At 71.6% G+C, this 54179-nt stretch carries 56 protein-coding genes (2 of these 56 cut by a window edge); 24 read left to right on the forward strand and 32 right to left on the reverse strand.

Going from position 1 to position 54179, the window contains the following annotated elements; genetic code table 11:
* Positions 1-450 carry the 3' end of a DUF5925 domain-containing protein gene (locus E0F75_RS14045; RefSeq protein WP_187622834.1) on the forward strand. 660 nt of this gene lie to the left of the window's left edge, so only the last 450 of its 1110 coding nucleotides appear in the window; its start codon lies off the left edge, out of view; its stop codon occupies positions 448-450.
* A gap of 16 nt (positions 451-466) precedes the next feature.
* Here E0F75_RS14045 and E0F75_RS14050 read toward each other — a convergent pair whose 3' ends face one another.
* Positions 467-841 carry a GntR family transcriptional regulator gene (locus E0F75_RS14050; RefSeq protein ID WP_187622835.1) on the reverse strand — a complete coding sequence of 125 codons (375 nt, stop codon included), beginning with the start codon at positions 839-841 and terminating at the stop codon, positions 467-469.
* Positions 842-915: 74 nt separating this feature from the next.
* On the opposite strand from E0F75_RS14050, the gene E0F75_RS14055 reads away from it, so the two are divergent.
* A complete protein-coding gene (locus E0F75_RS14055; protein ID WP_187622836.1) occupies positions 916-1839 on the forward strand; it encodes a GNAT family N-acetyltransferase in 924 nt (307 codons plus the stop codon).
* Complete coding sequence (locus E0F75_RS14060; protein ID WP_187622837.1) at positions 1820-2299, forward strand: DUF402 domain-containing protein; 480 nt, start codon at positions 1820-1822, stop codon at positions 2297-2299. The genes E0F75_RS14055 and E0F75_RS14060 overlap by 20 nt, the downstream gene beginning before the upstream one ends.
* A gap of 99 nt (positions 2300-2398) precedes the next feature.
* Here E0F75_RS14060 and E0F75_RS14065 read toward each other — a convergent pair whose 3' ends face one another.
* The 5 genes from E0F75_RS14065 to E0F75_RS14085 form a co-directional block, all read right to left on the reverse strand.
* On the reverse strand, positions 2399-2914 hold the full coding sequence (locus E0F75_RS14065) for a DUF6299 family protein (protein WP_187622838.1): 516 nt from the start codon (positions 2912-2914) through the stop codon (positions 2399-2401).
* A 76-nt stretch (positions 2915-2990) separates the two neighbouring features.
* A complete protein-coding gene (locus E0F75_RS14070) occupies positions 2991-3452 on the reverse strand; it encodes a GNAT family N-acetyltransferase (protein WP_187622839.1) in 462 nt (153 codons plus the stop codon).
* The gene (locus E0F75_RS14075) at positions 3449-4945 is read right to left on the reverse strand and encodes a tripartite tricarboxylate transporter permease (protein ID WP_187622840.1); all 1497 of its coding nucleotides are present in this window, start codon (positions 4943-4945) and stop codon (positions 3449-3451) included. Before E0F75_RS14075 ends, E0F75_RS14070 begins: the two co-directional genes overlap by 4 nt.
* 3 nt (positions 4946-4948) lie before the next feature.
* Positions 4949-5479 (reverse strand): tripartite tricarboxylate transporter TctB family protein, encoded by a 531-nt coding sequence (locus E0F75_RS14080; RefSeq protein ID WP_187622940.1) that lies wholly within the window; start codon positions 5477-5479, stop codon positions 4949-4951.
* Between the two features lie 71 nt (positions 5480-5550).
* Entirely contained in the window at positions 5551-6534 is a 984-nt protein-coding gene (locus tag E0F75_RS14085; protein WP_187622841.1) for a tripartite tricarboxylate transporter substrate binding protein, read from the reverse strand.
* Between the two features lie 135 nt (positions 6535-6669).
* On the opposite strand from E0F75_RS14085, the gene E0F75_RS14090 reads away from it, so the two are divergent.
* A complete protein-coding gene (locus E0F75_RS14090) occupies positions 6670-7338 on the forward strand; it encodes a response regulator (RefSeq protein WP_187622842.1) in 669 nt (222 codons plus the stop codon).
* Positions 7339-7483: 145 nt separating this feature from the next.
* On the opposite strand, the gene E0F75_RS14095 is transcribed toward E0F75_RS14090, so the two are convergent.
* Positions 7484-8077, reverse strand: coding sequence for a site-specific integrase (locus E0F75_RS14095; protein ID WP_187622843.1), 594 nt, complete (start codon positions 8075-8077; stop codon positions 7484-7486).
* On the opposite strand from E0F75_RS14095, the gene E0F75_RS14100 reads away from it, so the two are divergent.
* Positions 8057-8437, forward strand: coding sequence for a hypothetical protein (locus E0F75_RS14100; protein ID WP_187622844.1), 381 nt, complete (start codon positions 8057-8059; stop codon positions 8435-8437). The genes E0F75_RS14095 and E0F75_RS14100 overlap by 21 nt on opposite strands.
* Positions 8434-8904 carry an NUDIX domain-containing protein gene (locus E0F75_RS14105; RefSeq protein ID WP_187622845.1) on the forward strand — a complete coding sequence of 157 codons (471 nt, stop codon included), beginning with the start codon at positions 8434-8436 and terminating at the stop codon, positions 8902-8904. Before E0F75_RS14100 ends, E0F75_RS14105 begins: the two co-directional genes overlap by 4 nt.
* On the opposite strand, the gene E0F75_RS14110 is transcribed toward E0F75_RS14105, so the two are convergent.
* Genes E0F75_RS14110 through E0F75_RS14115 form a run of 4 tightly spaced genes read right to left on the reverse strand, consistent with a single transcriptional unit; the run spans position 8897 to position 11244 of the window.
* Positions 8897-9256, reverse strand: coding sequence for a metal-dependent phosphohydrolase (locus tag E0F75_RS14110; RefSeq protein WP_206706123.1), 360 nt, complete (start codon positions 9254-9256; stop codon positions 8897-8899). The two genes, E0F75_RS14105 and E0F75_RS14110, sit on opposite strands and share 8 nt — an antisense overlap.
* A gap of 3 nt (positions 9257-9259) precedes the next feature.
* Positions 9260-9460, reverse strand: a complete 201-nt coding sequence (locus E0F75_RS40715; RefSeq protein WP_206706124.1) for an HD domain-containing protein — start codon at positions 9458-9460, stop codon at positions 9260-9262.
* Positions 9461-9488: 28 nt separating this feature from the next.
* On the reverse strand, positions 9489-9926 hold the full coding sequence (locus tag E0F75_RS40720) for a GntR family transcriptional regulator (RefSeq protein ID WP_187622846.1): 438 nt from the start codon (positions 9924-9926) through the stop codon (positions 9489-9491).
* Between the two features lie 58 nt (positions 9927-9984).
* Positions 9985-11244 (reverse strand): hypothetical protein, encoded by a 1260-nt coding sequence (locus E0F75_RS14115; protein ID WP_187622847.1) that lies wholly within the window; start codon positions 11242-11244, stop codon positions 9985-9987.
* 182 nt (positions 11245-11426) lie between these two features.
* On the opposite strand from E0F75_RS14115, the gene E0F75_RS14120 reads away from it, so the two are divergent.
* The 4 genes from E0F75_RS14120 to E0F75_RS14135 all read left to right on the forward strand — a co-directional run bounded on the left by E0F75_RS14120 (position 11427) and on the right by E0F75_RS14135 (position 15187).
* Positions 11427-11642 (forward strand): hypothetical protein, encoded by a 216-nt coding sequence (locus tag E0F75_RS14120; protein WP_229312672.1) that lies wholly within the window; start codon positions 11427-11429, stop codon positions 11640-11642.
* A gap of 164 nt (positions 11643-11806) precedes the next feature.
* The gene (locus E0F75_RS14125; RefSeq protein ID WP_187622849.1) at positions 11807-12241 is read left to right on the forward strand and encodes a hypothetical protein; all 435 of its coding nucleotides are present in this window, start codon (positions 11807-11809) and stop codon (positions 12239-12241) included.
* Positions 12242-12664: 423 nt separating this feature from the next.
* Positions 12665-13576: a hypothetical protein gene (locus E0F75_RS14130; protein ID WP_187622850.1), complete on the forward strand. Its 912-nt coding sequence runs from the start codon at positions 12665-12667 to the stop codon at positions 13574-13576.
* Between the two features lie 588 nt (positions 13577-14164).
* Complete coding sequence (locus tag E0F75_RS14135) at positions 14165-15187, forward strand: lytic polysaccharide monooxygenase (protein WP_187622851.1); 1023 nt, start codon at positions 14165-14167, stop codon at positions 15185-15187.
* A 5-nt stretch (positions 15188-15192) separates the two neighbouring features.
* Here the strand turns inward: E0F75_RS14135 and E0F75_RS14140 are convergent, their stop codons facing one another.
* Together E0F75_RS14140 and E0F75_RS14145 are read right to left on the reverse strand one after the other, a co-directional pair.
* Positions 15193-16062, reverse strand: a complete 870-nt coding sequence (locus tag E0F75_RS14140) for a triacylglycerol lipase (protein ID WP_187622852.1) — start codon at positions 16060-16062, stop codon at positions 15193-15195.
* 180 nt (positions 16063-16242) lie between these two features.
* Positions 16243-17265, reverse strand: a complete 1023-nt coding sequence (locus tag E0F75_RS14145; protein ID WP_229312673.1) for a hypothetical protein — start codon at positions 17263-17265, stop codon at positions 16243-16245.
* Between the two features lie 137 nt (positions 17266-17402).
* Between E0F75_RS14145 and E0F75_RS14150 the strand changes: the two genes are divergently transcribed.
* Positions 17403-17612, forward strand: coding sequence for a helix-turn-helix domain-containing protein (locus tag E0F75_RS14150; protein WP_030315760.1), 210 nt, complete (start codon positions 17403-17405; stop codon positions 17610-17612).
* Positions 17612-18166: a Clp protease N-terminal domain-containing protein gene (locus E0F75_RS14155; RefSeq protein WP_187622854.1), complete on the forward strand. Its 555-nt coding sequence runs from the start codon at positions 17612-17614 to the stop codon at positions 18164-18166. The genes E0F75_RS14150 and E0F75_RS14155 overlap by 1 nt, the downstream gene beginning before the upstream one ends.
* A 28-nt stretch (positions 18167-18194) precedes the next feature.
* Here E0F75_RS14155 and E0F75_RS14160 read toward each other — a convergent pair whose 3' ends face one another.
* Positions 18195-21719 carry a DNA polymerase III subunit alpha gene (locus E0F75_RS14160; protein WP_187622855.1) on the reverse strand — a complete coding sequence of 1175 codons (3525 nt, stop codon included), beginning with the start codon at positions 21717-21719 and terminating at the stop codon, positions 18195-18197.
* 170 nt (positions 21720-21889) lie between these two features.
* Between E0F75_RS14160 and E0F75_RS14165 the strand changes: the two genes are divergently transcribed.
* Positions 21890-22939, forward strand: a complete 1050-nt coding sequence (locus tag E0F75_RS14165) for a DUF3533 domain-containing protein (protein ID WP_187622856.1) — start codon at positions 21890-21892, stop codon at positions 22937-22939.
* Between the two features lie 85 nt (positions 22940-23024).
* Positions 23025-24005, forward strand: a complete 981-nt coding sequence (locus E0F75_RS14170; protein ID WP_187622857.1) for a GNAT family N-acetyltransferase — start codon at positions 23025-23027, stop codon at positions 24003-24005.
* Between the two features lie 192 nt (positions 24006-24197).
* Here E0F75_RS14170 and E0F75_RS14175 read toward each other — a convergent pair whose 3' ends face one another.
* The 9 genes from E0F75_RS14175 to E0F75_RS14215 all read right to left on the reverse strand — a co-directional run bounded on the left by E0F75_RS14175 (position 24198) and on the right by E0F75_RS14215 (position 33939).
* Complete coding sequence (locus tag E0F75_RS14175) at positions 24198-25097, reverse strand: S1 family peptidase (protein ID WP_187622858.1); 900 nt, start codon at positions 25095-25097, stop codon at positions 24198-24200.
* 186 nt (positions 25098-25283) lie between these two features.
* Positions 25284-26108, reverse strand: coding sequence for a DUF1684 domain-containing protein (locus E0F75_RS14180; protein ID WP_187622859.1), 825 nt, complete (start codon positions 26106-26108; stop codon positions 25284-25286).
* Positions 26109-26113: 5 nt separating this feature from the next.
* Entirely contained in the window at positions 26114-27421 is a 1308-nt protein-coding gene (locus E0F75_RS14185; protein ID WP_187622860.1) for an NtaA/DmoA family FMN-dependent monooxygenase, read from the reverse strand.
* Entirely contained in the window at positions 27418-28494 is a 1077-nt protein-coding gene (locus tag E0F75_RS14190; RefSeq protein ID WP_187622861.1) for an LLM class flavin-dependent oxidoreductase, read from the reverse strand. The genes E0F75_RS14185 and E0F75_RS14190 overlap by 4 nt, the downstream gene beginning before the upstream one ends.
* A gap of 40 nt (positions 28495-28534) precedes the next feature.
* The gene (locus E0F75_RS14195; protein ID WP_187622862.1) at positions 28535-29512 is read right to left on the reverse strand and encodes an ABC transporter substrate-binding protein; all 978 of its coding nucleotides are present in this window, start codon (positions 29510-29512) and stop codon (positions 28535-28537) included.
* A 33-nt stretch (positions 29513-29545) separates the two neighbouring features.
* Entirely contained in the window at positions 29546-30352 is an 807-nt protein-coding gene (locus E0F75_RS14200) for an amino acid ABC transporter ATP-binding protein (RefSeq protein WP_187622863.1), read from the reverse strand.
* A complete protein-coding gene (locus tag E0F75_RS14205) occupies positions 30349-31233 on the reverse strand; it encodes an amino acid ABC transporter permease (protein ID WP_187622864.1) in 885 nt (294 codons plus the stop codon). The genes E0F75_RS14200 and E0F75_RS14205 overlap by 4 nt, the downstream gene beginning before the upstream one ends.
* Before the next feature lie 46 nt (positions 31234-31279).
* Positions 31280-33094 (reverse strand): FAD/NAD(P)-binding domain-containing protein, encoded by a 1815-nt coding sequence (locus E0F75_RS14210; protein ID WP_187622865.1) that lies wholly within the window; start codon positions 33092-33094, stop codon positions 31280-31282.
* On the reverse strand, positions 33091-33939 hold the full coding sequence (locus E0F75_RS14215) for an amino acid ABC transporter permease (protein WP_187622866.1): 849 nt from the start codon (positions 33937-33939) through the stop codon (positions 33091-33093). Before E0F75_RS14215 ends, E0F75_RS14210 begins: the two co-directional genes overlap by 4 nt.
* A gap of 442 nt (positions 33940-34381) precedes the next feature.
* Here E0F75_RS14215 and E0F75_RS14220 point away from each other — a divergent pair, with 442 nt between their 5' ends.
* Positions 34382-34861, forward strand: a complete 480-nt coding sequence (locus E0F75_RS14220) for a GNAT family N-acetyltransferase (RefSeq protein ID WP_187622867.1) — start codon at positions 34382-34384, stop codon at positions 34859-34861.
* Positions 34858-35835, forward strand: a complete 978-nt coding sequence (locus E0F75_RS14225; RefSeq protein WP_187622868.1) for an ABC transporter substrate-binding protein — start codon at positions 34858-34860, stop codon at positions 35833-35835. Before E0F75_RS14220 ends, E0F75_RS14225 begins: the two co-directional genes overlap by 4 nt.
* Positions 35836-35896: 61 nt before the next feature.
* Here E0F75_RS14225 and E0F75_RS14230 read toward each other — a convergent pair whose 3' ends face one another.
* Positions 35897-37165, reverse strand: coding sequence for a DUF5685 family protein (locus E0F75_RS14230; protein ID WP_187622869.1), 1269 nt, complete (start codon positions 37163-37165; stop codon positions 35897-35899).
* A 322-nt stretch (positions 37166-37487) separates the two neighbouring features.
* Here E0F75_RS14230 and E0F75_RS14235 point away from each other — a divergent pair, with 322 nt between their 5' ends.
* The gene (locus E0F75_RS14235; RefSeq protein WP_030315727.1) at positions 37488-37922 is read left to right on the forward strand and encodes a cell division protein SepF; all 435 of its coding nucleotides are present in this window, start codon (positions 37488-37490) and stop codon (positions 37920-37922) included.
* A gap of 41 nt (positions 37923-37963) precedes the next feature.
* On the opposite strand, the gene E0F75_RS14240 is transcribed toward E0F75_RS14235, so the two are convergent.
* The gene (locus E0F75_RS14240; RefSeq protein ID WP_187622870.1) at positions 37964-39751 is read right to left on the reverse strand and encodes an MFS transporter; all 1788 of its coding nucleotides are present in this window, start codon (positions 39749-39751) and stop codon (positions 37964-37966) included.
* Positions 39752-40222: 471 nt separating this feature from the next.
* Between E0F75_RS14240 and E0F75_RS14245 the strand changes: the two genes are divergently transcribed.
* Complete coding sequence (locus E0F75_RS14245) at positions 40223-41074, forward strand: phosphatase PAP2 family protein (RefSeq protein ID WP_374115402.1); 852 nt, start codon at positions 40223-40225, stop codon at positions 41072-41074.
* Positions 41075-41315: 241 nt separating this feature from the next.
* Here E0F75_RS14245 and E0F75_RS14250 read toward each other — a convergent pair whose 3' ends face one another.
* A complete protein-coding gene (locus E0F75_RS14250; protein ID WP_187622872.1) occupies positions 41316-41531 on the reverse strand; it encodes an I78 family peptidase inhibitor in 216 nt (71 codons plus the stop codon).
* 311 nt (positions 41532-41842) lie between these two features.
* On the opposite strand from E0F75_RS14250, the gene ctaD reads away from it, so the two are divergent.
* Entirely contained in the window at positions 41843-43555 is a 1713-nt protein-coding gene (gene ctaD / locus E0F75_RS14255; RefSeq protein WP_187622873.1) for a cytochrome c oxidase subunit I, read from the forward strand.
* Here ctaD and E0F75_RS14260 read toward each other — a convergent pair.
* From E0F75_RS14260 to E0F75_RS14275, 4 genes are all read right to left on the reverse strand, one after another.
* Entirely contained in the window at positions 43494-44480 is a 987-nt protein-coding gene (locus E0F75_RS14260) for a YafY family protein (RefSeq protein ID WP_187622874.1), read from the reverse strand. The genes ctaD and E0F75_RS14260 overlap by 62 nt on opposite strands.
* A gap of 72 nt (positions 44481-44552) precedes the next feature.
* Positions 44553-45827 (reverse strand): glycosyltransferase family 4 protein, encoded by a 1275-nt coding sequence (locus E0F75_RS14265; RefSeq protein WP_187622875.1) that lies wholly within the window; start codon positions 45825-45827, stop codon positions 44553-44555.
* Between the two features lie 90 nt (positions 45828-45917).
* Positions 45918-47288: an ABC transporter substrate-binding protein gene (locus E0F75_RS14270; RefSeq protein ID WP_187622876.1), complete on the reverse strand. Its 1371-nt coding sequence runs from the start codon at positions 47286-47288 to the stop codon at positions 45918-45920.
* On the reverse strand, positions 47266-47799 hold the full coding sequence (locus E0F75_RS14275; protein ID WP_194480746.1) for a hypothetical protein: 534 nt from the start codon (positions 47797-47799) through the stop codon (positions 47266-47268). The genes E0F75_RS14270 and E0F75_RS14275 overlap by 23 nt, the downstream gene beginning before the upstream one ends.
* Before the next feature lie 117 nt (positions 47800-47916).
* On the opposite strand from E0F75_RS14275, the gene E0F75_RS14280 reads away from it, so the two are divergent.
* From E0F75_RS14280 to E0F75_RS14290, 3 genes are read left to right on the forward strand one after another with little or no spacing between them, the layout of a single operon-like run.
* On the forward strand, positions 47917-48372 hold the full coding sequence (locus E0F75_RS14280) for a hypothetical protein (RefSeq protein ID WP_187622878.1): 456 nt from the start codon (positions 47917-47919) through the stop codon (positions 48370-48372).
* A complete protein-coding gene (locus tag E0F75_RS14285; RefSeq protein ID WP_187622941.1) occupies positions 48372-50951 on the forward strand; it encodes an ATP-binding cassette domain-containing protein in 2580 nt (859 codons plus the stop codon). Before E0F75_RS14280 ends, E0F75_RS14285 begins: the two co-directional genes overlap by 1 nt.
* Before the next feature lie 24 nt (positions 50952-50975).
* On the forward strand, positions 50976-51620 hold the full coding sequence (locus E0F75_RS14290; RefSeq protein ID WP_187622879.1) for an ATP-binding cassette domain-containing protein: 645 nt from the start codon (positions 50976-50978) through the stop codon (positions 51618-51620).
* A gap of 15 nt (positions 51621-51635) precedes the next feature.
* Here E0F75_RS14290 and E0F75_RS14295 read toward each other — a convergent pair whose 3' ends face one another.
* Entirely contained in the window at positions 51636-52238 is a 603-nt protein-coding gene (locus tag E0F75_RS14295) for a transglycosylase family protein (RefSeq protein WP_229312674.1), read from the reverse strand.
* A gap of 248 nt (positions 52239-52486) precedes the next feature.
* Here E0F75_RS14295 and E0F75_RS14300 point away from each other — a divergent pair, with 248 nt between their 5' ends.
* Together E0F75_RS14300 and E0F75_RS14305 are read left to right on the forward strand one after the other, a co-directional pair.
* Entirely contained in the window at positions 52487-53269 is a 783-nt protein-coding gene (locus tag E0F75_RS14300) for a hypothetical protein (protein ID WP_187622880.1), read from the forward strand.
* Between the two features lie 215 nt (positions 53270-53484).
* The gene (locus tag E0F75_RS14305) at positions 53485-53769 is read left to right on the forward strand and encodes a hypothetical protein (protein WP_194480747.1); all 285 of its coding nucleotides are present in this window, start codon (positions 53485-53487) and stop codon (positions 53767-53769) included.
* Between the two features lie 92 nt (positions 53770-53861).
* On the opposite strand, the gene der is transcribed toward E0F75_RS14305, so the two are convergent.
* Positions 53862-54179 carry the 3' portion of a ribosome biogenesis GTPase Der gene (gene der / locus E0F75_RS14310; RefSeq protein ID WP_187622882.1) on the reverse strand. 1131 nt of this gene lie beyond the right edge of the window, so the window shows 318 of its 1449 coding nt (coding positions 1132-1449); its start codon lies off the right edge, out of view; its stop codon occupies positions 53862-53864.

Here is a 54179-nt window from a genome sequence, read left to right on the forward strand (position 1 = left end):
CCGGAGCGGCTCTTCAACGACGTCGGCTATCTGATGGACATCGCCATCGGGGAGGACGAGGGCACGGCGAAGGGACGCTGGCGGCTGCTGCTCCTGGAGGACTGCGACGAGCTGATCCGGGGCGAGGCGAAGCACACGGCGGGTCAGGCCCTCTCGCGGCTGCTCAACCTGACGGACGGTCTGCTCGGCCAGGGACGCAACGTCCTCGTCGGCGTCACCACCAACGAGGACCTGGAGCGGCTCCACCCGGCCGTGGTCCGGCCGGGCCGCTGCCTGGCCCGGATCGAGGTGGGACCGCTGAGCCGGGCCGAGTCCGTCGAGTGGCTCGGGCGCGCGGAGGACGTACCGCGCGAGGGCGCGACGCTGGCGGAGCTGTTCGCCCTGCGGCGCGGCACGCCCCCGGCGGAACTCCCGGAGCCCCGCACGGCGGGGGCGGGCCTGTACCTGTAGGTCCGTCGCGTCGGGGTCAGCTGTCGTAGGCCGCGCGCAGGGCCTCGCTCATCGCGGCCTCCGCCGCCTCGCGGCTGAGGCCGAGGCGGCGGGCCTCCTCGGCGTACTGGGCGGCGGCCGTGGCGGCCCGGCGGGTGGCCGCGTCGCCCGCGGCGGCGACGAAGGTGCCGTGACGCCCGCGCGTCTCGATCACCCCGTCCGCCTCCAGGGCCTTGTACGCCTTGGCGACCGTGTTCGCGGCGAGGCCCAGCTGCTCCGCGAGTCCTCGTACCGTCGGCAGCTTGTATCCGACCGGCAGTCTGCCCGACCGGGCCCGCTCCGAGATCTGGGCACGCAGTTGTTCGTACGGAGCGGTGGTGGATTCGTGGTCCACGGCGATGGTGAGTGTCACCCCGCCGATTCTGCCCCCACCCCACCGGAAAATGGGAGGCGGCGGTGCGTCCCCTGCCCGTAGCGTGCGGCACCATGACTGTGATCGTCCGTGATGTACACGCCGAGGACGCCGAGGGTTTCGCCCGCGTGCGCCGGGCGGCCCTTCCTTACATGCTCGCCACGGCCGAGCAGCTCGTCTTCGACTGGGCGCACGCCCACCCCGACAGCCACTACCGTCCGCTCGTCGCCGTGACCGAGTCCGGCGGGATCGTCGGGACCGCCCAGGTCGGCATCGCGCACGACGCGCCGCAGCCCGGGATCGGCTACGCCAACGTGTACGTGGACCCCGCGCACCTCGGGCAGGGGGCGGGGACGCTGCTGCTGCGCGCCGCCGAGGAGTACCTGGCCGAGCGGGGGGCGCGGACCCTGTACAGCTGGGCCCTGGACGCGCCGGAGAACCTCGCCTGGGCCGCGCGGCGGGGGTACTCCCCCAGCCGTTCCGCGTACTTCCTCCGGCTCGACCTCACCACCGCCGAACTGCCGCCGCTGCAGGCGCCGCCGGCCGGTGTCGAGCTGCTGACGGCCGAGGACTTCGCGGCCGATCCCCGGCCGCTCTTCGAGCTGGACGCGCTGACCTCGGCCGACGAGCCGGGCGATGTGGGGGTGGAGATGGACGACTTCGAGCACTGGCGGGCGACGACCTGGGAGCACCCCCTGCTCGACCGGGCGCTGACGACGGTCGCGGTGGTGGACGGCGTTCCGGCGGCGTTCAGCGCGGCGCAGACGGACGGTCTCGGCCGGTACAACTCGGGAATGACGGGCACCGGACCCGGCTTCCGGGGCCGCGGGCTCGCGAAGCTCGCCAAGAACACGTCGCTGCACCGGGCCCGGGCGGCGGGCTGCACGGAGGCGTTCACCGGGAACGACACCGGGAACGAGCCGATGCTGGCGATCAACAAGTGGTTCGGTTACGAGGTCGGAGCGCGGGAGGTACGGCATGTCCGGACGATCGGTTGAGGTCACGCTGACAAAGGCGGGCCGGACGAAGATCCGCTACCCGGCGGAGGTGCTCACGGAGGACGGCGCCCGGCTCTCGGTGCGTGCCCCGTGGGCGGCCGAGGGGGTACGGGACTTCGGCTTCGTGCGGTTCGAGCCGGGCGATGTCTTCGTGGAGCACTACTGGAGCGACCGCTGGTTCACGGTCAAGGAGGTGTGGTCCGCCGACGGCGCTCTCAAGGGCTGGTACTGCGACATCACCCGGCCCGCCGTGTTCGACGGCTCCGGGGTGGTGATCGAGGACCTGGACCTGGACCTGTGGGTGTCGGCGGACGGCAGCGAGGTGCTGCGGCTCGACGAGGACGAGTTCGCTGCGAGCGGGCTCACCGCCTCCGATCCGGAGGCGGCGGCGTGCGCCGTGGTCGCCCTCGACGAGCTGGAGGTACTGGGGCGTGAGGGCCTGATCGAGCTGCTGCGCTAGCGCGGAGGTGCGGCCCGACGGCCGGGGCCGGCCGGGGCCGGCGGCAAGCCCGACGACCGTGCGACCCGCCGACCCGAACGACCGTACCTCCGGACGCCGTCAGCGGAGTTCGACGGCCGCGTCCTCGGCGGCGAGGAAGCCGGGCGCCGGCAGGCCCGCCTCGCCGGCCGTGAGCTGCATCAGGGTGGCGCGCACCCTGGCCGCGCCCGGCCGGTAGGCGGGGTCCTTCACCACGGAGGTGTTGACCCACTCGTGGAGGTGGCCGTCGCAGACGGCCTGGGTGCCGCCGATCCCGGCGGAACGGTTCCCCTGGACGAGGGTGGAGCTGACGAAGACGGGGCCGGCGCTGTCGTCGAGGCAGCGGTACATGCCGGAGATCGTCACCGTGCTGTCGTCGCCGACGGTTCCGTAGCCGTAGACGGAGAGGTCGTCGGCGGCGTGGCTGTCGAGCGCCTGGCCGTTCAGGACAGGGCCGTCGAGGGCGGTGCCGTTCAGGGCGGGGCCGTCGAGGGCGGGCCCGGCGGAGAGGCCGTCGGCCCCTCCGGCGTGGGCGAGAGGGGCGACGGCGGCGGAGGCGAGCAGGACGCCTGCGGCGAGGACGAGTCGGACGCGCATGAGCGGGGTCCCTTCGGGGTGGGGGGAAGGTACTGCCCGCCAGGGATACCGGATCCAGCCACCATTTGGCCGAAACTCACCCTATTGGGGGCGAGTTGAGCAACTTTCGGTAGTGAATACGGTCGTACGGTCCGTCCACGCGCCGCTCGACGACCTCATAGCCGTACCGCTCGTAGACCTTCTGGTTCTCCCACATCATCGCGTTGGTCAGCAGCCTGACCTCCGGAAGCCCGAGCTGACGCGCCCGGGACTCCACGAAGCCGAGCAGCCGGCGGCCCAGGCCGGTGCCCTGGGCGTCGGGGTGGACGGCGACGTTGTCGAGATAGAGGTGGTCGGCCTCGGTCCTGAGGACCACGAGGCCGACCACCGGGTCACCGGCGACGAACACCCTCCCGGCGGCCACGTCCGCCGCGTGGTCCGCCTCCATCGGGGCCGGTACGAGACCGATCCGGTCGATGTAGTGGTGGTAGGCCGCGTCGGTCACGGCCTTCACCCTCGGGACGTCGGAGCTCGTCGCGCGGCGGATGTCCTGTGTCATGCCGACACGTTACGACGCCGGACGACCACCTTCCTCAGCAGCGGCCAGGCGAGCAGGAGGACGACGACCGCGTACACGGTGATCGAGAACGGCGTGTTCACCAGACCGGTCACCGAACCGTCGCTGATCTGCAGGGCGCGGCGCAGCTGCTGTTCGGCGGCCGGGCCGAGGATGACCCCGATGACGGCCGGCAGGACCGGGAGTCCGTACCTCCGCATGCCGAGTCCGATCAGGCCGATGACCAGCAGGATGACCAGGTCGAGGGCCTCGCCGCCCACCGCGTACGCGCCGACGGCGGCGAAGAAGAGGATGCCGGCGTAGAGGTACGGGCGCGGGATGCGCAGCAGCTTGGCCCAGACGGGGGCGAGCGGCAGGTTGAGCGCGAGCAGCAGCACCATGCCGACGAACAGCGAGGCGATGAGCCCCCACACCAGGTCGGGCTCCCGCTCGAAGAGCAGCGGCCCGGGCTGGATGCCGTACTGCTGGAACGCGGCCAGCATCACGGCGGCGACGGCCGTCGTCGGCAGCCCGAGGGTCAGCATCGAGACGAGCGTCCCGGCCGCCGAGGCCGAGGCCGCCGACTCGGGTCCGGCCACGCCCTCGATGGCGCCCTTGCCGAACTGCTCCTTGTGCTTCGAGAGACGCTTCTCCGTCACGTACGACAGGAAGGTCGGGATCTCCGCACCGCCGGCCGGGATCGCGCCGAACGGGAAGCCGATGAGGGGGCCGCGCAGCCAGGACTTCCAGGTGCGCTTCACGTCGTCCCCGCCCAGCCAGGGACGGCCGACCGGGATGGCCTCCCCCGCCGTGCGGCGCAGGTGCGCCGCGACCCAGAGGGCCTCGCCGATGGCGAAGAGTCCGACCGCGACGATGACGACGTCGACGCCGTCGGCGAGCTGGAGCGAACCGAAGGTGAGGCGCTGCTGCCCGGTCATCTGGTCGAGGCCGACCAGACCGATCGTGAGGCCGATGAGGAGGGAGGCGAGACCGCGGATGCGGGAGGAGCCGAGGACCGAGGTCACCGCGATGAAGGCGAGGACCATCAGGGCGAGGTAGTCGGGGGCGCCGATGTCGACGGCGAGCGCGGCGACCGTCGGGGCGAGGACGACGAGCAGGATCGTGCCGATCATGCCGCCGGCGAAGTGACCGATGGCGGCCGCGGCGAGCGCCTGCGCGCCCCGGCCCGCCTTGGCCATCGGATTGCCCTCGATGGCGGCGACGACGGCCGCGCTCTCCCCGGGGGTGTTGAGGAGGATCGAGGTGGTGGAGCCGCCGAACATCGCGCCGTAGTAGATGCCGGCGAACATGATGAACGCGCCGGTCGGTTCGAGGCCGTACGTCACCGGGAGCAGCAGGGCCACGGCCATGGCGGGGCCGATGCCGGGCAGGACGCCGATGGCGGTGCCGAGGAGCACGCCGATGGCGGCCCACAGCAGGTTCATCGGGGTGAGGGCGGTGCCGAAGCCGTCGATGAGGGAGTTCAGGGAATCCATGGGTCAGATCACTCCCATCAGCGGACCGCCGGGCAGCGGGACGCCGAGCAGCTTGTCGAAGACGACGTAGGTCAGGAGCGAGAGGGCCGCCGCGATCAGCGGGTCGCGGTGGAAGTGGCGGCTGCCGAGGGCGTACGCCGCGCCCCAGAAGAGGAGCGCTCCGGCGACGGGGAAGCCGACCGGGCCGATGAGGACGGCGAAGGCGAGGAAGACACCGGCGAGGAGCAGGACCGTGCGCCAGTCGGCGGGCTCCGTCAGGTCGACGTCCTCACCGGCCTCGGCCTCGCCGCGGCCGCCGCGCAGGACGTCGGCGGAGAGGAGGACGGCGACGACGAGCAGTCCGCAGCCGACCACGAGGGGGACGGTGGCGGGGCCGACGGGACCGCGGCCGGCGAGGTCGGCGTCGAGGGTGAGGGCGTCGGTGAGGACGAGCAAGCCGAGGACGAACAGCAGGACGCCGACGCCGAGTTCGGACCGCTCGCGCCACCAGGAGGCGAGGTTCCCCTTCCTGCTGTTCACGGATGCGGCACTCACGGACGAGGTGCTCTCGGTTTCGGCGCTTTCGGATTCGGCGCTCTCGGATTCGGCGCTTTCGGATTCGGTGCTCACAGACCGAGCTCCTTCAGTACGGAGCCGACGCGGCGGTCCTGTTCGGCGAGGAAGGTGCCGAACTCCTCGCCGGGCAGGAAGGCGTCGTTCCAGCCGTGGGTCTTCAGCGACTCGCGCCACTGCGGGGAGTCGTGCAGCTCGGTCACCAGGGTGACGAGCTTCTCGCGCTCGGCGTCGGAGAGGCCGGGCGGGGCGACGATGCCGCGCCAGTTGGTGAACTCGGTGTCGAGACCGGCCTCCCGGAGGGTGGGGGCGTCGAGGCCGGGCACGCGCTTCGGGCCGGTCACGGCGAGGAGCCGCAGCTCCCCGGCCTTGATCTGGTCGAGGTACTCGCCGACGCCGGAGACTCCGAAGGCGACCTTGTCGCCGAGGATGGAGGCGAGGAGCTCGCCGCCGCCGTCGAAGGGGACGTAGTTGACGTCCTTGGGGGCGATGCCGGCGGCCTGGGCCATCAGCATCGGGGCGAGGTGGTCGGGGCCGCCGGGCGAGGAGCCGCCGCCGACGGGCAGCTTGCCGGGGTTCTTCTTCCAGGCGGTGAGCAGCTCGTCGATGGTCTTGTACGGGGAGTCCTTGCCGACCACGACGATGTCCTGCTCCTCGGTGAGCCTGGCGATCGGGGTGGTGTCGGCGAGGGTCCTGGGGGTCTCGTTGGTGTGGACGGCGCCGACCACGCCGAGGCCCATGGACATGGCGAGGCGGCCGTTGCCGCGTTCGCCGACGAGCCGGGTGAGGCCGACGGTGCCGCCCGCGCCGGGCAGGTTGAAGACCTCGATGTCGCCGGTGAGGTCCGCCTCCTCGGCGTTCTTGGCGGCGGTGCGGGCGGTGATGTCGTAACCGCCGCCGGGGGTGTTGGGGACCATGAAACGCAGGCCGGGTATCCGGGTGCCGGTGTCGGAGCCGCTGCCGGGACTGAGCAGCGGCGGGCCCGCCAGCACCAGGAGCGCGGCCCCGAGGAGGGCGTAGGGGGTGCGCAACCGCACGTGTGCCGCCTCTCAGCTGTAGGGGAAAAGGGGATGTGAAGTGGCCCACATGTTGCCCTCGCGTTAAGAAGCTGTCTCTCTTCCGCAATCAACGGACGTTGTGGTCGTTGTGGTCGGGACCTAGCGTGGGTCGTCGTGACGAACGTGCTGGTGGTGGACGACGACTTCATGGTCGCCAAGCTGCACTGCCGCTATGTGTCGGCGGTGGCGGGCTTCACGGTGTCCGGGGTCGCGCACAGCGGCGCCGACGCCCTGCGCGCGGCCGAGCGGCTCAGGCCCGACCTGGTGCTGCTCGACGTGTTCCTGCCGGACATGGACGGCATCCAGGTGCTGCGGGAGCTGCGCGCGGCGGGCCTGGGCATGGACGCGCTCTTCATCACGGCGGCCCGGGACGTGGGCACGATCCGCGAGGCGCTGCGGGCGGGGGCGCTGCACTATCTGATCAAGCCGTTCAGCCAGGCGGCGCTGCACGAGCAGCTCCGCCATGTGGCCTCGCTGCGCAGCCGCCTCGACGAACTCGACGAGGCCCGCCAGGAGGACGTCGACCAGATCTTCGGCACCCGCCCCCGCGGCTCCCGGGAACTCCCGAAGGGCCTGGCCGCCCACACGGCCGACCTGGTCGACTCCGTCCTCCGCGCGCACCCGGAGGGCCTCTCGGCCACGGAATGCGCGGAAGCCGGCTCCCTGTCCCGGGTGAGCGCCCGCCGCTACCTGGAGTACTTCGCGGAAACGGGCCGGGCGGAGATCACCCTGCGGTACGGCGGCACGGGACGACCGGAGCGCCGCTACCGGCGACTGGGCTGACGCCTTCGGCGCCGGAGGTTCCTCAGGCGTCGCTTAGTGGTTCCGTAAGCGACTCCCGGGGCGAACCCGCTGATCGCACGCCGCTTCGACCGATCACGGAGGTGCGAGGGGAGCCAAACAGGGAGCCACGCCGCCGGAGACGGCCCTACTCCTTCGGCTCCTCGGTCCCGACGAAGATGTCATCCATCGCCTCGGCCCCTTCGGTGATGACTGGGCGAATCTGCTTCCGGTACACCTTCTCCGTGACTTGCGTGTTGCTGTGGCCGGCCACTCGGGCGATGACCTCGATCGGGATCCCGTGAGCGGAGAGAACGGAGACGAAACTCGTCCGGAGCTCCCTCGGCGTCCACGTCTTGGGGTCCTCGAACCCGGCCTCCTTGAGCAGGCTACGGAACGCTCGGCGCACAGCCTCGGCCGTGCGCTGCTGGCCACTGTCCGTGCCGAAGACGAAGCCCTCATCGCTCCAGGCGAGTCCCAGCAAGCGTCGCTGCACCTGCTGAGCCTGGCGAAGGGACCGAAGAACGGCGACGAGCTGCTGCGGCATGGCCAGCGTCCTGCGGCTCTTCCTCGTCTTGGTCTCCCCCTGGCGTCGCACGGATCGCCAGACTTCGATGTGCGGCATCGTGCCGTCCGGCACCTCCAGCTTCACGTGGTTCCACGTGAGGGGCCGTACTTCCTCGGTTCGAATGCCCAGCAACAGCGAGAGGGCCAGGTAGGCGTGGATCCAGGAACCGGGCATAGCGCTGAGAGCGCCCGGATCCTCCTTGGTGACCCGGAGAGCCCAGAGATCCAGCGTCGGGGCGAGGAGGAGGAGATCGGGGAGGGCGTCGCGTACAAAGTGCGGGAGGTCATGAAGCTCTACCGTCCTCTCTACGCACTGTCCGGCATCGAGTTTCGACTGCACCGGTCGACGCTCCACAACTCGCTGTATCGCTCCGACGACGAGTGGCTCGTGAACACTCAGGTCTACGGAGTCAGCGCACCCATGGCCCCGGTACTGCACCTGAGGAAGGTGGCAGGCGCCGAACTCGTCTCCACCTACCAGCAGAGCTTCGAGAAGGTGTGGAGCGAGGCCGTACCCATCGAAGGGCAACCATGACCCGCACGGACTACTTCGACGATCCTGCAGCCCCGAAAGCCAACTCCATCGTGCCGGCGGTGACCGCCTTCGTAGTCAACGAGGAAGGTGAGGTTCTCTTGGAACGCCGCTCGGACAACGGCCGTTGGGGCATGCCTGGGGGCGTCCAGGAGATCGGCGAAAACATCGCCGGAACCGTCAGGCGAGAGGTCTTGGAAGAGACAGGGATCTCAGTCGAAGTGATCGGCTTGGTCGGCATCTTCACCGACCCTGGCCATGTGATCGAGTTCTCTGACGGTGAGGTCCGCCAGGAGTTCTCGCTGTGCTTCCGGGCAAGGGCCATCAGCGGCGAGATCAAGGTGAGCTCGGAGTCTTTCGAAGTTCGATGGGTTCCACGGTCCGATGTCGAGTCGCTCGACATGGCGCCCACGACGAGGCTGCGCCTCGAAGAGGGCTTCCGCGAATCACCCGTCCCCCGGATCAGCTGAACCTCTCCTTGGCGGCCACGGCCCTGCGCTGCTGTACACGTTCCACTCGATTCAGCAGCTCGGGCCGCGCTGCCGAGACAGCACGGAATACGACGTGCCCAGGTCCGTACCGGTCCAGCACCTCCATCAACCGCTGAGCAGGGTCAACCAGCTGCCCCGTGGGACTGCTGGTCAGGTCGCAAAAGGTGATCGCGTCCACCAACTCATGCTCCGCCGGCCCGAACTCGTCGAGGGCCTCGGACAGCCCAAGCTCGACGGCCTCCCACGGAGAGGACGTGTGGAAGGCGACGATGCTGCACAGGCGAGGGTCAGCCCCCACCACATCCCGAAGGTACCGGGCGCCGTCGATCATGTGCTACCCCGTGTCCACGGCTTCTCGCGCATAGCCGACGTCGTGTGCGATGGCTGCTGCTGCCAGCAGTTCAGCATCTTCGCCGAGGGCTGGCGCCAGCGCCAAAGCCTGGGAGTAGACCCGCTGAGAATGAGCCCACCGATCCGGGAGGCGATCGGCAAGCAGGGACTCTGCGAGGTCATGTGCCCACTTGGCCAACTTCACGGTGCGTACCTTCCGGATTCGTCTCGATTCACGGTGCCGAGCTAACGAACCGCCCAACGCCGTGCTGGGCTCTCACATACCCGGCTGTCTCCAGCTCGCGTACGGCGCGCCGCACGGTGCCTCGGGACACGCCATAGGCTTCCGCCAGCTCCGCCTCGCTGGGCAGGCGGGCACCAACTGGGAGTGTTCCCTCGCGCATGCGCTTCTGAAGGTCCAACATGATCTGCTCGTATGGCGCCACCTTGCTTGACGCCGCCACCTGCCGTCCGACACCCGGAACCGTTGCGATGTCGCCCGACTCTTCCAAGGCGCGCAGGGCTCGCCGGACGGTCGTACGGGCTACGCCGAACTCCCGCCCGATCTCCGCCTCGGAAGGCAGGCCGTCACCGTAGGCCCCCTCAGCGATTCGCGCACGCAGAGCCTCCGAGACCACGAGATAGGTCCCACGCGGACTTGCTTGAGACACACTTACCTCCTGTGACAGTCAGCCCCGGACAGCTTCTCAAGCTTCCCACGAGCGCTGCTCACGACGCCGCTGCGGGGGCCGCCTCGTAGTGGCTTTTGCCAGGCAGGTCGCCCCGCAGAGCCATTTGAAGGAGGTTCCGGGCGACATTCTTCATTCTTTGAACCATCTGATGAGAGAATTCAATCTCCGTCGACTTCTCAAAGAAGCTGAACGCAAACGCTCCAGGCGAGCTTTCTCCGCCATAAAGGCGCCCAGTATGAACGGTCTTCGACCTGCTGGAGTAGACACGATTAAGCTCCTCCGCTTCGTCAGGACTCAGCACCAGCTTGAGCGTCTCTCGGAATTTCGCCCCAATGTTCAGATGCCCCTTACATCCCGGACAGCGCTGCTCATGGAAAAGGCTCAGAGAAATCGCCTCGACCACGGCCACGAAGGAAACGAGGGCCAGGCTATCGTGCTCATCCTGGACCCGAACCCCTTCCATGTACATTCCAATGGCAGCATCCAGTCTCTTCTGCCTCTTCAGCCGCTGCCACGCACCGTTAATCCAGTCCGGCACTTCGAGTACGTCTACTGTTGAAACAGAACGAGACTCCCCATGCATTGACTCCGACATCCACGGAGAAACGTCCGGAGCGTACCGCTCACCCAACTCCAACGGTGCTGCCGCTTCTCTCACATCAACGAAGAATCCCCAAGCCACAGACAACAGCCCTACCAGGCGGTTGAGATTCTCCGCCGCATCCTTTTGCACGTGCTGCCAGTCGTAGCCGGAGCTGCGACCTCGCACAAGGATCGGTACAGAGTCATAGATCTTCCATGAGCTCAACGAGGCATTAACACGCCATGGCTCACGGAAAATGCGCTCCGTGGAGGAGAACCGGATCTCGGCTATATCGCACGGGTCCCCCATCTTAACGACCCGGTCCCCCATCTTTGAGGGCAACGTGCCGATTATGGCAGTCCATTCGTGCACCTTATGTGGCTCTCTTAGCCCCTCGAGTGCCTCAGAGACGGCCGCCGTCCACACGGTTACGTCCAGTTCAGCCTCAGCCTCCCCCGTTCCACATATCCACAAATTCACAACGCTTTCAGTTTTAGGTAGAATCAGCAGCCGCGTATCGAGTTGCCCCTCCCCTGCCCCGACACGCAGCTCAATGAATTCGCCAATATCCCCTCCCCGACGCAACCCGAACCCAGCACACCCCCGCACATCGGCAAAGTATTTGTGAATACGCTGAACCCACTCGTCTCCCTTTCTTGCCCAATCGATCTCGAATTCTCCGAGAGATTTGCTCCATCTGAAGTCCACAGCCATACCCTCTCTTCTTCAAAAGGGCTGCCATCCTGGCAGCCGAGGCAGCATCTCGCAGCCTATTTTGGGGTGTTGAGCCATCTCGCGACGGCCGGGAGAGCTCCGGCAAGTGACGGTGCGGGCCCACCATCGAGCAGATCGACCGCGGTGGCGGACATGAAGCAGGGCCGCGTCCTGGAGGCCGAGTGCTGGTGAGCCGCGCGAGGAGGATGCTGGAGCGGGTACCGGACGGTTCCTACGGGGCCACGACGGTCAGCAGGAAGCCGAACACCTCCGTACTCGATCAGCGGGCCGCCCGGAAGCTCCTCGACGCCGAGGGCCTGGCCGTGGCTCTGATGGAGCGGGCGCCCACGATCGATATCACGCTTAATCCGGAAGCGGAGGCAGTTTACGAGGACTGACCCGTCGCTGTTGCGGACCTCAGTACCTTCGTCTCGGCGCGGGACTTCCATCTTTCAGACATGCTCGCGGGGCTGGATGCCCGCCTCGCCGCCATCTGCTGACGCCGCACCGCCCAACGTCTCGGCTGGCGAAGCTGGCCGGGGCTTCTTTCTTGGAGGTACTCATGGCTGAGTTGCAAGAGGTCATCGCATACCTGGCTCACGGAGACGCGAAAACCGAGAACTGGAAGTTCGCCGTCGTCGTCCACCCGTGGTGGGAGGGGAAGACGAAGAAGCCCGTCCGCGGACTGGACTACAGCGAGATTCTCGTAGCCGACCCGGAAACCGGAACGATCCGCTTCGCCAGGCACCACTCCCGGCCCCTCATGGGCGGGTGGCACGACCGTGTCATGAGCGGCGGGCCACGTCAGAACCTTCACGGAGGCGCCGCTGGGAATCTTGATTGGGAAGCCGCCCGCGAGCACATCATTCAGGCCGCTCCCGCTGATTTCGACTACGAAAATGACTGCGTGGCCTGGTTCGATAAACTTCCCGCCGCCGAGGAATTTGCCATGATCTTGCGAGAAATATTGAACCACTTCGTGACGACTTCCGAGTGACCTGATCCATCGGACAGCACCGCTCCCTGCGGGAGCGTCGTTCCTAGTAAATGCACAAGTCAGGCTATTTTCGCGGTGCACTGCCTCCGGTGCCGGCGGCAGGCGCTATCCGCCAACCCTGGCTCCAACATGAGCAACATCGGGGCACGACCGGAGCAAGAGCGACGCAGGAGCAAGCGCATGGCTCAGTCCGACAGGCGCATGGGCCCGGCAGTGCCAGCGCTGTGGACCTCGTACTGCTCTTGCTCCTTGCAGAGGGCTCCTTGCACTCCGCCGAATTTGGGCCGGTCAGAAGCGTGGACAGCGTGGGGGATGCCGTCCCGCTTCTCCCTGCCTGCAGGCGCGACGGGTCTTCGGCAGTGCGGCTGTGCGGTCCTCGATACTGTGCAGCGGACTCATGATGCACACGAGGGGAAGCCGTTCATGCCCGATCTCAGCACCTTCATATCCGAGGGCTTCGGTTCGGTGGCGACCGCAGTGGTGTCCCTTCTGGCAATCCCGGGCGTCATCATCGCCGGCCACATCCAGGGCAAGAACGCCCGCCTGGCGGGGGAGGCGCAGGCCAAGGCAGCCCTCGAAGCGGCGAAGGAACAGGCCCACCTCTCCTACCGCGCCGCCCTCGACAGCGCCAAGGAGGTCTCCCGAGAGAACCACGCCCAGTGGCAGCGAGACCGGTGCCAGGAGGTCTGGGCGGACTACGTGAAAGAACTTGACCTGTTGTTGCCGAAGGTAGCAGCCAACGACCAGGAAGCCCGGTCCGATGACTTGCTGAAGGCGTACGCCATGGTGGAGCTACTGAGCCCGCCAAGCGTCTTGACCAAGGCCAGCGAGGCAAGGGACGGGGGGCTGGACTTCACGACGGCGCTGTACCTAGAACACATGGAGCGCAACAACTACATCAGGTTGGCCCGGGCGAGGCGACGACTGGAGGGAGCTGTGACGGCAGCGTCACGGCTGTCTCGAGCTCCAGGAGACAGCTTCGTCGAGCAGGTTCAGATTTCTGCCGATGAGTGGGATTACGTGGGACCGGAATCCCACTCGGAGTGGGAGGACATGTCGGAGAGGTTCGAGCAAGGCGAGACCGCTCGTGCTGCCCTTGAGGCGCTGGACGAAGCGGCACAGGCACTCGGAGACGAAGCGGCAGAGAACCGAGCCTGTGAGGCCCTTATGGCCGCTGCCTTGAGCGAATCGGAAGCCGCTTCGCTGAGCCGTACTGCATGCGTGGACCGTGAAGCACAGGTTGAAAGGCTGGCACAGAAGCGGGTGGCGTTGAGGGGTCTTAGGGACGCATTCGTCGCGGAGGCTCGCAAGGAGCTGGACGCCCTGGGAGCGTAGTCCCCCTGGCCAACGTCGTTCCCGTCTGCTTGTGTCTCCGTCCACGAGACAGGTCAACCGCCTGGAAGCCTGGGCATCAGAGCTAAGGACTGTCCCCTGACTCTGGAAACTGCTTGCTGGTGTTCGGTTCACCTCCTCATCCGGGATCCCGTTGAAGCCGCGGGCCGGGGCGGAACCGGACAAGCCGATCCGGCTTCGGTAACCCGTCAGCCTCTGCCCCGCGTCACGGGACGATGCTTAACCTTGCGCGGTCCGATTTCCTGGTCGCTGTGTTGGATGTCGGCGGGCTCCAAGAGGGACTGCCGAAGCCATATCGCCGCTCCCTGTGTGGCTCCCCAGGAGAGCCACACAGGGAGCCACCGCCCACGACATCCAGCGAACGCAGACGAACGCCCACGACCCAACACAGCCTGGTGGCCCAGCGCTTGGGGGCCCTGCGGCAGGCGCTCCCTCAGCCCACTCTTAGTGGTTCCTTAAAGCGGTCCTAAGGATCGTCTTCTCCGGCTCTCCAGCGGGTCTTTCACGGATTCGGGCGGCTAGTTTTCTGGGCATCCCCCCACCTCACCCTCGTGAAGGAGCTGTCCCCCCATGACTTCTCGCCGTACCGCCGCCGTCACCGCCACCGCGGTTCTGGCTCTCTCCGGGCTCGCCTCCGGGCCCGCGTTCGCGCACGGGTCGATGACCGATCCGGTGAGCCGGGTCTCGGCCTGTTACGCGGAGGGGCCCGAGTCGCCGAAGTCGGCGGCGTGCAAGGCGGCCGTGGCGGCGAGCGGGACGCAGGCGTTCTACGACTGGAACGCGGTGAACATCGCCAACGCCGCCGGGAAGCACCGTGAGCTGATCGCGGACGGCAAGCTGTGCAGCGCGGGGAACGACAAGTACCGGGGGCTCGACCTCGCGCGGGCCGACTGGCCGGCGAGCCCGATGGCCTCCGGGGCGCACACCTTCCGTTACAAGGGGACCGCGCCGCACCGGGGCTCGTTCGCGCTGTACGTGACGAAGGACGGGTACGACCCGTCGAAGCCGCTGAAGTGGTCGGACCTGGAGGACAAGCCGTTCGCCACGGTGACCGACCCGCGGATGGAGAGCGGCGACTACGTCTTCCAGGGCACGGTGCCGAACAAGTCCGGCCGCCACCTGATCTACTCGATCTGGCAGCGCTCCGACTCCCCCGAGGCCTTCTACACCTGCTCGGACGTGGTGTTCGGGAAGGACAGCGGCGGCGGTACGGCCCCGGCGCCGACCGCCTCCGCGCCGAGCGACGAGCAGATCGAGGACGGTCAGGACGAGTCCTCGGTCGAGCACGGCGGGCACGGGGACGGTGACGCCTCCACGGGTGCGGAGGAGACCGCGGCCGCCCCCGAGCCGAGCCGGGAGGCGAGTCACGGGGCGGGCCACGAGACGCAGCCCGCTCCGTCCGCCGAGGCCTCCTCCGCCGCGCCCAACGAGCCCGCTCCCGCCGCCGGTTCGGACTCCGGCTCCGGTGAGGTGCTCGCCGAGACCGGTGGCGACGCCACCACCCCGTATCTCGCGGTCGGTGGCGCCGCCGTGCTCGCGATCGGCGCGGCCGTGCTCTTCGGGTCGACGCGCCGGCGGCGTACCCAGGGCTAGGAGGACTAGCCGATCACCGAGAGGCAGGTGGTCGGGGTCGCGTGGGCCGGGTCGAGGGCGTTCTCCACCTCGTGGAAGGTGACCCGGTCCACCGTGCCGATCGCCACGTGCTCGGACAGGTCGAGCGCGCACTTGTCCTGGATCAGGACGTTGGTGACGTTCGGGCCGCTCAGGAACTGCGAGCGGTACGGGGTGACCACCTCGTCGTACTGGGTCGCGATGACGTGGTAGCGGACCCCGGGCACGGTGTCGCCGCCCTGGTTGAGCTTGGTGATGAACGGCGAGCCGGCGATCTGGTCGGCGAGCCCGGGGGTGTTGGCCTTGATCAGGTCCTCGGCGCCGGGGAAGTACGGCAGGAGCCTGGTGAGGCCGAGCAGGGTGGTGCCGTGGTTGTCGGGGGCGATCCCGACGAGCGCGTTCACCTTCTGGGCCCCGCCGAGGAACTTGAGGTACCAGCGCGGCATCATGCCGCCCTGCGAGTGTCCGACGATGTCGACCTCGGGGGCGCCGGTGGCGGCGAGGACCCGGTCGACGTAGGTGTCGAGCTGTCCGGCGGAGGCCTCGATGGGGCCGAGACCGTGGAAGAAGGGCACGTTCGGCAGCTGGCCGTAGTCGAGCGAGAAGACGCAGTAACCGCGGTTGACCAGGTACGGCGCGAGGACGAGCCAGTTGTCGACGGAGTTCCCGAGGGTTCCGTGGACGAGGACGACGGGCCGCGGGTGCGCGGCGGAGGGCTTGCAGGAGTAGTCGTTCCAGCCCCGACTGGTGGTGGCGGTCTCGGCCCGGGCCGAGGCGGCGGTGGTCGGCGCGAGGGTGGCGGCAGCGGCCAGCAGCAGGACGGACAGTGCTCTGACGGCGTGTTTCCAGGGCAGCATCGGGCGATCTCCTTGCGGCTCAAGGGGATGGTGGGGGTGCTACGCCCTGCGGTCCGGACCACAAGTGGGGATGCGCGGTGGGGATGCGCTTCAGCCAAGCTACGCACGGGTAGCCTTGGCTGGGAAGTTACGCGTCGGTAAAAAGTGATGTGTCGTCACAAGAGCCTGGCGAAAGGGCCGTCAGGCCGCCAGTGATCCCGGCAGGACCGCCCGCGGACCGAATTTCGCCCGTGCCTTGTCGGCCACCGCCTCGATCCGCCGGGCCTTCTCGTCCGCCGGGTCCAGGGACAGCTGGTGTGCCGCGCCCTCCGCGCCCGCAAGCCCTTCGGCGCGCAGGGCGATGCCCCGCACCCGGGCCCGCTGGAGGCCGAAGGAGTCGTGGACGGCGTACGCGAGGGTGGTGAGCGCCGCCGAGTGGGCGGTGGGTTCGGGCAGGGCACGGCTCCGGGTGGTCGTGGTCCGGTCCGCGTACCGCACGGTGACGGCGAGCGCGCGGCACACCTGCCCCTCCGCGCGCAGCCGGGTGCCCAGTTCCTCGGCGAGCGAGAGGAGGGCCCGGCGCTGCTGCGTCCGGTCGGTCTCGTCGTGCGGGAAGGAACGTTCGGCCGCGACCGACCGGGAGGCCGTGTGCGGGACGACGGGGGTGCGGTCGACGCCCCGGGCCCGCTCCCACAGCTCGCGGCCGGTCTTCGCGCCGACGAGCCGCTGGAGCACGGCGAGCGGCGCGTCCGCGACGCGGCCGACGGAGTCGAGTCCGTAGCCGCAGAGGGTACGGGCGGTGGCGCGGCCGACGCCGTCGAGCGCGACGACCGGCCGGTCACGCAGGAAGGCCGCGGGGTCGTCGACGACCAGGGTGACGCCGGGCCGGGCCTCGCTCGCGGCCATCCGGGCCAGCATCGGGTTGGGGCCGGCTCCGATGACGCAGTCGACGCCGTACAGGGCGAGGGCCCTGACCCGGATCACCGAGGCGAGCTCGGCCGGGCTCCGGCCGAAGTAGCGCAGCGCACCGCGCACATCGGCGAGCGCCTCGCAGGGCGGGGCCGCCTCGACGACGGGGGTGAACTCGGCGAGCAGGTCGATCAGCGGGGGAAACAGGGCCTCGGCCCCTCCCCTCCCGAAAGCATCGGAAGCGGGGGAATCCAGCCGGAACCGCACACAGAGGATCATGTCCCTCTCCTCCGTCTCGTGTCCCTGTTCACCCATGGGCGGTTTGTCCCTGAACGCCCCCTCCCACTCCCTCACCCTAGAGCATGTTCGAATATTTGTGCGAGTGCGATGACGCGATGATGCGATGTCAACCAAGGTTGACATGCGGGCGCCTGTCAACGTAAGTTGACGTCATGACCGATGCGACCGATCTCGCCGCACGGGCGGGTGACCGCGACCCACGGGTCGGACTACGGGCCGTCTCCGCCCTGCGGCGACTGCTCGAACAGCTGGAAGCCGTCCAGGTGCGCAGCGCGCGCAACCAGGGGTGGTCGTGGCAGGAGATCGCGACCGAACTGGGTGTCAGCCGACAGGCCGTCCACAAGAAGTACGGGAGGCAGTGATGTTCGAACGGTTCACGAAGGCCGCGCGCACCGTGGTGAAGGGCGCGGTCGAGCACGCGGAGCGGGGCGGCGCGACGGTCGTCACCCAGGAGCACCTGCTCCTCGCCCTGCTCGACGGGGAGGGCACCCGGGCGGCGGACGCGCTGCACACGCTGTGCCCGCCGGACCGCCGGCCGTCCCTGGTGGCCGCGCTGACCGGCGCCCGGCGCCGGGCGGGGCTCTCCCGCGCGGACGAGGAGGCCCTGGCGGACCTCGGCATCGACGTCGGCGCGATCGTGGCGCGGGTGGAGGAGGCCCACGGCGAGGGCGCGCTGGCGGGCGACCGCAAGGACTCCGGTTGGTGGTCGGGTCGCCGGTCCTTCTCGCGGGAGGCCAAGACCGTCCTGGAGAAGTCCCTCCGGGTGGCACTGGCCCGCAAGGACCGGGAGATCGGCGACGAGCACATCCTGCTCGCGCTCACCACGACCGGCGGGGTCGTCGCGGAGGTCCTGGCCGACCACGGGGTGACGTACGCGTCCGTCGACACGGCGGTCTCCGGGGCGGCGACCGCCTGATCCGCGGCGGCTCGTCCCGTGGAGCGGCTCAGCCCGCCGAGCCCGGGCTGCTGTGCCACAGCTTCCGTCCACTCGGAGTCCCTTCACCCGCCGGCTCGAGGTCGGCCCAGGGGTTCATCTCGTAGCCGGTGGACATCGTGATGCGGCGGCCGGAGTCGGCGGACTCGCCGTCGCCCGTGGCGGGCTCGGCGGGTTCGGCGAGCCGTCCCCCCACCGCGTCCAGGCCGCCGGACGCCCGGAGTTCGACGAGTTCGGCGAGGTTCCAGGCGGCGGCGCCGACCACGCTGACGCTGCGCGGGCCGCGCCGCTGCACCACTCCCCTGACCAGCAGCAGCCAGGAGTGGAAGACGGTGTGGGCGCAGCGCTCGTGGGCGTCGTCGAAGAAGGCGAGGTCGACCAGGCCGGTGCCGTCGTCGAGGGTGGTGAAGATGACGCGCTTGCCGGAGCGGATCGGCGGGGTCTGGGTGGCGGCCTTGGCGCCCGCGACGAGGACGGTCATGCCGTGCGGGGTCTCGCGGAGGCGCTGGGCGGAGACGACGCCGAGTTCGCGGAGGAAGGCGTGGTGGTCGCCCATGAGGTGGCGGGAGGCGTCCATGCCGAGGATGCCGAGCTCGGCGCTGAGGCGTTCCGTCTCGTCGAGGTCGGGCAGGCCGATGGGGGCGGTCTTCCCGCCCTGGGCGAGCGGGAGTTGACCGCCGTGCGAGGCGGCTCCCCGCTGGATGCGCCGGAGTTCGGTGAGGTGGAGGAGGAGGTCGCGGCGGTTGGCGCCGAAGGCGTCCAACGCGCCTACCTGGGCGAGCCGTTCGGCGATGGGGATGCGGGGGCGGGCCCGTTCCCAGAAGTCGAGGAGGGAGGCGTACGGCTGCCCCGCCTCGATCCGCACCCCCTCGGCCTCGCTGATGCCGTGGACGTCGGTGAGGCCCAGCCGGAGCCCCCACCGCACCGCAGATTCAGACACCAGTTCGATACGGTGAGCGACCGCCGACCGGTTCACATCCAGCGGCAGCACCGGCACCCCCCGCCGCCGCGCGTCCGCGAGCAGCAGCCGCTTGGGGTACATACCGGGGTCGTGGGTGAGCAGCCCGGCGTAGAAGGCGGCCGGGTGGTGCGCCTTGAGCCAGGCGGACTGGTACGTCGGTACGGCGAAGGCCACCGCGTGCGCCTTGCAGAAGCCGTACGAGCCGAAGGCGGCCACGATCTCCCAGGTACGGGCCACGACCTCGTCCGCGTATCCGCGCGCCGAGGCCTCCCGGGCGAACCAGAGTCTGATCCGGCCCTGCGACTCCGGGTCCGAGAGCCCGCGCCGCACCTGGTCGGCCTCGTCGCGGCCGCAGCCGGTCATGATCCGTACGATCTCGATGATCTGCTCGTGGAAGACGACCACTCCGTACGTCTCCCGCAGCGTCTCCTCCAGGTCGGGGTGCGGGTAGCGGACGGGCGCGCGGCCGTGCCGGGCCTCGATGAAGGGGCGGACCATGTCGGCGGCGACCGGGCCCGGCCGGAAGAGCGAGATGTCGACGACGAGGTCGTGGAAGGTGGCGGGCTGGAGCCGGCCGACCAGGTCGCGCTGGCCCGGTGACTCGATCTGGAAGCAGCCGAGGGTCTCGGTGGAGCGGATGAGCCGGTAGGTCTCGGGGTCGCCCTCCGGGACCGCGTCGATGTCCGGGCGGGTGCCGGTGGCCCGCTCGACCTCGGCGACAGCGTGGGCCATCGCGGACTGCATCCGCACCCCGAGGACGTCGAGCTTGAGCAGCCCCAGGTCCTCCACGTCCTCCTTGTCGAACTGGGACATGGGGAACCCCTCGCCGCTGGTGGGCACCACGGGGGTACGGGCGAGCAGCGAGACGTCCGAGAGCAGGACCCCGCAGGGGTGCATGGCGGTGCCGCGCGGCAGCGCGTCAAGGGCCTCGACCAGCTCCCAGAGCCTTCCGAACCTCTGCCGTTCGCCCGCGAGTTCGCGCAGTTCGGGCAGTTCGTCGAGGGCGGCGAGGGCGTCGCGGGCGCGGATGTGCGGGAAGGCCTTCGCGATCCGGTCGATCTCGGCCGGATCCATGGAGAGGGCCGCGCCCACGTCCCGTACCGCGTGGCGGACCCGGTAGGTCTCGGGCATGGAGACGGTGGCGACGCGTGCGGTGCCGAAGCGGTCGATGATCGCCCGGTAGACCTCGAGCCGGCGGGCGGACTCCACGTCGATGTCGATGTCGGGCAGGGCGGTGCGGCGCTTGGAGAGGAAGCGTTCCATCAGGAGGCCGTGCTCGACCGGGTCGGCGTGGGCGATGCCGAGGAGGTGGTTGACGAGGGAGCCGGCGCCGGAGCCGCGGGCGGCGACCCGGATGCCCTTCTTCCGTACGTCGTCGACGACCTGGGCGACCGTCAGGAAGTAGGGGGCGAAGCGGTGGTGGGCGATGACGTCCAGCTCACGGTGCATCCGGTCCCAGTAGGCGCCCCGTTTCTCGTACCCCTTGAGGATCATGCCGGCGGCGGCCCGGGAGGCGAGGACGCGCTGGGCGGTGCGGTGCTCGGCGCCGACCAGGTGCGGTTCGGGGAAGTGCGCGGAGCCGATGCCGAGGTCGTCCTCGGGGTCGACCAGGCAGGCGGCGGCGACCGTCGCGGTCTGTTCGAGGAGCCGGTGGGCGGTGTCCCGGCGGAAGCCGGCGGCCTCGACGATCCGTTCGGCGGCGGCCAGCATGTCACCGGCCCCCTTGAGCCAGGCGGCTCCGCTGTCGAGCTCCTTGCGGGGGTCGACGGGGACAAGGCGGCGGGCGGAGTCGAGGACGTCGGCCACCGGGCCCTGGCCGGGGTCGGCGTACCGGACGGCGTTGCTGAGGACCGGCCGGACGCCCTGCTCGGCGGCGAAGCCGACGGTACGGGCGGCGAGCCGCAGGGAGCCGGGCCCGGTGCCGGAGCGCCCGTGGTCGACGGCCGTGAGGCGCAGCGCGTCGCCGTACCGGTCGCGCCAGGGCGCGAGCAGCCGGACGGCCCGGTCGGGGCGGCCGGCGGCGAGGGCCTGTCCGACGTCGGAGTCGGGGCCGAGGAGGACGAGAACGTCGTCGTCGCACAGGGCGGACCAGGGCAGCAGGGGTCGCCCCCCTCTCCCGGCGTGGGCGGCGGTGATCATCGCGCAGAGCGAGGCCCAGCCGGTACGGGAGCGGGCGAGGAAGAGGGCTCGGGGCGCGGACTCGTCGACGAAGGCTCCGCCGCGGACGGGGACCCGCCGGATGTCCTGCGGGCCACGTGCGGGCGCCCGCCCGGCGCCCCGGGGGCCGCCACCGGACGCGGACTCCGGCGCCTGCCCCGCTCCCGCTCCGGACCGTCCCGGCCCGGGCCCGGGCGCCGTCGCCTCGTAGGCGAGGTCCACGCCGAACAGGGGGCGGACCCCCGCCTTCGCACAGGCCTTCGCGAAGCGGATCGTGCCCGCGAGGGTGTCGCGGTCGGTCAGGGCGAGCGCGTCCATGCCGCGCTCGGCGGCACGCGCGGCCAGTCGTTCGGGGTGGGAGGCGCCGTAGCGCAGGGAGTAGCCCGACGCGGTGTGCAGATGCGTGAACCCCGGCATGGTGCACCTCCCGGCTCCCGCATCGAAATCGTACGTACGTTCCCACCCCCTCGTTCTTCACCTTAGCCCATTTCGAACGTTCGTACGATAACCGCGCCGGGTCGTCCTCCGGTCAACCATTCGGGCGCATCCCACCTGCGGAAACACCCCCTGCCCCCGAGCGTGGGGGCATGAGCCTCGTCGACGAACTGAAAAGCGCCGTCACCCCCCGAGCCGCCCTCCTCGTCGTCGGCGTCTTCGCCCTCCAGCTGCTGTTCATCACCTCGTACGTCGGAGCCCTGCACCACCCCGAGCCGAGGGACGTCCCCTTCGGCGTCGTCGCACCGCAACGGGTCTCCGCACAGCTCGTCGGACAGCTGGATCGGCTCCCCGGCGCCCCGCTCGACCCCCGTTCGGTCGCCGACGAGGCCACGGCCCGGAACCAGATCCTGAACCGGGACATCGACGGCGCCCTGATCGTCGACCCCACCGGCCGCACCGACACCCTGCTCGTGGCCTCCGGCGGCGGCACCGTGCTCTCCTCGGCCCTGGAGACGATCCTCACCCGCGTGGAGGCGACCCAGCAGCGCACCGTACGGACCGTCGACGTGGCCCCCGCCTCGTCGGAGGACTTCGACGGGCTCTCGGCCTTCTACCTCGTCGTCGGCTGGTGCGTCGGCGGCTACATCTGCGCCGCGATCCTCGCCATCAGCGCGGGCTCCCGGCCCGCGAACCGGGAACGCGCGATCATCCGCCTCGGGGTCCTCGCGGTCTACTCGGTCCTCGGCGGGCTCGGCGGCGCGGTCATCGTCGGCCCGATCCTGGGGGCCCTGCCCGGCAGCGTCGCCGCCCTGTGGGGGCTCGGGACGCTGGTCGTCTTCGCCGTCGGCGCCGCCACCCTCGCCCTGCAGTCGGTCTTCGGGATCGTCGGCATCGGCCTGGCGATCCTGCTCATCGTGGTCGCGGGCAACCCCAGCGCGGGCGGCGCCTTCCCGCTGCCGATGCTGCCCCCGTTCTGGAACGCGATCGGCCCCGCCCTGCCACCGGGCGCCGGTACCTGGGCGGCGCGCTCGATCGCGTACTTCAAGGGCAACGACATGACGAGCTCGATGCTGGTCCTCTCGGCCTGGGCGGTCGTCGGCGTGGTCGTCACCCTGGTGATGTCCTCCCTGAAGCGCAGGCCCGAGTCGGAGCCGATCGCGGACGAGGTCGACACCGCGAGCGGCACACGGATCCGCTGAAGCCGAAAACCCCTGGCCCACCCGCCCATCGGCCGTTACGTTCGCGGGGCAGCACCGACCGTTCCCCGAACCGACAAGGCTCTCCGTGACTTCTGTTCGCCCCGCCCGTCCCGACGAACTCCCCGCCCTGGTCGAGCACTCCGGCGACCCCGAGCGCAACGCCGCCACCCGCGCGTACCTCTCCCAGCTCCTCGACAGCGCGTGCACCCGGCCCGAGTGGTGCCTGGTCGCCGAGGACGGCGACGGCCGGCTCACCGGCAGCGTGGTGCTGTGGACCATGCCGGGACACGAGGTCCCGCTCGCGCTGGTGCTGTTCGAGGCGCCGGAGGACGCCCCGGAGACCGCTGCGGCGCTGCTCGACGCGGCCGCCGTCAAGGCCAGGGAGCTGGGCGCGACGGAGCTGGAGCACGTCGTCGACTCCCCCGCCCAGGCCCCGCAGTTCCAGCGGAGCCCGGAGCACCGGGGCGAGCTGCTGCGGGCGTCCGGGTACGCCGTGATCCGCGACGGCCGCAGGTTCAGCCTGCGGGTCCCCGCCGCGAACGGAACCGGTGACGGCGGACCGGAGGCGTCCGGCGCGCCGGACGGGCTGCCCGCCGACGACCCCCGGCTGACCTTCCGCTCGCTCGCCGAACTCGGCCCCGAGCCCTTCGTCGCGGTCCTCGCCGAGCTGCTCGCCGACACCGCCGACGCCCGCCTCGCGGCCGACGTACGGCAGCACGGCGCCCGGCGCGCGGCCGAGCTGCTCTTCGAGGAGACGGCCGAGCTGAAGCACGAGCCCGCGTGGTGGGAGCTCGGCTACGACGCGGACGGCACCGTCGCCGTGATCAGCCTGCCCGCCGAGAACCCCAGCGTTCCGGTCATCGGTTTCGTCGGCGTCGCCCCCGCCCACCGGGGCAAGGGGTACGCCAGCTCGGTCGTGGTCCGGGGCACGCGCGTCCTGGTCGGCGCCGGGGCCACCGAGATCCGCGGGGACTGCGACGCCGCGAACGTGGCGATGGCCAAGGCCTTCGAGCGTGCCGGGTACGTGAACTTCGCCGACCGGCTGGAGTTCGCCCGCGCCCTCTGATCCCGCGCCCCCCGACGCGGTCCGCCGTACGACGGTGCCGCCCCGTGCTTCCTCGCACGGGGCGGCACCGTCGTACGACGGCGGACTACCGGCCGCAGTACGCCCGGGTCGTCAGTTCCCTCGTCTCGTCGATCATCGGCATCCGGGGGTCGGCCGGCGCGCACCGGTCGGCGTGCGCGTGTCCCGGGTCGGCTAGAAGACGCCGACCCCGTACGCGCTCAGCGCCTCCGTCACGGGCTGGAAGAAGGTCGTCCCGCCCGTGGAGCAGTTGCCGCTGCCGCCCGAGGTGAGGCCGACGGCACGGCTGCCCGAGTAGAGCGGGCCGCCGGAGTCGCCGGGCTCGGCGCAGACGTTCGTGCGGATCAGGCCGGAGACGATGTCGCCGCCGCCGTAGTTCACGGTGGCGTTGAGGCCCGTCACGGAGCCGCTGTGGGTGCCGGTGGTGGAGCCGCGGCGGGTGACGGACATGCCGACGGTGGCGTTGACGGCGCTCGTGATGTCCACGTTGCCGACCGTCCCGGACTTGGTGACGGAGGTGTTGGTGTAGCGCACCAGGCCGTAGTCGTTGCCCGGGAAGCTGGACCCGGCGGTGGTGCCGAGGACGGTGGTCCGGGAGGAGTTGGAGTACCAGGTGCCCGCTCCGTCGGTGCAGTGTCCGGCGGTCAGGAAGTAGTAGTTGCCCGCGCCGTCCCGGACGTTGAAGCCCAGCGAGCAGCGCCAGCTGGTGGCGTAGATCGCGTCGCCGCCGGATATCAGCTTGCTGAACCTTCCGGGGGTGCGTTCGACCCGGATGGCGTCCGCGTTCGCGCCGGCCTGCCGCTTGATCTTCGCGAGGTCGGCCTGGCTGACGGTGGAGTCGGCGGTGACGACCAGCCTGCCGGTGGCGGTGTCGGCGTACCAGGCGGTACCGGCCACGTCCGCGGCGCGGACGGCGTCGCCGGTCGCCGAGAGGGCGGCGGCGTCGAAGGTGCGGGTGCTCTGTGCGGTGTCGGCGGTGCCCGCGCTCGCGGTGGGGGCGGCGAGCGCGGCTGCGGCGGCGAGGCCTGCCGCGACGGCGAGCAGCCGGACGGTTCTCGTGGGGGTGGTGCGCATGGTCCTCACTTCTGTTCCTCCCGAGGGGAATCGGGGGCCCGCCGTGGGGTGCCGGGCCCGTGAGGCGCGGCCCGGGGCCGGCGCTGTGGGGGAGTCTCGGGCCGTACGACTTCACGCCGCAAGGGCGCGATTCGGCCGTACGGCCCTCAACCACCCGACGCCTCGGAGGAGTTGAAGCATGGCCGGTCAGACCGCGCCCAGCCGCCGCTCCCCCGCCGCGACGGCGGTGTCGAGCGTGTTCCCCGGCGGCGGGAACGGGCAGATGAAGTGGTCGGCGAAGGCGCACGGCGGCAGCAGCGCGCGGTTGAGGTCGACCGTCACCGAGCCGTCCGCCGCCGGGGCCGCCGGGCGCAGGAAACGGAAGCGGTAGCTGTCCCGGCCGCTGGTGGCGTCCGCGAAGACCGCCCACAGGGAGCCGTCGTCCTCGACGGCCACCTGGAGGGTGTGCTCGCCGCCGTGCAGCTCGAAGACCAGCTCGCCGGAGAGCCCGAGGCCGCGCTCGCGGCCGTCGGCGTTCTCCACCCGTACGCTGCGCGTCCGCTCGTACGGCCGGAAGACTCCGGGCACCACCCAGCGCTCGTCGTACGGGGTGGCCTCGATGCCCCGGAAGGCGGTACGGGCCTCGGAGCCGGGGTCGAAGTCCCGTACGGCCCAGAGCCCTTCGCGTCGCAGCACCACGATCCGCCGGCCCGCCGACTCGACGCGGGACTCGTGGATCGGGGCGTGGTCGGCGGTGAGCCGGACCGTGCCGGTGAAGGGCTTGCCGTCGACGGTGATCCCGTCCTCGGCGCGGGCACTGAGGAGCACCTCGTCGCCGTCCTCCCGCCACTCCCCCGGAACGGCCGGAATTCGCCCCTCCGGGAAGTCCGAGAGCCAGTGGGTGCCCGTGAGGGAGAGCGGACCGTACGAGGAGGAGACCGCGGCCTCCCGCTGCTCGTGCCAGTGCTGCCACTCCTGCCGGGGGTCGGCCCCCGCGTCCGTACCCGTGCCGCTGTCGTTGTCCGTGCTCATGGTGCTCAACCCTTCCATACGGGCTCGGGAAGCCCGAGGTGCGACCGGAGCGTCGTGCCCGAGTACTCCGTACGGAAGACCCCCCGCTCCTGGAGCAGCGGAACGACCCGGTCGACGAAGTCGTCGAGGCCGCCGGGGGTGAGGTGGGGGACGAGGATGAAGCCGTCGGCGGCGTCCGTGGCGACGAACTCCTCCAGGGCCGCCGCGACCGTCCCCGGGCTGCCGACGAAGGACTGCCGGCCCGTGGACTCGACGACCGTCTGACGGATCGACAGGCCCTTGGCCTCGGAGAGCGCCCGCCACTTCCTGGCCACCCCGACCGGGTCGGCGACCCGCACCCGCCCCTGGACCAGGGTCGAGTCCGGATCGGGGTCGACGTCCGGGAGCGGTCCGTCCGGGTCGTAACCGGACAGGTCGCGGCCCCAGATCTGCTCCAGGGCGAGGATCGCGTTCTGCGGGGAGACCTGCTGGCGGCGGATCTCCCCGGCGTGCTCCTGCGCCTCGGCGTCGGTGTCCCCGAGGACGTACGTCACCCCGGGCATGATCTTCAGATCGCCGGGCTCCCGCCCGTGCCGGGCGAGCCGCCCCTTGACGTCGGCGTAGAACTCCCGGCCGGCCTCCAGGGTCGAGTGCCGGGTGAAGATCACGTCGGCGGCCGAGGCCGCGAACTCCCGGCCCTCGGCGGAGTCACCGGCCTGGATGACGACCGGGTGCCCCTGCGGGGAGCGCGGGACGGTGAACTCGCCCTCGATCCCGAACTGCGGCCCGCTGTGGACGAAGGGCCGCTGCCGGCCCTCCGGGGTCCAGGAGTCCCACAGCTCCCGGGCCGTGGCGAGGAACTCGGCGGCCCGGGTGTACCGGTCGGCCCGGTCCAGGTAGCCGCCGCGCCGGAAGTTCTCGCCGGTGAAGGCGTCCGATGAGGTGACGACGTTCCAGGCGGCCCGGCCCGCGCTGAGGTGGTCGAGCGAGGCGAGCCGCCGGGCCAGTTCGTACGGCTCGTTGAAGGTGGCGTTGACCGTACCGGCCAGGCCGAGCCGGTCGGTGACGGCGGCGAGCGCGTTCAGGACGGTGATCGACTCGGGCCGGCCGACGACGTCGAGGTCGTGGATGCGGCCGTTGTGCTCGCGCAGCCGCAGCCCCTCGGCCAGGAAGAAGAAGTCGAAGAGGCCGCGCTCCGCGGTCCTGGCGAGATGCTCGAAGGAGGAGAAGTCGATCTGCGAGCCGGAGCGCGGATCGGCCCAGACGGTGGTGGAGTTGACGCCGGGGAAGTGCGCGGCGAGATGGATCTGCTTCCGGCCCGGAGTCGTGCTCATGCGCGTGCTCCCGTCGTCACCCGTGCTTCGGTGGCGTACTGGCTGACGGGGCGGGCGAGCCCCAGGTGGTCGCGGAGGGTGGCGCCCTCGTAGGCCGTACGGAAGAGCCCGCGGTCGCGCAGCCGGGTGACGGTGCCGGCGGTGAACCGCTCCAGGTCCCGCTCGGGCACGGCCGGCACGAGGTGGAAGCCGTCGATGGCGCCGCCGCCGTGCCAGCCCGCGATCAGTTCGGCGAGCGCCCCGGGCCCGCCCTCGTACGCGTCGAGGTCGACGGTCGCCGAGAGCAGGACGCGCAGCTGTCCGGGGTCCCGGCCGTGGGCGCGGGCCCCCTGCCGCAGTTCGGCGCGGAGGGCGGCGGCCTCCTCGGCTGAGGAGGCCCTGATCAGGGCCACGTCGGCATGGTGGGCTGCGGTGTCGCGGGCGGCGGGGCGGGTGGCGTCGACGACGGTCACCGGGTTGCCCTGCGGGGGCCGGGGGACGATCGAGGGGCCCCTGACCGAGAAGGTCGCGCCCTGGAAGTTCACGTGGTGCAGCTTGCGGCGGTCGACGAACCGCCCGGTCACCACGTCCCGTATCTCGGCGTCGTCCTCCCAGCTGTCCCACAGTTTGCGGGAGGCCTCGGCGACCTCGCCCGCCTCCTGCCAGAGCTCGGCGGTGGGCGGGACCGGCCGGCGGCCGAAGATCCTGGCCTCGGCCCCGGTCGGGGAGACCGCGATCCGCCAGCCCGCCCGGCCCCGGCTGACCCAGTCGAGGGTGGCGACGGCGGCCTGGACGTGGAAGGGCTCGGTGTGGGTGGTGGTCACCGTCGGCACGAGGCCGATGGAGCGGGTCTCGGGGGCGACCCGGGCCAGGACGGCGAGCGCGTCGAGTCCGGGCCGGGTGAAGGAGTCGTCGTGGGTGAGGAAGTCGAGCGCGGCGGCCTCGGCGAGCCGGGCGAGCGCGACGGTACGGGCGGCGGTGCCGGCGACGGCGGGTGCGGTGGTACGGGCGGCGGCGGAGGCGAGGGGGCCCGGGGAGTCACCGGCGCCCGGGTCGAGTTCGGCGGCGAGGTGGAGCGTTCGGCTGCTGGTCATGCGGTCTCTCTCGAAGCGACGTGGAGCGGACGGAGCGCGGTCAGTTCTTGGTGCGGGGCAGTCCGGGCGGGTTGATCTCCGACTTCGTCACGGACTCGCTGTCGAGGCCCCAGCGCTTGAGGACCTGGGCGTAGGTGCCGTTCTCGACGATGTGGTCGATCGCGGCGGCGTAGGCGGCGACGAGTCCGCTGTCCTTCTTCGTGGTGGCCGCGATCTTGCCCTGGAGTCCGGCGCCCGCGCCGGAGAACTTGCCGACGATCTCGGTCTGTCCGGCGGAGAGCACGTGGTAGGCGGCGACGGGGTTGGGCCCGAGGTAGCCGTCGATCCGGCCGGACTGGAGCGCCAGGTAGTAGTCCGAGGTGTTCTGGTAGTACTTGATGTCGACCGGCTTGCGGCCGGCCTTCTCGTTCTGCGCGGACCAGTCGACGAGGATCTTCTCCTGGTTGGTGCCGGAGCCGACGGCGATCGCCTTGCCCGCCACGTCCTCGGGGCCCTTGACCGTCCAGCCGGAGCCCTTCTTCGCCTCGAAGGCGAGGTCGTCCAGGCGGTAGGTGGCGAAGTCGTACTTGTCCTTGCGCTCCTCGGTGACGGTGACGTTGGAGAAGACGGCGTCGTACTTGCCGCTGTCGAGGCCGACGAAGAGGTTCTCCCAGGACACCGGGTTGAACTCGGGCTTCAGACCGAGGGCGTCGGCGACCAGGGTCGCGAGGTCGAGTTCGACGCCGATCAGCGTCTTGTCGTCGGTGGCGTGGAAGGCGAGCGGCGGATTGCTCGTCGCGGAGACGCCGAGGATCAGGGTGCCTCTCTTGCGGACGGCCTCGGGCAGCTTCGCGGCGAGTGCGTCGACCTTGGGGGTGTGGACGCGGTTCTGCTCGGGGCTGAGGTTGATGCCGTTGGCGGCCTTCTTCGCCTCGGGCTTGGCCGCGTCGAGGGCGGCGTCACCCGAGCCGCAGGCGGTGAGGACGCCGAGGGCGGTGAGCGAGGCGAGGGCGGCGAGGACGGTGCGACGGGTCTTCATGGCAGTACTCCTGAGAGGGAAGGGGTGGGTTGGTCAGAGGACCTTGGAGAGGAAGACGCGGGTGCGTTCGTGGCGGGGGCTGTCGAGCACCTCGGCCGGCGGCCCCTGTTCGACGATCCGGCCCTCGTCCATGAAGACCACGGTGTCGGCGACCTCGCGGGCGAAGCCGATCTCATGGGTGACGACGATCATGGTGGTGCCGGAGGCGGCCAGGTCCTTGATGACGTCGAGGACCTCGCCGACCAGCTCGGGATCGAGCGCGGAGGTCGGCTCGTCGAAGAGGAGCAGGCCGGGTTCGAGGGCGAGCGCGCGGGCGATGGCGACCCGCTGCTGCTGTCCGCCGGAGAGCTGTTTGGGGTACGCCTCCGCCTTGTCGGCGAGTCCGACGCGTTCGAGCAGCGTCCGGGCCGCGACCTCGGCCTCCTTGCGGGGGCGCTTCAGGGCCGAGACGGGGGCCTCGACGATGTTCTCCAGGACGGTGAGGTGCGGGAAGAGGTGGAAGTTCTGGAAGACGAAGCCGATCCGGGTGCGCTGCTTGAGGATGTCCCGCTCGCGCAGCTCGTAGAGCTTGTTGCCGGAGCGGCGGTAGCCGACGAGGGTGCCGTCGACGCTGACGGTGCCGCTGTCGACCTTCTCCAGGTGGTTGATGGTCCGCAGGAGGGTGGACTTGCCGGAGCCCGAGGGGCCGAGGACGACGGTGACCTCGCCGGCGCGGACGTCGAGGTCGATGCCGCGCAGGACGTGGAGGGGGCCGAAGTTCTTGTGCACGGCCCGGATCTCGACCTTGGCGGTGGTGGCGGCCCGGGCTTCGGCGGGCGGGTCGACGGTGACGGAGCTCATCGGACGCTCCCCTTCGCGTAGTGGCGTTCGACGTAGTGCTGGACGACGGAGAGCGCGGTGGTGAGCAGGACGTACCAGGCGGTGGCGACCATCAGGAGCGGGACGACCCGTCCGTTGCGGCCGTAGACGACCTGGACCTGGTAGAAGAGTTCGCCGATCGCCATGACGGAGACGATCGAGGTGCCCTTGAAGAGCGAGATGATCTCGTTGGCGGCGTTGGGCAGGATCGAGCGCATCGCCTGCGGCAGGACGATCCGCCGCACCTGCCGGAGCCGCGGGATGCCGAGGGAGGCAGCGGCCTGCAACTGGCCCTCGTCCACGGCGAGTACACCGCCGCGGACGATCTCCGCCGCGTAGGCCGCCTGGTGCAGGGCGAGCCCGAGGACGGCGGCGCTCATCTCGCCGACCAGGCCCATCGTGTCGAAGGAGAGGAAGCTCGGCCCGAAGGGGATGCCGATGCTCAGCTCCTTGTAGAGATAGGCGAGGTTGAACCAGAAGAGCAGCTGGACGATGAGCGGGATCGAGCGGAAGGCCCAGATGTAGCCGAAGGCGACGGACCGCAGGAACGGGCTGGCCGACAGGCGCATGAAGGCGAGCACGATGCCGATCGCGAAGCCGAGGGCGGTGCCGTAGAAGGTGAGCTGGAGGGTGACCCAGACGGCCCGGAGGACCGTCTGGGTGGTGAAGAACGCGGCGAAGACGTCCCACTCCCAGCCGGGGTTGGTGACGAGCCCGTGGACGAACTGGATGAGCAGGACGGCGGTGACGGCGACGGCCACCCAGCGCCAGGGGTGCCGCACGGGGACGACCACGAGCTCGGGTCCCACCACCGGTTCCTTCACGACGGCTCTGGTGGCGGGCGGATCGCTGGTGAGAGACATGGCGGTTCCTCGGAAAGGGGTCGGGCGGCGGGACGGGAGAGGGGGATCAGGCGCTCAGCGGGGCCGGGAGCCGACACGCCCGGTCGCGCAGGAACGTCAGCGCCGCCCGCGCGGTGACGTCGTTCTGCCGGAAGGCGACCCCGCCGGTGCGGGGCCGGGTGAAGGCGCTGTCGGTCCGCGCGGTGGTGTGCGGACCGAGTGCGAAGCGGCGCGGGTGCGGACGTCCGTCGAACTCGAGGACCCGGCCGTCGACGGGGTCGACGACGAGGAGGCCGCTGGCGGTGGCCCGGGCGCCCTCCTCGTGCAGGGCGCGCAGGAGCGGGCTGCTGGTGAGTTCGAGGGTGGGGTCGGGGAGCCGGGCCTCGACCAGGGCGCGTGCCTCGGTCCACTCGCCGGGTACGGCGGTGGAAGCGGCCCGGAAGACGCCGCGCTCCTCGTCGGCCTCGACGGTGACCTGGGGGCCGAGGAAGCGGACGACGCCGGCGCGGGAGAGGGCGAGGAGCTGGCGCAGCCGGGGGCCGGGCGGCCCGGAGGCGAGGTAGCTGAAGAAGCCGTGCCACCAGTCGCCGGTGTCGATGCGGTTTCCGAGCCGGAGGAGTTGTCCGTAGACGGAGAGCAGGCCGGCGAAGACGGCGGCGTCGGAGCTGTGGGCGGGGTCGTGACGGCGGGTCAGGTCGTCGGTGACGTAGTCGCGCAGACCGTGCTGGAGGGCTTCCTTCGAGGCGAAGCGGATGCCGTCCAGGGGGTGGTCGAGGGCGTCAAGGTCGAGCCGGTCGGCCGGGTCGGGGACGGCCGCGGCGACGACGGCGGCGAGTTCGGCCCCGCGCGGCGGCGCCGCCGCGTAGGCCCGCTCGAAGTCTCCCCACCCGAGCGTGGTGCGCTCGGGGTGGGTGGAGAAGAGCCGGTGGTAGTGGGCCCAGCCGAGCTCCTTGTCGACCAGCGGCCACACATCGCGCCGGAAGTCGATCGTTCCGGTCCTCCGCAGCAGGGCGTCGGTCTGCTCGGGGCCGAAGAAGCGGGGCAGCGGGGGCCGTTCGCCGTCGAGGGCGTAACCGATCTTCGAGTGGTACGGGACGCCCCGGCGCGATCCGACGTGCAGCACCGGTTCCTTGCCGGAGGGCACGTAGACCAGCGCGTCGCCCTCGCCCTCGTACCGTCCGCCGCGGCCCTCGGTGAGCAGCACCATCAGGTCGACGAAGGCGAGCCCGAAGCCGCGGACGAGGACGGCCTCGCCGGCGGGCAGGGCGGTCAGGTCGGTGTCGGCGGTGAAGTCGGGCGGCAGGTGGACGAGGCCGTGGCGGGCGGCGAAGCCGGCGAGGGCCCGCTGCTCCGGGTCGGGTTCGGCGTCGAGGTGGCCGACGGTGAGGACGACGAGGTCGGCGAGGAGGGGCGCGGCGGAGCCCTCCAGCCAGACCCGCTGGCGTCCCTCGCGCGGGCCGCCGATCCGCAGGGCGGTGGTGCGGTGCTCGTGGACGGAGACGGAGGCGGGCAGCGCGGCCCGGGCCCGCTCGAACACCCAGCGCAGATAGGCACCCTGCTGGGGGCGGGTGGGGAAGGTCCGGCCCTCGATGCCGGCCCATTCGGCGACGGTGGGGCCGGGGCGGACGGGGCCCGCCAGGTCCACGGTCTCGTCGGTGAACATGGTGACGTCCTCGGCCCGGGAGTTCATCCAGAGCAGCGGGGACTGCGCGGTGCGCCAGATGCGGCCGGGGCCCGGCGGGTGCGGGTCGACGAGATGGAGGTCGAGGGGGCGGTCGCCGTACAGCTCGGGCAGGTTGGCGGCGAGCCGTTCGAGGAAGCCGGTCCCCCGCGGCCCGGCGCCCACGATCACGATCGAGCGCGTCGAGGGGTGCGTGCTCATCGCGCACCCCCCGTACCGCGGGCGTAGTGGCGCTCGACGTAGTGCTGGCCGAGGCTGAGGACGGAGGTGACCGCGACGTACCAGAGCGTGGCCACGAGCAGCAGCGGGATGATCTCGTACGTGCGGTGGTAGACGAGCTGGGTCGAGTAGAGCAGGTCCTGGACGGCGATCACGGAGACGATCGAGGTGCCCTTGAGGGTGCCGATCAGCATGTTCCCGGCCGGCGGGACGATCGCCCGCATGGCCTGCGGCAGCACGATCCGGGAGAGCCGGCGCCACCGGCCGAGGCCGAGGGACTGGGCGGCCTCGAGCTGGCCGCGGTCCACGGAGAGGATGCCGCCGCGCACCACCTCGGCGGCGTAGGCGGCCTCGTGCAGGGTGAGGCCGATGACGGCGACGGACACGGGGCCGAGGAGGTTGACCGTGCTGACGCCGAGGATCTGCGGGTAGAGCGCGCCGATGTTGAACCAGAAGAGCAGCTGGACCAGGATCGGGGTGGACCGGAAGAACCACACGTACCCCCAGCTCACCGCGCGGAGCACGGGGTTGGCGGAGAGCCTGAGCACGGCGAGCAGGGTGCCGAGGACGAAGCCGAGCGCCATGACGAGGGCGGTCAGCCACAGGGTGAGGCCCAGTCCGCGCAGGACGGACGCGGAGGTGAAGTACTCGGCGACCACGTCCCACTGGAAGGCCTTGTTGCGGACGACCGAGACCAGGCCGAGGGCGAGCAGGACGAGGACGAGGACCGCGGCGGTCCACTGCCCGGCGCGGCGGGCGGGGACGATGCGGGGCGGTGGTTCGGCCGGTGGGGCCGTGGAGGGGGTTTTGACCAGGGTCGCGGACATACGAAGACTCCGTGGATGCCAGAGGCGGATCGAACACGGGGTGCGCCTTCACACGCGATGAGCACGGAACCGGGCCCCTCAGCCCGATCCGCCCTTCGAGGCTTGCGGTCAACAGGCCCCGCTGTCAAGGGTGTCCGCACTGTGAGCTGTACGTCTCATCGTGGTTGACGCGGGAACGGATGCCTGTTCCACTGTGGCCATGCATTCGCAGCAGCTGGTCACGCGCTCCCACATCGACTTCGGTCGCGTGTGGTCCTCTTCCTGTTGAGCCGACCCTCTGCTCGGTGAGCCGGCCTCCGGCTCCGCCCCGTCCGCGTGCTGTTCTCCGCGGCGCCTTCACATCCAGGCCCCTCGTGGTGCCTGAGCTCTCCCCTCCCCTCGCTCTGCCGCGCCGCCCTCCTTCGTTCTGAAGGGCTGCCCTCCTTCGCCCTGAAGGACCTTCATGACCTTCGCGTTGTCCGTGCACCGGACCACGACCACCGATCCTCTGGCGCGCCCGCTCCTCGACGAGCTGGCGCACGAGTACACGACCCGGTACGGCTCCGCGCACGATCTGAGCCGCTACCCGGCGGAGGAGTTCGCCCCGCCTCACGGCGCCTTCCTGCTCCTCCTCGAGCAGGGCCGGCCCGTGGCGGGCGGCGCCTACCGCCGCTACGACGACGACACCGCCGAACTGAAGCGGATCTGGACCCACTCGGCGCACCGCAGGCGCGGACTCGCCCGCCGGGTCCTGACCGTGCTCGAACGGGAGGCCGCCGCCCGCGGCTACTCCCGCCTCTATCTCACGACCGGACCGCGCCAGCCGGAGGCCAGGGGCCTCTATCTGGCGAGCGGCTACCGCCCGCTCTTCGACGTGTCCGCCGATCCCGAGTCGATCGGCCCGCTGCCGTTCGAGAAATTCCTGGAGAACCCGAAGCCATGACCACGCGCACGCGTCCCGGCACCGCACGCACCGCCCTCGTCTTCGCCCTGATCACCGGCGCCACCCTCACCCTGACCTCGTGCGCGGGCGGCGATCCCGCGACGGCCCCGGCCGGTGCCTCGGGCGCGCCGGGGGCCGCGAAGGGCGCGCTCCCGACCGAGGACGTGGTGTCGGCGGTGAAGAGGAACGAGGCGGCGGCGAAGCTGCTGCCCGCCGACGTACGGCAGCGGGGCAGCTTCACGATCGCCTCGTCCGTCGCCACCCCGCCCAGCTCGGCGTATCTGCCCGACGGCAGGACCGTCGTGGGGGTCGACGCCGACTTCGCCGCGGCCGTGGCGAAGGCCCTCGGTCTGGAGCTCAAGCGCGAGGTGGTCGGGTTCGAGGCGATCCTGCCGGCGCTCGGCAGCGGCAAGTACGACGTCGGCACCGGGAACTTCGGCGTGACCGAGGAGCGGCGCAAGGCCATCGACTTCGTGACCTACATCAACGACGGTCAGGGCTTCGCGAGCCGCGCGGACAGCCCGCTGAAGGCGGTCACCGACCTCACGCAGCTGTGCGGTCTGAAGGTGGCCGTGAATGCGGGCACCACCTTCGAACGGACCCTGGAGCAGAACAAGGGCCGGTGCGCGGAGGCGGGCGAGAAGCCGTACGAGGTGAACGTCTACAGCGAGACCGGGGCGATCTGGATGTCGCTCCAGCAGGGCCGCAGCGATGTCGTGATGAACACGATCAACGGGGTGCGGTACGCGGTGACGCAGCAGAAGAACGTGAAGTTCCTCAACGAGTACCGACGGCTCGACGTCGGCTTCGCCTTCAAGAAGGGCACGCCGCTCGCGCCCGCCTTCCAGGCCGCGGTGAACGGTCTGAAGGCGGACGGGACGTACGACAGGATCCTGAAGAAGTGGGGCGTGACGGGGTCGGGCATCGCCACGTCGCAGATCTCCCCGCCGGAGCTCCCGGCACCGAAGAAGTAGCGGGCTGGGCTCCGGTGGCGAGGGCTCCGGCGGGAGGGGCTCCGGGTGGACCGACGGTCCGTCAGCAGCCGTCGCAGGGGCAGCAGCAGTCGCAGTTGCCGCAGCCGGGGTCGCAGTCGCAGTCCCGGCAGCAGCCCTCGCGCTTCTTGCGGGACCAGGGGCCCTCGTACTCCTTGGCACAGCAGATCTGGCAGGTGCAGAAGAGCCAGGTGAACATGGCGCACCCGGCGAGGAAGCCGCGCGGCTTGGGTGCCTGCGGGGCGCCGCCGCCGAACTGCGGCGGCAGCCCCCCGGGCCCGCCGGGGCCGCCGGCGCCACCCGGGCCGCCCGGTCCGCCGCCGTACGGGTTCCCGCCACCGCCGTAGGGCTGGTACGGGCCCGGCGCCCCGCCCGCGTACGGATTGCCCGGCACCGGCCCCTGGCCCTGGCCGTACCCCGGCCCCTGCCCCGCCCCCGGCGCCCCGTGCGCGCAGGTCGTCGTGCCGAAGGCGCGGTCCACCGAGGTGCGGAGCTCGTGGGCGAGCAGGACGTGCGCCAGCCTGTCGTCGGCGAACTCGGCGTCCTTCAGCGCGAGGCGGATGCCGTGCAGGGCGTCGTCGGCGAGCCGGCGGGCCTCCTCGCGGGAGGTGCCGGTCGCGGTGAGCGGGTTCCAGGCGCCCTTCTCCGCGTCGGCGGTCTGGTCCTCGACGGCGTCGAGGAGGTGGGCGAGGCGGCCGAAGAGCCGGCCCGCCTCGGCGAGCGGCTCCGCGTTCCCGGGCCGCCCGGCGAGGACGGCGGTGTGCGCGAAGGCGGCCGCGGTCGCGGTCTCGGTCGGTTCGGTGACGGTGAGCAGGGAGGTGCCGGGTCCGGCGAGGGCCTCGATCCCGGTCTGGCGGTCGACGGCGTCGACGAGGACGGCGGTGTCGAAACCGAGGGCGCGGCCGGTCCTGGCCCCCGCCTTGTCCCAGGAGCGGGCGACACGGCGGGCCGCGGCGGCGGCGGGCCGCCGGGCCAACAGCCCGTCCCGGTCGGCGACGTGGTCCCGTACCTTCGCCGAGGCGAGGACCAGCGAGACGGCGGCGGCGAGCCGGGCGCCCTCGCCCCTGGCCACGGGGGCGGTCCGCATGGCGCGCAGCGCGCAGGGCCCGGCCGTGCGACGGCCCGCCGCCGTGACGCCGGTCTGAGCCTCCGTCAGGACCGAGACGATGAGCCCGTCGTAGTTGGTGACGACCCGGGCGAACTGGCCGTGGTCGGCGCGAAGTGCCAGGCAGAGACCGCAGAGATGGGCCATCCACTCGGTCTTGAGCCCATCGGTGAGCCGGTGGGTGCAGGGTCTGACGATTCCGAACATGGACTCCCCCGTGAGTCGTGAATCTGGGCCGGGCTATGGACCGCCGGACGGCCTCGCGGCATCGTAGCGAGCGGGTCCGTTCACCCGTACGCGCCCATCGTCACCCTTGTGGCCCGACTTTCATATTTTCAGCTACATGGCCCTCCCTCAGGCCCCGCATACCGCAAGTTTCCTGACGAATCGCCAGGAAACCGTGCTCACGTTCTGCACCAGTACCGTCACGAATCCCCTGCGCGCCGACTATCCACTTGGCGCGCGATCCGCATCATGAAGGACGATAGGGATTGCGGAACCACAAGTGACCGCGTGAAAGGAGGCGTCCATGGGATCGGTGCGCAAGGCGAGTGCCTGGCTGGGACTCGTCGAGGACAACGACGAGCGTTACTACGACGACGAGTACGCCGACGGTGCCGAAGGCGGCGACGCCTGGGTGACGGACCCCCGGGTCCGGGTGGCCACGGACACCGCCGAGGACCGGGGCCGGCGGATCGCCACCGTCTCCCCCGACGGCTTCCGGGACGCCCGGGGCATCGGCGAGCTCTTCCGGGACGGTGTTCCGGTGATCGTGAACCTGACCGCGATGGAGCCGAACGACGCCAAGCGCGTGGTCGACTTCGCCGCCGGTCTCGCCTTCGGTCTGCGCGGTTCGATCGAGCGCGTGGCGACGCGGGTCTTCCTGCTGACCCCCGCCGACACCCAGATCGTCACCGGTGAGACGGGTCGGCGCCAGCAGGACGGTTTCTTCAACCAGAGCTGAGCGGGTCCGCCGGCCGACCGGGCACCCCCCGAGGGATCGGGTCAGTGCACGGGACGCCCCGAGCCGGCGGGCTCGATCGCTTCCCGGGTCGCGGGCACCCGCGGCTCGGACGGGTCGGCGAGCTCCCGTGCCCCGGACGACTCCGAGGACCGCACGGCCCCCGTCGGCTTCGACGGCACCGCCGCGGACCGGACGGGCTCGGACCCGGCCGTCTCGGACAGAGCCGGCTTCGACACCACCGGCCGCTCCGCCTCCGGGACACCGGCGGACATCGTCTCCTCCGGATCCACCGGGCACTCCATCACCCGGGGCAGGCGCCGGGCCATCGCCGCGCCGAGCAGCAGCAGCCCCGCGCTCACGAAGAGCGTGATGTGCAGTCCGTTCACGAAGGCGTGCCGGGCGGCCTGGTGCAGCGCGCCGCCGGCCGCGCCGCCGAGCTGGTCGGCGACCTGATAGGCCTCGCCGAGCGAGTTCGCGGCGGCCCGGCTCGCCTCCGCGGGCACTCCGGGGATGGCGGCGAGCCCGGGGGCGTACGCCGCGTTCATCACGCTGCCGAGCAGGGCCGTGCCCATGCCCGCGCCGAGCTGGTACGAGGTCTCGCCGATCGAGGCCGCGGCGCCCGCGCTCCGCTGCGGCGCCTCGCTGAGCATCGACTCGTACGCCGAGAAGAGCGTGGTCTGCAGGCCGAAACCGAGCAGCACGAAGCCCACCGTGAGCAGCGGCGGCCGGTCGTGCTGCCCCATGAAGGTGAGCAGCAGCACGGCGGCGGCGGTGAGGACGAAGCCCCAGCCGACCATCCGGCGCGGTCCGATCCTGCGCAGGGTGTACGAGCCGGTGGCGCCGGCGGCCATCGCGGCGAAGGTGAGCGGCAGCAGCCGCAGCCCGGTCTCCAGCGGGCTGAGGCCGAGCACCAGCTGGAGGTACTGGACGGCGATGAGCTGCAGGCCGACCAGGGCCAGCATCGCGAGCACGATGCAGCCGACCGAGGTCGTGAAGGCGGCGCGGGAGAAGAGCCGCATGTCGATCAGCGGGTGGGGCCGTCGCCGCTGGCGCCGTACGAAGAGGACGAGGAGCGCGGCGCCGAGCAGCAGCGGCCCGGCGGTCGGGAGCGCGAGGAGCGGTTCGCCGGCGCCGGCGCGCTTGACCCCGAGGACGCAGCCGAGCACGCCGGCGGCGGCCATGAGCGCGCCGAGGACGTCCCAGGGTCCGTCGGCGGCTCCCCGGGACTCGGGGAGGAGGCGGCGGCCGAGCGGCAGGATCAGCGCCATCAGCGGAATGTTGATGAGGAAGACGGAGCCCCACCAGTAGTGCTCGACGAGGAAGCCGCCGAGCACGGGCCCGGTGGCCGCACCTATCGCGGCGACCGCCGTCCAGATCCCGATGGCGGTGGCGCGCTCCCGCCGGTCGGGGAAGACCGCCCGGAGGATGGAGAGCGTGGCGGGCATGATCATGGCGCCGCCGACGCCGAGGAGCACCCGGGCCCCGATGAGGACCGAGGGTTCGGTGGCGAGCGCGGCGACCGCCGAGGCGATGCCGAACAGCGCGTATCCGAGGAGCAGGATTCTGCGCCGTCCGACCCGGTCCCCGAGGGTGCCGAAGAGGATCAGGAGCGAGGCGCAGATCAGCGGGTAGGCGTCGACGATCCAGAGCAGCGAGGTGGAGCTGGGGTGCAGGTCCTCGGTGAGCGAGGGGATCGCGACATGGAGGATGGTCGCGTCGAGGGCGACCACGAGAAGGCTGACGCAGAGGACGACGAGGACGACCCAGCGGTTGGCTCCGCCGTCGGCTGCGGCACGCGGTCGTGCTGGGGCCGTGTTCGTCCGCGACATGTACGTACCTCCCAGTGAAGCTCTCGCGCTCGGCGGGCCCCGACCAGGGCTTATGCCCCTGGGGCGGCCCGGCATCGACGGGCGAGTGAGCCGTCAGCGTACGCGAGTTCAAGGCCCGAGCGCGTGGTGCAGCTCTCACCCCGGCGGGCCGCGCGGTGTGGCGTACGCCACTCGGGGCGGCCCGTGCGTCGCATGGAATTCCGTACGGACACCTGTTTGATGCAATTCCCGTACGTTCAAACACTCTTCCGGAAACGACTGCGCGACAATAAGGCGGAAGGTCATCGGATTTCCCGACGGATGCCTGGAATTGGCCACCGACTGAGACCTACTCCACATCACATCAACATCACGAACAGACCGGAACGACCGGGTCTGCTTCTCACTCCCTGTAACGTCGATTGGGTGCGTACCGACATCTTTGCCCGGCTGGACCGGGAGCCGGAACCGCCGAAGATAGAGGTCCCGCGGATGACCCGCACGCGTCTCGCCCTCTTCGGCGGGACGTCGGCGTTCTATCTCGCCATGGTCGTCGCCGTGCTGCTCTCGACGTGGCTGGTGACCCTCGACTGGAAGATCATGCTCTTCCGGCCCTACCAGCAGTGGCCGGAGATCCACGGCTTCCTCGACTACTACGTCGTCCTCGGCCAGCGCGGCCCCACGGCCGTCATGGTGGCCGCCTGGCTGGGCTGGCGCTCCTGGCGCCAGCACACCCTGCGACCCCTGCTCTGCCTGGGCGCCGCCCTCCTGCTGCTCAACGTCACGGTTGGCGCGGTCAAGCTCGGGCTCGGTCGTCTCGGACCCCACTACGCGACCGAGGTCGGCTCCGCCGAGCTCTTCGCGGGCGGCGACATATTCCCCTCGGGTCACACCGCCAACGCGGTCGTGACCTGGGGCATCCTCGCCTATCTGGCGACCACCCCGAGGGCCAGGCGCTACCTGTCGGCGCTCTCCGCCGTGGTCGCGCTCGGCGTCGGGCTCACCACGGTCTATCTGGGCACGCACTGGCTGAGCGACGTCCTCCTGGGCTGGGCCGCCGGACTGCTGATCCTGCTCGCCCTGCCCTGGTGCGAGCCGGTCCTCGCCGTGGCGGAGTCGTGGATCCTCGCCCTGCGCGACCGGGTACGGGACCGGCTGCGGGACCGTCGCCGTCTGGTTCCCTCGCTGCCCGTGGCCTCCGGAGGACCCCGTCCGGGGTACTTCCCGCAGCGTCCGCCCGGAGCCGAGGAGCCGGTCCGCAGGCCGGCCGGAGTGGCCGGTGGCCGCGCTCCGGCGGCCCGCACGGGAGTGGCCGGCGGCCGCGCCCCGGCGACCCGCGGCTGACCGCGAGCACCCGCCCCCACGCAGACGGAAGGGCCCCGGCCGATGGATCGGCCGGGGCCCTTCCGTATGCCGGGGGCCTTCCGTATGCCGGGGGCCTTCCGTATGCCGGGGGCCTTCCGTATGCCGTGCCGTTCCGTATGCCCGGCCCTTCCGTATGTCCGGCCCTTTCATGTGCCCGGGGCCCTTCCGTATGCCCGGGTACGGACACACCGGGCGCGCCCGGTGCGCCGGCGCCGGTTTCTCAGCCGAGCCAGCAGCGGGTGACCGTGCCGCCCTCGACCTCGAAGTTGATGCGTCCGGCGAGGTACTCCATCGTGATGATCGAGCCGGGCGGGAGCGACCTCACGGTGCTCCAGCCCCGCGTCCTGGCGAGCCGTGCGGCGCCTTCCGCGTCGAGGCCCACATAGGACTCGGGGGCGTCGCGGGGCGGTTCGGGAGTGCGCGAAGTGGGTGCCATGACCCTCACGTTAGTCCCTTGGCGGTCACGCTTGTGTCACAAGTTCTCGACATATGTTTGGCATGATCCACGTCACTCCGCGGCATGGATTCCGGCCGTTTCTCCAGTAATTCAGAAGGACATCCGGTAGTTCGCACCAAGGGCCCGGAAGTACCGATAGAACGCGGGTAATTCGGCTCTTCCCGCTCCGCTCGTCCCGAATTGACTCGGCGACGCGCACGCGAGCCGCTCACTCTTCCCTTACACAATGCTTACGCTGTCCGAACGCCCGGAGACGCGGAGCCGGGACGACCGCGAAGCGGAGGCAGCGGATGGGCAACGGGACAGCGACCGCGACCGTCGAATCGAGCCGCGAGCGGCACGGCCGGATCCTGATCGACTGGCTCACCACCACCGACCACAAGAAGATCGGCCACCTCTATCTGGTGACCGCGTTCGTCTTCTTCCTCATCGCCGGACTGATGGCGATGCTCATGCGGGCCGAGCTGGCCCGCCCAGGACTCCAGCTGCTCACGAACCAGGAGTTCAACCAGGCCTTCACCCTGCACGGCACGATCATGCTGCTGCTCTTCGCCACGCCGACCTTCGCCGGCTTCGCCAACGAGCTGGTGCCGCTGCAGATCGGCTCGCCCGACGTCGCCTTCCCGCGCCTCAACATGTTCTCGTACTGGCTGTTCCTCTTCGGCAGCCTGATGGTGGTCGGCTCGCTGCTCACCCCGTCCGGCCCGGCCGCCTTCGGCTGGACCGCCTACGCGCCGCTCAACAGCCTGGAACGGTCCCCCGGCGTCGGCGTCGACCTGTGGATCGTGGGGCTCGCGCTCTCCGGCTTCGGCACCATCCTGACCTCGGTGAACTTCCTCGCGACCATCATCGGGATGCGGGCGCCCGGCATGACCATGTTCCGGATGCCGATCTTCACCTGGAACGTGCTCTTCACGGCGGTCCTGGTGATCGTCGCCTTCCCCGTGCTCGCCGCGGCCCTGCTCGTCCTGGAGGCGGACCGGCGCCTCGGCTCGGTGGTCTTCCAGCCCGAGAACGGCGGCGCGCTGCTCTGGCAGCACCTCTTCTGGTTCTTCGGCCACCCCGAGGTCTACATCATCGCGCTGCCGTTCTTCGGGATCGTCAGCGAGATCATCCCCGTCTTCTCGCGCAAGCCGATCTTCGGGTACACCACGCTGATCGCCGCCACCATGGCGATCACCGGCCTGTCGGTGGTCGTCTGGGCCCACCACATGTTCGCGACGGGCGCGGTGCTGCTGCCGTTCTTCTCGCTGCTCTCGTTCCTCATCGCGGTGCCCACCGGGGTGAAGTTCTTCAACTGGACCGGGACGATGCTGCGGGGCTCGCTCTCCTTCGAGACCCCGATGCTGTGGTGCGTCGGCTTCCTGGTGTCGTTCCTGTTCGGCGGCCTCACCGGGGTGATCCTCGCCTCGCCGCCGATGGACTTCCAGGTCACCGACTCGTACTTCGTGGTCGCCCACTTCCACTACACGGTCTTCGGCACGGTCGTCTTCGCGACCTTCGCCGGCTTCACCTTCTGGTGGCCCAAGTTCACCGGCCGGATGCTCGACGAGCGGCTCGGGAAGGTCCACTTCTGGACCCTCTTCATCGGCTTCCACCTGACCTTCCTGGTGCAGCACTGGCTCGGCGCGGAGGGCATGCCCCGGCGGTACGCCGACTACCTGGAGGCGGACGGCTTCACCGCCCTCAACACCGTCTCCACCATCGGCGCCTTCCTGCTCGGCGCGTCCACCCTGCCGTTCCTCTACAACGTGTGGCGGACCACGCTGTACGGGCCGAAGGTCGAGGTCGACGACCCGTGGGGCTTCGGCCGCTCCCTCGAGTGGGCCACCTCCTGCCCGCCGCCCCGGCACAACTTCGACGCCGTCCCCCGGATCCGCTCCGAGGCGCCGGCCTTCGACCTGCACCACCCCGAGTTCGCGGCCTACGAGCGGATGCGGATCACGAGCCCTCCGCCGGAACGGAGGCCGACCGGTCGAGGGACCGGGACAACAGGTCCCTGAGCGCCCGCACCCGGTCGACCAGCTCCGGCGGGTCGAGCACCTCGAACTCGAAGCCGATCAGCGACACGTGGATCACCATCACATCGAGGCTGTGGGCCCCGGTCCTGAGCAGGCAGGCGTCCTCCCCGTCCGCCGTCAGGACGCCGTCGGCCGCGCCGACGGCCGCGGCGGCCTCGGCGAGCGGCACATGCAGCCGGATCGTCGCCTCGGTCGCGTACGCCGAGGTGGACACGCCCTTCGCCACGTACGCGGCCAGATCCTCGGCGGGCGGCTCGCGGGGCGGGAAGCGGGGCCCGTGCGGCGGCGTCGGCACGATCCGGTCGGCGCGGAACGTGCGCCAGTCGGCCCGGTCCACGTCCCAGGCGACCAGGTACCAGCGCCGCTCGCTGCAGACCAGTCGGTGCGGCTCGACGTTCCTGCGGGTGGTGGCCCCGCCGTGGTCCCGGTACTCGAAGCGCACCCGCTCGGTGTCCCGGCAGGCGTTGGCGAGTTCGGTGAGGACGGCCGGGTCGATCCGCTCGCGCGGAGTGCGCAGCATCGGGACGGTGAAGGCGTTCAGGGCGCTCACCCGGCGCCGCAGCCGCCCCGGAAGCACCTGCTCCAGCTTGGCCAGGGCACGTACGGAGCTCTCGCCGATGCCCTCGACCCCCTGCCCGGCGGCGGCGCGCAGACCGACGGCGACCGCCACGGCCTCCTCGTCGTCGAGGAGCAGCGGCGGCAGCTCGGCCCCGGCGCCCAGCTGATACCCGCCGCCGGTCCCGGGGCTCGCGTTGACCGGGTAGCCGAGCTCGCGGAGCCGGTCGACGTCCCGCCGTACGGTGCGGGGCGTGACCCCGAGCCGGTCGGCGAGGGCGGCACCGGACCACTCGCGGTGGGCCTGGAGCAGCGAGAGCAGACGCAAGAGCCGTGCGGAGGTCTCCAACATGGCCCCGAGTCTGCCAGCCCTCGCGGACGACTTCTGTCCTCGATGAACCGCGGCCCGAGAGGTGCCCGTCGGTCAGCGGAAGCGGCGGACGAGCCTGCCGACCCGCGCCTTCAGGGCGTAGACCGCGTCGATCACCCGACCGGTCCCGGCGTGCCACGTCACCCGGCCCTGCGGGTGGGTGCGCAGGCTCGCGCCCCGCTCGACGAGCTCCGTCCACAGCGCCTCGTGCCGGGCGGTGATCCGGACCGGGTCGAACCGCTCGGAGGCGTCGAGCGCCGCCCGTGCCGTCTTGGCCCGCAGCTCGTCGTCCTCGACGAGCCGGCGCAGCGCCCGCGCGAACGCCGCCACGTCGTCGACCGGCACCAGGAACCCGTCGACCCCGTCCTCGATGATCTCGCCCGGCCCGTGCGGGCAGTCGGTGGAGACCACCGGAAGTCCGCAGCGCATCGCCTCGACGATGGTCATGCCGAAGGACTCGCGCTGCGAGGTCACCGCGGCGATCGAGCCCTTGGCCAGCTCCGGCTCCAGCGGGGTGGCCGAACCCATCAGGAAGACCTGCTCGCCGAGGCCCCGGTCCTTGATCTGCCGGGTCAGCGGCCCCTTGAGGTCCTGGACGGCGTCGCCGCTGCCGTAGATCCGCAGCCTCCACTCGGGGTGGTCGGCGGCCACCTCGGCGAAGGCGTCGATCAGCAGGTCGTACCGCTTGACGCCGGTGAGCCGGCCCGCCGCGACGACGGTCTTCGCCGCGGGGTCGGCGGGCGGCCCCGGGGGCGCGGGCACGCTGTTGGGCACGGACTCGACGCGTACGCCGGGCAGCCCGAGCTTCCGGTAGGCGCGGGCGTCCGCCTCGGTGACGGTGGTGACGGCGTCGAGGAGCGCGTACTCGTGGCCGATGTCCCGGCGCAGCCGGAAGGGGTGGCCGTCGAAGATCAGGTGCTCCTGTCCGACGAGGACCGGCCCCCGCCGGGCCTGTCGGACGAGCTGCACGTTGAGCCCGGGTCGGGTGCCGACGAGGACGTCCGCCTCGACGCCGCGCAGGTGCTCCCCGATCCGGGCGTCGGTGAGCGCGCTGTACTGCTTCCAGCGTCCGTCGCCGCGCGGGAAGACCTCGGCGGGCCGGTGGAAGTCGGGGTGCTCGCCGTCGTATCCGGGGCTGTCCTTGCGCAGGTCGACGAGGTGGCGCAGGGTCACCCCGGAGGGCAGGCCGAGGAGTGGACGGTCGCGGTGGCGGAACACCGAGACGATCTCGACCTCATGACGTCTCGCCAGTTCCTCGGCGAGGGTGAACGTCGTCCGGATCGTGCCGCCGTAGTGGTAGCCGTTGTGGAGCAGAAAGGAGATACGCATCGCGCTGCCGGTTCCCCCCGGTCAGTTGATCGGTCCCCCGACTGTACTGCCGGTGAAGGAGGACCGTTCACGGCCTGTAGCCGGGGAGGGTCAGGGACGGTAGCCGAGCTGGGGCACGGTCGCGCAGTTCTCCGTCATCTCCCCCTGGCTCACCCAGCCCCGGGCGTCCTGCCAACGGGCCACGGACAGACAGGTGTTCCGGGTCGCCGGCGGTCGCGCGAGGTGCTCGTAGCGGACGGGGAGCAACAACCCCCGTGCGGTGTACGCCTCCGGGCGGTTCATGAACGCCTCCACGCACGCGCGGGTGAGCCCCCTGCCGGCGCCGCCCCTCCCTTCGCCGCCGGCGCCGCTCTCCCCGTCGGCGCCACCGCTCTCCCCGCCGTCGTCTCCGGGCCCGGCGAGGCAGGAGCGGGCCGCGTCGGTGAACCACATCGCCGCCGCCCATCCCTCCAGCTGCCACTGCGACAGCGGCCGGTCCCCCATCGCCGCCCGGAACTCGCGGACCGCCGGATGTCCGGTGTCCTGGTGGTTGCGGCTCGCGCCGGTCACCCACAGGGCGTCCCGGCAGCCGGGCGCGCGGGCGTAGTCGCGGGCGACGGTCGAGGACCAGTTCTGCACGTTGGTGACCTTGGCGGCGACCCGTACTCCCAGGGTCTCCATCGCCTCGCACAGGCGCACGTTGCCGTGGGTGTCCATGGCGTCGAAGAGGACGTCGGCGTGCTGGGCCCGCAGATCGGCGGCGACCGCGCGGAAGTTGGGCAGGGCGAAGTCCACCTGTTCCTCGACGACCCGGTAGCCCTCGGCGCGCAGCCCCCGGGTGACCAGCCGGCCGTACGCGGCGGACGCGGGCTGGTTGTAGGAGACCACGGCGGCGGTCCGTGCCCCCTTCTCGTTCTTGAACCAGCGGTAGACCTCGGTCCCGCCGTACAGGACCCCGCCCCAGCCGGGCTCCCTCCCGGTGCGCGGGGCGGAGCTGCCGTAGATCCCGTACAGATGCGGGTAGGTGTCGTACGCGGGAGTGAGCGGCTGGCCGCCGATGTCGGGCACCCCGGCGCGGGAGACGAGGGGCGCGCCCGCGTAGTCGAGGGCGGTGGTGGCGACCAGGGCGAAGACCCCGCGCTCGTCGATCAGCCGGTGCACGCACGCGTTGTTGCCGACACCGCTGCCGCCGTCGTCGCAGGTCTCGACCTCGATCCGGCGCCCGTCCAGGCCACCGCGCGCGTTGAGGGCGTCGAAGTAGGCGCGGGCTCCGTCGCGCGTGCCCGTGAAGGTCTGTCCGCCGACGGGACTGGTGACGCTGGTGATGATCCCGACGCGGAGCGGCTCACCGCCGGAGGGGTTGGCGGTGGGCCGCGTCTCGAAGGCGCGCTCCGGGAGCCGGCTGCCGCAGGCCGTGAGGAGAAGGAGCAGCAGGGCCAGGAGCAGCGCCGCTCCCGCCTCAGCAGCCCGGAACGGTGACACCGCTCAGCTGGACCAGGCCGCACAGCGTCTTCACGGTGACCTTCCAGGTGTCGTTCTGGAGGACGGACGTGCCCTGCGAGCCGGACAGTGCGGGGGCTCCGCCGACCAGCAGGTCGTACGTCACGTTGGCCTCGGTGGCGGAGGTGAACTCGACGCCGGTGACCTTCGCCGAGGTCATGGCGGCGTTCTTGTCACCGCCGAAGGCGCCGAGGACCTCCTGCATCTGCTCCCCGTTCTCCAGGAGCTTCACCCGCTCGGCGGCGGGGGTCCTGGGGTCGAAGAACGCCGTCCAGTTCCTGGTGATCTCCGCCTTGGCGGCGGCGGGGTCGTCGGGTTCGCCGGCCCCGGTGGGCGCGGAGGTCGCGGTGGAGGTCTCGGTGTCGTCGTAGCGGCCCTCCCCGCCGCCGGCACCGTCGTCGGAACAGCCCGCGACGACGGGGGTGAGCGCCAGGACGGCGGTGGCCGCGAGGGCGGCGAGCCGGGGGCGTCGGCCGAGTCGTGCGAAAACCATCTGGCTCACCACCGGGTGTCCCTCCGGGCCGTACGGTCCGATGCTTCCAGGGTGGGACGTATCGGGGCATAGTGCAAGATCAGGGCATAGCGTGAGGACGAGACGAGGGAGGTCGCCGTGCCGACATCCCGGATCGTTCTGTGGAGCGGTCTCGTGGCGGCCGCCGGGGGCGCCGTGCTGTGTGTGCTCGGCTGGTACGGGATCTCCGGCGAGCGGTTCGCGGAGCGGCAGCTGCCCTATCTGGCCTCGTGCACGGTGCCGGGCGCGGCCCTGATCGTCGCGGGCGCGATCCTCGTGGTGGCGGCGTACGCGCTTCCCGTACGCCCTCCGGAACCGCGGGGACGGGAGACCGCGGCAGACGGATCCGCGGCGGTGGACGGCCCCATGGCGGAGGACGGCCCCGCGGCGGAGGAGACTCCGCCGCCCTCCTCCGACGGCCCGCCGCTCCGCGTCCCGGGCGGGACGCTCGCGCACCGCCCGGACTGCCCGCTGATCGCGGGCAAGCCGGAGGCGACGGAGGTGGGGGACGCGGCCCTGGCCCCCTGCCCGGTATGTGAGCCGTGGCCGCCCTGATGGCCTCCCTGACCTACGAGTTGACGCTCGCCGGCCTCGCGGTCGGCAGCGCCGCCGCGCTCACCGGGATCGGACTGATCGTCACCTACCGGGCGACCGGCGTCCTGAACCTGGCGCACGGCGCGGTGGCCATGATCTGTGCGTACGTGCTCCGTCAGCTGGTGGTCGTCTGGGGCTGGCCGCTGCCGGCGGGCGCCCTCGTCACCCTTCTCGTCGTCGCCCCCGGCATCGGACTCGTCCTGGACCTCGGGGTGTTCCGGCCGCTCGCCCGGCGGGAGGCGAACCCGGCACAGTCCCTGGTGGCCTCCATCGGCGTCTTCGTGCTGCTCGTGGGCGCGGCGGTGCTGGTGTGGGGCCCGGGGGCGCGCGACGACGTGCCCGTGCTCCTCGGCGACGACCCCTGGGCCCAGCTCGGCGCGGTGGTCGCGCTGGCCTGCCTGGTGGGGGCGGTGACCCGGTGGACCCGGTTCGGCCGGGAGCTGCGGGCCGTGATCGACAACCGGCCGCTCGCCGTGCTCTCCGGGATCGACGCGGACCGGGTCGCGGCGGCCGGCTGGGCCTTCGGCTCGTTCACCGCCGGCCTCACCGGGGTGCTCCTCGCCCCGTACGTACGGCTCGACCCGTACGGCATGCCGCTGCTCGTCGTCGAGGTGATCGCGGTCGCCGTCATCGCCCGGATGCGGTCCCTGCCGGTCGCGGTACTGGCCGCGCTCGCCATCGGCGTCGCCCAGGCCCAGCTCACCCGGCTGCACCCGGAAGGATGGGCGGGACCGCTGGTCCAGGCCGTCGGGGCGAACCTGTTCGTGGTGGCGCTCCTGGTCGCCGCACTCGTCCTGCCGGGAATCGGCGGCGAGGGCCGGGACGCCCTGCCGCCGCCGGTGCGCTCGGGACGGGTGCCGGGGGGCGTGTGGCTCGTCGTGGGCGTGCTGTTCCTGCTCCCGCTGGGCTTCGCGGGCTCGGACCTGCACACGGCGATCCAGGTCCCGGCGCTCGCGGTGATCCTGCTGTCCCTGGTCGTGGTGGCGGGGCGGGGCGGCCAGATCGCGCTCGGGCAGGCGGCGTACGCGGGCCTGGGCGCCCTGTTCACGGCGCTGCTCACGGCACGCGGGGTACCGGGCCTCCTGGCCCTCGGCCTGGCGGTGCCGCTGGTCGGGGCGGTGGGCCTGCTCACGGGCTGGCCGGCGATCCGCCGGCGCGGCCTGGCGCTGGCGCTCGTGACGCTGGCGACGGGCGTGGCGGTGAGCCGCTTCGTCCTGACCCAGCCGTACGCGACGGCCGGCCTTTCCCTCGGCCGCCCGGCGGGCTTCTCCGACGACCGCGCCTTCTACGCCCTCGAACTCCTCGTCCTCGCGGGCTGCCTGGCCCTCGTGGCGGCGCTCCGCCGGGGCCGCACGGGCCGGGCGCTCGCGGCGCTGCGGGACCACGAGCCGGGCGCGGAGGCGGCGGGCGTCGCGGTCCCCGGCCTGAAGCTCCTCGCGTTCGTCCTGGGCGCGGCCCTGGCGGCCCTGGGCGGCGGCCTGCTCGGCATGGGCCTGCGCGCCTTCGACCCGGAGGCGTACGACCCGGTCCGCGGCCTGCTGTGGTTCGCCGCGGTCCTGGTGCTGGGCGCGGACAGCCTTCTGACCCCGCTGGCGGCTGCGGCCCTCCTCACGACCCTGGACGCGGGCGCGTACGCGGGCACGGCGGCACTGGCCCTGGGCCTCCTCGCCACCCTGACGGCCAGAATCCCGCCGCTGACGAAGGTGCTCCCGCAGGAGACCCGCTCACCGAAAGCCGCCGACGGCGCGCAGCCCCCCACGGGAAGGCCGGCACTTCTCTCGATCAGCCGCAGGGATGGTGCGGGTGGGAACCCCGGTCCGGCCGAAGGCCGGACGCACCCCCACCGGACCGCGGCCGCCAGGGCACCCGCATCCGCCACACCCGCCCCGGTCCCCCGCCTCCACGCCCACGACCTCACCCTCACCCACCCCGGAGGGGTCACCGCCCTCGACCGCGTCACCCTCGACCTCGCCCCCTCCCGCATCACCGCCCTCGTCGGCCCCAACGGCGCCGGAAAGAGCACCCTCTTCGACTGTCTCGCCGGCACCCTCCGCCCCCGCGAGGGCCGGATCACCCTCGACGGCACCGACATCACCCACCGCTCCGCCCACGCCCGCACCCGCCTCGGCATCGCCCGGACCTTCCAGCGCCTCGCCGTCTTCCCGTCCCTCACCGTCGAGGAGAACGTCCGCCTCGGCGAGGAGCAGGGCCACGTCCGAAAGGACCCCGCCGCGGTCGAGCGGAGCCTCCGTCTCCTCGGCCTCGCCGGATCCGTACGGCACTCCACGGCGGCGGACCTGCCCACCGGGACCCTGCGCCGGGTCGAGCTGGCCCGCGCGCTCGCGGGGCAGCCCCACACCCTGCTCCTCGACGAGCCCGCCGCCGGTCTCGACGCCGCCGAGACGGCCGCGCTCGCCCGGGTCCTCACCGCGCTGGCCGCGGACGGCCTGACCGTCCTGGTCGTCGAACACGACCCGGATCTCGTCGCGGGCATCGCCCACACCGTGCACACCATGGAAGGCGGCCGGATCGTGTCATGAGCGTCGAGAAATGAGCACCGCCCCATGAGCGTCGAGATCGCCCTGCGCACCGCCCGGGTCCGCTACGGCCCCCTGGAGGCCCTGCACGGCCTGGACCTGCCCGTCCCCGCCGGCACGGTCACCGTCCTCCTGGGCCGTAACGGCTCCGGACGGACGACGGCCCTGCGCGCCCTCGCCGGCACGGTGCGGCTCTCCGCCGGCCGGGTCCTGTGGCGGGGCGCCGACGTGACCCGCCTCCCGGCGCATGAGCGGGCCCGCCGCGGGCTGTGCTTCGTACCGGACCTGCAGGCGGTGTACGCGGCTCTCACCGTCGCCGAGAACCTCGCGCTCACGAGGCCCGGGGCCCGGCCCCCGTACCCCGAGCTCGTCCCGCTCCTGGACCGCACCGCCGGGACCCTCTCCGGCGGCGAGCGCCGCATGCTGGCCCTCTCCCGAGCCCTTCTCCCTCTCCACGCGCGCGTGGTGCTGGTCGACGAGCCGTCGCTCGGCCTGGCCCCGCCGGTCGCCGCCCGTACGTACCGAGCGCTGGTCGCACTCGCCGTGGAGGGCGGCGCCGCCGTGGTCCTGGCGGAGCAGCGGGTCCCGGACGGGCTGCCGCCCGGGACCCTCGTGCACGAGCTGCGGCGCGGCTCCCTCGCGTTCAGCGGGGAGCCGGCCGAGCTCGGGTGACCGCCCCGAGACCCGTCACAGCGGGTCGATCCGCAGCATCGTCCCGACGACGACCCGGTTCGGATCGGGCCCGACGAGGCTCCGGTTCGCCGCGTACAGCGCCTTCCAGCCGCCGCTGATCCCGAAGCGGCGGGCGATGGAGCTGAGGGTGTCGCCGGGCTGGACTGTGTGGGCGCGCCCGCTCAGCCCGTACCGCTTGGAGCAGACCGGCCAGGCCTCCCATCCCTGGGTGCGGAGCACCTCCTCCGCAACGGCGATCTGCTGGGGGCGGGTCGCCAGGTCGGCGCGCGGCGCGTACCGCAGTCCGCCGTGCTCGACCCAGGTCGGGTGCCAGAACTGGAGCCCGCCGTAGAAGCCGTTCCCGGTGTTGATGTGCCAGTCCCCGCTGCTCTCGCATGCGGCGACACAGCCCCACGGCCACTGGTCCTTGGCGCAGGCGTAGGCGGGCACGGCGGCGGCCGCCCGAAGCCCGTCGGCCACGTCCCGGAGCACGGTGGACGTGTTCCTGGGCCCGGCCGGCACGTCCCGGGCCAGGGCGGGTGCCGGGGCCAGGGCCAGCAGCGCGGCGGCGGACGCCGCCACGAGCGAACCCGTCGTCCAAAATCGGATCTTCGACATCGGGGCAGGCTAGGCAGCGCCCCGCCGCCCCCGGCCCGTGCCGCGCGGAACACTGTTCACACCCCACCCGGTCGGAGTCACCCGCGTTCCGGGCCTCCTCGGAGCCCCGCCCACCCGCTTCCGCACGAGCCGGTGGCAAGTTGCCTCGCTTCCACGCGTGACCCCGGCCGAGCCTGACCCGTTGAACTCGGCATGAGACGACCGGGAACGGCCCGGCGTCCCCCCGTACCGAGTCCAGGGAGCCCCCCGTGCCGCGCATGCTCGACGTCAGCGAGGACGTACGCGCCGAGATCGGCGACGAAGAAGCGGACCGGCTGCTCGCCGGCGACAACGCCCCGGGCAGCTACGACTGCACCTCCTGCCGCACGCAGGGGGACTCCGAGCAGGAGCGCACCAGCACGGTGCTGTTCGTCGGCGACGAGACCGCGGTCCTCGCGTTCGCCCACGCCAGCTGCATTCCGTCGCAGGTCGTCCGGGTCGCCGAGGAGCAGCTCCAGGGCGCCGTCGCCTCCATCACCGCCTCGGACACCGCCGACGCGCTGTCCGCCGCCCACCCCGAGCAGGCCGTGCTCGGCGTCACCAGCGGTCTCGTCCTGATCCAGGGCGAGCTGCACCCGGCCCTCGTCGTGGAGCCGACCGCGCCGGTGGCCCGTCCGGGTTCGGACGGTCTCACCGACGAGTTCCTGCCGCTCCTGGCCGACCAGGGCTTCCACCAGGTCATGAACCTCGACGAGAAGCCGGCGGCGCTGCCGGGCTGGTCGGTCCTGGTCGCCATGGGCCAGCTGCACTCCGTCCTCCAGCCGGGCCCCGGCGGCGCCGGGCAGGCCGCCTGGTGGCAGGCGCACCAGCCGCTCCAGGTCACCGAGGGCTGGCGTGCGGCGGCCAACAAGTCGCACACGGTGCTGGTCTTCGCCGCCCCGGTCGGCTCGATCGGCCAGCAGCCGCGCGAGGACCTGCTGCGCGACGCATTGGAGAAGGCCGCGGCGAACGGGCGTCTGGTCGCCGCCGCGATGCCGCTGGCCGGTACCTGATGGAGGACGGCAGGCCGGGCATAGGGTGGGCGCGGGTCCATGGCGTACCGGCGGGGCCGACGGGCTCCGCCGGTCCGGCGGCCCCGACCGTGCCGCGTCCCCGACGTGCGCTCCTTTCGGAGAGCCGCCCGCATCCGACGGGCGGCGGGGTCGTTGGCACCTACGTGCACGCATACGACCCCTTCCTCCAGCCGTATCCGAGTCAGATCCCTTCGATGCGCCCTGCGCAGGACGTCACGGCGGGGGCCTCGCCCACGCCGATCTACGACGCCCTGTACTCGGAGTACCGCAGGTCGTTCCGCACGCTGCCGGGTGACCGCAGCGGCGAGGAGGAGCTGACGTTCCGGGCGTTCGGTACGACGGTGAGCACGGGCATGTACGGGCACGGGCAGGGCCACCGGTACGCGTCGGCGTATCCGACGGCGTGGTCGACCTCGTACCCGCCGACGCACACCCACACCCAGGCGGCCCTGCCACCCGGGCCCCGCAGGGGCCTCTAGGGCACACGGCACACCGGGGGAACGGCGGAGGGCCGGGGCGCGATCGCCCCGGCCCTCCGCCGTGTCCTCAGTCCATGACCCGCACGGGTGGACTACTTCTTGCGGCCGCGCTTCTCGCGCACCCGCACCGAGATGTGGATCGGGGTGCCCTCGAAGCCGAACTCCTCGCGGAGGCGGCGCTCGATGAAGCGGCGGTAGCCGGCCTCGAGGAAGCCGGAGGCGAAGAGCACGAAGCGGGGCGGCTTGGTGCCCGCCTGCGTGCCGAAGAGGATGCGGGGCTGCTTGCCGCCGCGGATCGGGTGCGGGTGGGCCGCGACGATCTCACCGAGGAAGGCGTTGAGCCGGCCGGTGGGGACACGGGTCTCCCAGCCGGCGAGGGCGGTCTCGATGGCCGGGACCAGCTTCTCCAT

This window comes from Streptomyces sp. CB02980 (assembly GCF_014451325.2).
Classification (GTDB): Bacteria; Actinomycetota; Actinomycetes; order Streptomycetales; family Streptomycetaceae; genus Streptomyces.

Excerpts from the sequence above, each read along its gene's own strand:
- E0F75_RS14250 (WP_187622872.1), bottom strand. The coding sequence starts at position 41,531 with ATGGCACCCACTTCGCGCACTCCCGAACCGCCCCGCGACGCCCCCGAG.
- E0F75_RS14290 (WP_187622879.1), top strand. The coding sequence starts at position 50,976 with ATGAGCGTCGAGATCGCCCTGCGCACCGCCCGGGTCCGCTACGGCCCC.
- E0F75_RS14140 (WP_187622852.1), bottom strand. The coding sequence starts at position 16,062 with ATGCTGCCCTGGAAACACGCCGTCAGAGCACTGTCCGTCCTGCTGCTG.
- E0F75_RS14245 (WP_374115402.1), top strand. The coding sequence starts at position 40,223 with ATGACCCGCACGCGTCTCGCCCTCTTCGGCGGGACGTCGGCGTTCTAT.
- E0F75_RS14115 (WP_187622847.1), bottom strand. The coding sequence starts at position 11,244 with ATGGCTGTGGACTTCAGATGGAGCAAATCTCTCGGAGAATTCGAGATC.
- E0F75_RS14060 (WP_187622837.1), top strand. The coding sequence starts at position 1,820 with ATGTCCGGACGATCGGTTGAGGTCACGCTGACAAAGGCGGGCCGGACG.
- E0F75_RS14175 (WP_187622858.1), bottom strand. The coding sequence starts at position 25,097 with ATGCGCACCACCCCCACGAGAACCGTCCGGCTGCTCGCCGTCGCGGCA.
- E0F75_RS14295 (WP_229312674.1), bottom strand. The coding sequence starts at position 52,238 with ATGTCGAAGATCCGATTTTGGACGACGGGTTCGCTCGTGGCGGCGTCC.
- E0F75_RS14075 (WP_187622840.1), bottom strand. The coding sequence starts at position 4,945 with ATGGATTCCCTGAACTCCCTCATCGACGGCTTCGGCACCGCCCTCACC.
- E0F75_RS14145 (WP_229312673.1), bottom strand. The coding sequence starts at position 17,265 with ATGGGTGAACAGGGACACGAGACGGAGGAGAGGGACATGATCCTCTGT.
- E0F75_RS14275 (WP_194480746.1), bottom strand. The coding sequence starts at position 47,799 with ATGGTTTTCGCACGACTCGGCCGACGCCCCCGGCTCGCCGCCCTCGCG.
- E0F75_RS14095 (WP_187622843.1), bottom strand. The coding sequence starts at position 8,077 with ATGCCCGGTTCCTGGATCCACGCCTACCTGGCCCTCTCGCTGTTGCTG.
- E0F75_RS14150 (WP_030315760.1), top strand. The coding sequence starts at position 17,403 with ATGACCGATGCGACCGATCTCGCCGCACGGGCGGGTGACCGCGACCCA.
- E0F75_RS14220 (WP_187622867.1), top strand. The coding sequence starts at position 34,382 with ATGACCTTCGCGTTGTCCGTGCACCGGACCACGACCACCGATCCTCTG.
- E0F75_RS14265 (WP_187622875.1), bottom strand. The coding sequence starts at position 45,827 with ATGCGTATCTCCTTTCTGCTCCACAACGGCTACCACTACGGCGGCACG.
- E0F75_RS14155 (WP_187622854.1), top strand. The coding sequence starts at position 17,612 with ATGTTCGAACGGTTCACGAAGGCCGCGCGCACCGTGGTGAAGGGCGCG.
- E0F75_RS14230 (WP_187622869.1), bottom strand. The coding sequence starts at position 37,165 with ATGTTCGGAATCGTCAGACCCTGCACCCACCGGCTCACCGATGGGCTC.
- E0F75_RS14070 (WP_187622839.1), bottom strand. The coding sequence starts at position 3,452 with ATGACACAGGACATCCGCCGCGCGACGAGCTCCGACGTCCCGAGGGTG.
- E0F75_RS14210 (WP_187622865.1), bottom strand. The coding sequence starts at position 33,094 with ATGAGCACGCACCCCTCGACGCGCTCGATCGTGATCGTGGGCGCCGGG.
- ctaD (WP_187622873.1), top strand. The coding sequence starts at position 41,843 with ATGGGCAACGGGACAGCGACCGCGACCGTCGAATCGAGCCGCGAGCGG.
- E0F75_RS14105 (WP_187622845.1), top strand. The coding sequence starts at position 8,434 with ATGACCCGCACGGACTACTTCGACGATCCTGCAGCCCCGAAAGCCAAC.
- E0F75_RS14235 (WP_030315727.1), top strand. The coding sequence starts at position 37,488 with ATGGGATCGGTGCGCAAGGCGAGTGCCTGGCTGGGACTCGTCGAGGAC.
- E0F75_RS14125 (WP_187622849.1), top strand. The coding sequence starts at position 11,807 with ATGGCTGAGTTGCAAGAGGTCATCGCATACCTGGCTCACGGAGACGCG.
- E0F75_RS14180 (WP_187622859.1), bottom strand. The coding sequence starts at position 26,108 with ATGAGCACGGACAACGACAGCGGCACGGGTACGGACGCGGGGGCCGAC.
- E0F75_RS14215 (WP_187622866.1), bottom strand. The coding sequence starts at position 33,939 with ATGTCCGCGACCCTGGTCAAAACCCCCTCCACGGCCCCACCGGCCGAA.
- E0F75_RS14130 (WP_187622850.1), top strand. The coding sequence starts at position 12,665 with ATGCCCGATCTCAGCACCTTCATATCCGAGGGCTTCGGTTCGGTGGCG.
- E0F75_RS14160 (WP_187622855.1), bottom strand. The coding sequence starts at position 21,719 with ATGCCGGGGTTCACGCATCTGCACACCGCGTCGGGCTACTCCCTGCGC.
- E0F75_RS14185 (WP_187622860.1), bottom strand. The coding sequence starts at position 27,421 with ATGAGCACGACTCCGGGCCGGAAGCAGATCCATCTCGCCGCGCACTTC.
- E0F75_RS14205 (WP_187622864.1), bottom strand. The coding sequence starts at position 31,233 with ATGTCTCTCACCAGCGATCCGCCCGCCACCAGAGCCGTCGTGAAGGAA.
- E0F75_RS14225 (WP_187622868.1), top strand. The coding sequence starts at position 34,858 with ATGACCACGCGCACGCGTCCCGGCACCGCACGCACCGCCCTCGTCTTC.
- E0F75_RS14065 (WP_187622838.1), bottom strand. The coding sequence starts at position 2,914 with ATGCGCGTCCGACTCGTCCTCGCCGCAGGCGTCCTGCTCGCCTCCGCC.
- E0F75_RS14110 (WP_206706123.1), bottom strand. The coding sequence starts at position 9,256 with ATGATCGACGGCGCCCGGTACCTTCGGGATGTGGTGGGGGCTGACCCT.
- E0F75_RS14260 (WP_187622874.1), bottom strand. The coding sequence starts at position 44,480 with ATGTTGGAGACCTCCGCACGGCTCTTGCGTCTGCTCTCGCTGCTCCAG.
- E0F75_RS14190 (WP_187622861.1), bottom strand. The coding sequence starts at position 28,494 with ATGACCAGCAGCCGAACGCTCCACCTCGCCGCCGAACTCGACCCGGGC.
- E0F75_RS14285 (WP_187622941.1), top strand. The coding sequence starts at position 48,372 with ATGGCCTCCCTGACCTACGAGTTGACGCTCGCCGGCCTCGCGGTCGGC.
- E0F75_RS14305 (WP_194480747.1), top strand. The coding sequence starts at position 53,485 with ATGCGCCCTGCGCAGGACGTCACGGCGGGGGCCTCGCCCACGCCGATC.
- E0F75_RS14200 (WP_187622863.1), bottom strand. The coding sequence starts at position 30,352 with ATGAGCTCCGTCACCGTCGACCCGCCCGCCGAAGCCCGGGCCGCCACC.
- E0F75_RS14195 (WP_187622862.1), bottom strand. The coding sequence starts at position 29,512 with ATGAAGACCCGTCGCACCGTCCTCGCCGCCCTCGCCTCGCTCACCGCC.
- E0F75_RS14055 (WP_187622836.1), top strand. The coding sequence starts at position 916 with ATGACTGTGATCGTCCGTGATGTACACGCCGAGGACGCCGAGGGTTTC.
- E0F75_RS14240 (WP_187622870.1), bottom strand. The coding sequence starts at position 39,751 with ATGTCGCGGACGAACACGGCCCCAGCACGACCGCGTGCCGCAGCCGAC.
- E0F75_RS14165 (WP_187622856.1), top strand. The coding sequence starts at position 21,890 with ATGAGCCTCGTCGACGAACTGAAAAGCGCCGTCACCCCCCGAGCCGCC.
- E0F75_RS14135 (WP_187622851.1), top strand. The coding sequence starts at position 14,165 with ATGACTTCTCGCCGTACCGCCGCCGTCACCGCCACCGCGGTTCTGGCT.